Source organism: Pseudoclavibacter sp. 8L (assembly GCF_902506465.1).
Lineage (GTDB): Bacteria > Actinomycetota > Actinomycetes > Actinomycetales > Microbacteriaceae > Pseudoclavibacter.
In genome coordinates, this window is record NZ_LR733185.1 from 1,096,288 (window position 1) to 1,153,307 (window position 57,020).

At 68.0% G+C, this 57,020-nt stretch carries 56 protein-coding genes (2 of these 56 only partly in view); 50 read left to right on the top strand and 6 right to left on the bottom strand.

Translation table 11 applies throughout. The features are described 5' to 3' along the window. From GV007_RS05180 to GV007_RS05280, 21 genes are all read left to right on the top strand, one after another. Nucleotides 1-539, top strand: the 3' portion of a protein-coding gene (locus GV007_RS05180) for an adenylate kinase (RefSeq protein WP_104331843.1). It extends 85 nt beyond the left edge of the window; only the last 539 of its 624 coding nucleotides appear in the window; its start codon lies off the left edge, out of view; its stop codon occupies nucleotides 537-539. 210 nt (nucleotides 540-749) lie between these two features. Next, a complete protein-coding gene (locus tag GV007_RS05185; protein WP_160071263.1) occupies nucleotides 750-1,922 on the top strand; it encodes an acyl-CoA dehydrogenase family protein in 1,173 nt (390 codons plus the stop codon). A gap of 9 nt (nucleotides 1,923-1,931) precedes the next feature. Continuing rightward, on the top strand, nucleotides 1,932-3,083 hold the full coding sequence (locus GV007_RS05190) for a CaiB/BaiF CoA transferase family protein (protein WP_236558342.1): 1,152 nt from the start codon (nucleotides 1,932-1,934) through the stop codon (nucleotides 3,081-3,083). 158 nt (nucleotides 3,084-3,241) lie between these two features. Beyond that, entirely contained in the window at nucleotides 3,242-4,234 is a 993-nt protein-coding gene (locus tag GV007_RS05195) for a hypothetical protein (protein ID WP_160071264.1), read from the top strand. Next, nucleotides 4,224-5,180: a hypothetical protein gene (locus GV007_RS05200; protein WP_160071265.1), complete on the top strand. Its 957-nt coding sequence runs from the start codon at nucleotides 4,224-4,226 to the stop codon at nucleotides 5,178-5,180. The genes GV007_RS05195 and GV007_RS05200 overlap by 11 nt, the downstream gene beginning before the upstream one ends. Before the next feature lie 42 nt (nucleotides 5,181-5,222). Further along, a complete protein-coding gene (gene map / locus GV007_RS05205; RefSeq protein ID WP_160071266.1) occupies nucleotides 5,223-6,062 on the top strand; it encodes a type I methionyl aminopeptidase in 840 nt (279 codons plus the stop codon). Between the two features lie 149 nt (nucleotides 6,063-6,211). After that, nucleotides 6,212-6,433 carry a translation initiation factor IF-1 gene (infA, locus tag GV007_RS05210; protein WP_066056559.1) on the top strand — a complete coding sequence of 74 codons (222 nt, stop codon included), beginning with the start codon at nucleotides 6,212-6,214 and terminating at the stop codon, nucleotides 6,431-6,433. Nucleotides 6,434-6,502: 69 nt separating this feature from the next. After that, nucleotides 6,503-6,616, top strand: coding sequence for a 50S ribosomal protein L36 (gene rpmJ / locus GV007_RS05215; protein WP_008361054.1), 114 nt, complete (start codon nucleotides 6,503-6,505; stop codon nucleotides 6,614-6,616). A gap of 192 nt (nucleotides 6,617-6,808) precedes the next feature. Beyond that, nucleotides 6,809-7,183 (top strand): 30S ribosomal protein S13, encoded by a 375-nt coding sequence (rpsM, locus tag GV007_RS05220; RefSeq protein WP_068479246.1) that lies wholly within the window; start codon nucleotides 6,809-6,811, stop codon nucleotides 7,181-7,183. A 42-nt stretch (nucleotides 7,184-7,225) separates the two neighbouring features. Beyond that, a complete protein-coding gene (gene rpsK, locus GV007_RS05225) occupies nucleotides 7,226-7,624 on the top strand; it encodes a 30S ribosomal protein S11 (RefSeq protein WP_068479244.1) in 399 nt (132 codons plus the stop codon). 149 nt (nucleotides 7,625-7,773) lie between these two features. After that, the gene (locus GV007_RS05230) at nucleotides 7,774-8,769 is read left to right on the top strand and encodes a DNA-directed RNA polymerase subunit alpha (RefSeq protein ID WP_104242647.1); all 996 of its coding nucleotides are present in this window, start codon (nucleotides 7,774-7,776) and stop codon (nucleotides 8,767-8,769) included. 45 nt (nucleotides 8,770-8,814) lie between these two features. Continuing rightward, nucleotides 8,815-9,378, top strand: a complete 564-nt coding sequence (gene rplQ / locus GV007_RS05235) for a 50S ribosomal protein L17 (protein ID WP_160071267.1) — start codon at nucleotides 8,815-8,817, stop codon at nucleotides 9,376-9,378. Between the two features lie 98 nt (nucleotides 9,379-9,476). Continuing rightward, nucleotides 9,477-10,361, top strand: coding sequence for a tRNA pseudouridine(38-40) synthase TruA (truA, locus tag GV007_RS05240; protein WP_160071268.1), 885 nt, complete (start codon nucleotides 9,477-9,479; stop codon nucleotides 10,359-10,361). A gap of 75 nt (nucleotides 10,362-10,436) precedes the next feature. Further along, complete coding sequence (locus GV007_RS05245) at nucleotides 10,437-10,766, top strand: hypothetical protein (RefSeq protein ID WP_160071269.1); 330 nt, start codon at nucleotides 10,437-10,439, stop codon at nucleotides 10,764-10,766. A gap of 193 nt (nucleotides 10,767-10,959) precedes the next feature. Further along, entirely contained in the window at nucleotides 10,960-11,403 is a 444-nt protein-coding gene (gene rplM / locus GV007_RS05250) for a 50S ribosomal protein L13 (RefSeq protein ID WP_104242639.1), read from the top strand. 26 nt (nucleotides 11,404-11,429) lie between these two features. Then, nucleotides 11,430-11,915, top strand: coding sequence for a 30S ribosomal protein S9 (gene rpsI / locus GV007_RS05255; RefSeq protein WP_104242637.1), 486 nt, complete (start codon nucleotides 11,430-11,432; stop codon nucleotides 11,913-11,915). Between the two features lie 15 nt (nucleotides 11,916-11,930). Continuing rightward, complete coding sequence (glmM, locus tag GV007_RS05260) at nucleotides 11,931-13,295, top strand: phosphoglucosamine mutase (RefSeq protein ID WP_160071270.1); 1,365 nt, start codon at nucleotides 11,931-11,933, stop codon at nucleotides 13,293-13,295. 293 nt (nucleotides 13,296-13,588) lie between these two features. Beyond that, on the top strand, nucleotides 13,589-13,846 hold the full coding sequence (locus GV007_RS05265) for an HPr family phosphocarrier protein (protein ID WP_104242633.1): 258 nt from the start codon (nucleotides 13,589-13,591) through the stop codon (nucleotides 13,844-13,846). Nucleotides 13,847-13,952: 106 nt separating this feature from the next. Next, entirely contained in the window at nucleotides 13,953-15,485 is a 1,533-nt protein-coding gene (locus GV007_RS05270) for a PTS mannitol transporter subunit IICB (protein WP_160071271.1), read from the top strand. 40 nt (nucleotides 15,486-15,525) lie between these two features. Continuing rightward, nucleotides 15,526-15,963 carry a PTS sugar transporter subunit IIA gene (locus GV007_RS05275; RefSeq protein ID WP_160071272.1) on the top strand — a complete coding sequence of 146 codons (438 nt, stop codon included), beginning with the start codon at nucleotides 15,526-15,528 and terminating at the stop codon, nucleotides 15,961-15,963. Then, nucleotides 15,960-17,099: a mannitol-1-phosphate 5-dehydrogenase gene (locus GV007_RS05280; RefSeq protein ID WP_160071273.1), complete on the top strand. Its 1,140-nt coding sequence runs from the start codon at nucleotides 15,960-15,962 to the stop codon at nucleotides 17,097-17,099. Before GV007_RS05275 ends, GV007_RS05280 begins: the two co-directional genes overlap by 4 nt. A gap of 241 nt (nucleotides 17,100-17,340) precedes the next feature. Here the strand turns inward: GV007_RS05280 and coaA are convergent, their stop codons facing one another. Further along, entirely contained in the window at nucleotides 17,341-18,291 is a 951-nt protein-coding gene (coaA, locus tag GV007_RS05285) for a type I pantothenate kinase (protein WP_160071274.1), read from the bottom strand. A 60-nt stretch (nucleotides 18,292-18,351) separates the two neighbouring features. On the opposite strand from coaA, the gene glmS reads away from it, so the two are divergent. The 10 genes from glmS (at nucleotide 18,352) to GV007_RS19020 (ending at nucleotide 28,358) form a co-directional block, all read left to right on the top strand. Continuing rightward, complete coding sequence (gene glmS, locus GV007_RS05290; protein WP_160071275.1) at nucleotides 18,352-20,202, top strand: glutamine--fructose-6-phosphate transaminase (isomerizing); 1,851 nt, start codon at nucleotides 18,352-18,354, stop codon at nucleotides 20,200-20,202. Nucleotides 20,203-20,208: 6 nt separating this feature from the next. Next, complete coding sequence (locus GV007_RS05295) at nucleotides 20,209-20,583, top strand: holo-ACP synthase (RefSeq protein ID WP_104331832.1); 375 nt, start codon at nucleotides 20,209-20,211, stop codon at nucleotides 20,581-20,583. Next, nucleotides 20,580-22,475, top strand: a complete 1,896-nt coding sequence (gene alr, locus GV007_RS05300) for an alanine racemase (protein ID WP_160071276.1) — start codon at nucleotides 20,580-20,582, stop codon at nucleotides 22,473-22,475. Before GV007_RS05295 ends, alr begins: the two co-directional genes overlap by 4 nt. Further along, on the top strand, nucleotides 22,459-23,043 hold the full coding sequence (gene tsaE / locus GV007_RS05305) for a tRNA (adenosine(37)-N6)-threonylcarbamoyltransferase complex ATPase subunit type 1 TsaE (protein ID WP_236558343.1): 585 nt from the start codon (nucleotides 22,459-22,461) through the stop codon (nucleotides 23,041-23,043). The genes alr and tsaE overlap by 17 nt, the downstream gene beginning before the upstream one ends. A gap of 10 nt (nucleotides 23,044-23,053) precedes the next feature. Then, on the top strand, nucleotides 23,054-23,662 hold the full coding sequence (gene tsaB / locus GV007_RS05310) for a tRNA (adenosine(37)-N6)-threonylcarbamoyltransferase complex dimerization subunit type 1 TsaB (protein WP_160071278.1): 609 nt from the start codon (nucleotides 23,054-23,056) through the stop codon (nucleotides 23,660-23,662). Between the two features lie 44 nt (nucleotides 23,663-23,706). Beyond that, entirely contained in the window at nucleotides 23,707-25,242 is a 1,536-nt protein-coding gene (gene tsaD / locus GV007_RS05315) for a tRNA (adenosine(37)-N6)-threonylcarbamoyltransferase complex transferase subunit TsaD (protein ID WP_160071279.1), read from the top strand. Then, complete coding sequence (locus GV007_RS05320; protein WP_160071280.1) at nucleotides 25,239-25,775, top strand: hypothetical protein; 537 nt, start codon at nucleotides 25,239-25,241, stop codon at nucleotides 25,773-25,775. Before tsaD ends, GV007_RS05320 begins: the two co-directional genes overlap by 4 nt. 142 nt (nucleotides 25,776-25,917) lie before the next feature. Beyond that, nucleotides 25,918-26,523 carry a DUF4190 domain-containing protein gene (locus tag GV007_RS05325; protein ID WP_160071281.1) on the top strand — a complete coding sequence of 202 codons (606 nt, stop codon included), beginning with the start codon at nucleotides 25,918-25,920 and terminating at the stop codon, nucleotides 26,521-26,523. Nucleotides 26,524-26,679: 156 nt separating this feature from the next. Further along, nucleotides 26,680-27,495, top strand: a complete 816-nt coding sequence (locus tag GV007_RS05330) for a hypothetical protein (RefSeq protein ID WP_160071282.1) — start codon at nucleotides 26,680-26,682, stop codon at nucleotides 27,493-27,495. Between the two features lie 101 nt (nucleotides 27,496-27,596). Further along, nucleotides 27,597-28,358 (top strand): hypothetical protein, encoded by a 762-nt coding sequence (locus GV007_RS19020; RefSeq protein ID WP_201297573.1) that lies wholly within the window; start codon nucleotides 27,597-27,599, stop codon nucleotides 28,356-28,358. A 30-nt stretch (nucleotides 28,359-28,388) separates the two neighbouring features. Here the strand turns inward: GV007_RS19020 and GV007_RS05340 are convergent, their stop codons facing one another. Further along, nucleotides 28,389-29,579 (bottom strand): class I SAM-dependent methyltransferase, encoded by a 1,191-nt coding sequence (locus GV007_RS05340; RefSeq protein ID WP_160071283.1) that lies wholly within the window; start codon nucleotides 29,577-29,579, stop codon nucleotides 28,389-28,391. Between the two features lie 138 nt (nucleotides 29,580-29,717). On the opposite strand from GV007_RS05340, the gene groES reads away from it, so the two are divergent. From groES to GV007_RS05385, 9 genes are all read left to right on the top strand, one after another. Then, on the top strand, nucleotides 29,718-30,011 hold the full coding sequence (groES, locus tag GV007_RS05345) for a co-chaperone GroES (RefSeq protein WP_068479200.1): 294 nt from the start codon (nucleotides 29,718-29,720) through the stop codon (nucleotides 30,009-30,011). Nucleotides 30,012-30,144: 133 nt separating this feature from the next. Then, nucleotides 30,145-31,083 (top strand): EamA family transporter RarD, encoded by a 939-nt coding sequence (gene rarD / locus GV007_RS05350; RefSeq protein WP_236558344.1) that lies wholly within the window; start codon nucleotides 30,145-30,147, stop codon nucleotides 31,081-31,083. A gap of 117 nt (nucleotides 31,084-31,200) precedes the next feature. Beyond that, complete coding sequence (guaB, locus tag GV007_RS05355; protein ID WP_160071284.1) at nucleotides 31,201-32,706, top strand: IMP dehydrogenase; 1,506 nt, start codon at nucleotides 31,201-31,203, stop codon at nucleotides 32,704-32,706. Between the two features lie 81 nt (nucleotides 32,707-32,787). Beyond that, entirely contained in the window at nucleotides 32,788-33,912 is a 1,125-nt protein-coding gene (locus tag GV007_RS05360; RefSeq protein WP_160071285.1) for a GuaB3 family IMP dehydrogenase-related protein, read from the top strand. 89 nt (nucleotides 33,913-34,001) lie between these two features. Beyond that, on the top strand, nucleotides 34,002-35,846 hold the full coding sequence (locus GV007_RS05365; RefSeq protein WP_160071286.1) for a glycerol-3-phosphate dehydrogenase/oxidase: 1,845 nt from the start codon (nucleotides 34,002-34,004) through the stop codon (nucleotides 35,844-35,846). Beyond that, nucleotides 35,846-36,796 carry an SURF1 family protein gene (locus tag GV007_RS05370; protein WP_160071287.1) on the top strand — a complete coding sequence of 317 codons (951 nt, stop codon included), beginning with the start codon at nucleotides 35,846-35,848 and terminating at the stop codon, nucleotides 36,794-36,796. The genes GV007_RS05365 and GV007_RS05370 overlap by 1 nt, the downstream gene beginning before the upstream one ends. Nucleotides 36,797-36,801: 5 nt before the next feature. Continuing rightward, a complete protein-coding gene (locus tag GV007_RS05375) occupies nucleotides 36,802-37,341 on the top strand; it encodes a DUF3817 domain-containing protein (protein ID WP_160071288.1) in 540 nt (179 codons plus the stop codon). A 57-nt stretch (nucleotides 37,342-37,398) separates the two neighbouring features. Beyond that, nucleotides 37,399-38,988 (top strand): glutamine-hydrolyzing GMP synthase, encoded by a 1,590-nt coding sequence (guaA, locus tag GV007_RS05380; RefSeq protein WP_160071289.1) that lies wholly within the window; start codon nucleotides 37,399-37,401, stop codon nucleotides 38,986-38,988. 394 nt (nucleotides 38,989-39,382) lie between these two features. Then, on the top strand, nucleotides 39,383-40,273 hold the full coding sequence (locus GV007_RS05385; RefSeq protein ID WP_228502171.1) for a hypothetical protein: 891 nt from the start codon (nucleotides 39,383-39,385) through the stop codon (nucleotides 40,271-40,273). Between the two features lie 70 nt (nucleotides 40,274-40,343). On the opposite strand, the gene GV007_RS05390 is transcribed toward GV007_RS05385, so the two are convergent. Both GV007_RS05390 and GV007_RS05395 read right to left on the bottom strand, forming a co-directional pair. Next, nucleotides 40,344-41,222 (bottom strand): Bax inhibitor-1/YccA family protein, encoded by an 879-nt coding sequence (locus GV007_RS05390; RefSeq protein ID WP_160071290.1) that lies wholly within the window; start codon nucleotides 41,220-41,222, stop codon nucleotides 40,344-40,346. 108 nt (nucleotides 41,223-41,330) lie between these two features. Then, nucleotides 41,331-41,750, bottom strand: a complete 420-nt coding sequence (locus tag GV007_RS05395; RefSeq protein ID WP_160071291.1) for a DUF3054 domain-containing protein — start codon at nucleotides 41,748-41,750, stop codon at nucleotides 41,331-41,333. A gap of 38 nt (nucleotides 41,751-41,788) precedes the next feature. On the opposite strand from GV007_RS05395, the gene GV007_RS05400 reads away from it, so the two are divergent. Further along, nucleotides 41,789-42,814, top strand: coding sequence for a glycerophosphodiester phosphodiesterase family protein (locus GV007_RS05400; RefSeq protein WP_160071292.1), 1,026 nt, complete (start codon nucleotides 41,789-41,791; stop codon nucleotides 42,812-42,814). A gap of 154 nt (nucleotides 42,815-42,968) precedes the next feature. Here the strand turns inward: GV007_RS05400 and GV007_RS05405 are convergent, their stop codons facing one another. Then, entirely contained in the window at nucleotides 42,969-43,925 is a 957-nt protein-coding gene (locus GV007_RS05405; RefSeq protein WP_160071293.1) for an aldo/keto reductase, read from the bottom strand. A 58-nt stretch (nucleotides 43,926-43,983) separates the two neighbouring features. Here GV007_RS05405 and GV007_RS05410 point away from each other — a divergent pair, with 58 nt between their 5' ends. The 5 genes from GV007_RS05410 (at nucleotide 43,984) to GV007_RS05430 (ending at nucleotide 52,537) form a co-directional block, all read left to right on the top strand. Beyond that, nucleotides 43,984-46,443, top strand: a complete 2,460-nt coding sequence (locus tag GV007_RS05410; protein ID WP_160071294.1) for an ATP-dependent helicase — start codon at nucleotides 43,984-43,986, stop codon at nucleotides 46,441-46,443. 165 nt (nucleotides 46,444-46,608) lie between these two features. Next, the gene (gene sucC / locus GV007_RS05415) at nucleotides 46,609-47,778 is read left to right on the top strand and encodes an ADP-forming succinate--CoA ligase subunit beta (RefSeq protein ID WP_104242588.1); all 1,170 of its coding nucleotides are present in this window, start codon (nucleotides 46,609-46,611) and stop codon (nucleotides 47,776-47,778) included. 32 nt (nucleotides 47,779-47,810) lie between these two features. Continuing rightward, nucleotides 47,811-48,695, top strand: a complete 885-nt coding sequence (gene sucD / locus GV007_RS05420) for a succinate--CoA ligase subunit alpha (RefSeq protein ID WP_068479974.1) — start codon at nucleotides 47,811-47,813, stop codon at nucleotides 48,693-48,695. Between the two features lie 360 nt (nucleotides 48,696-49,055). Continuing rightward, complete coding sequence (locus tag GV007_RS05425; RefSeq protein WP_160071295.1) at nucleotides 49,056-50,720, top strand: ATP-binding cassette domain-containing protein; 1,665 nt, start codon at nucleotides 49,056-49,058, stop codon at nucleotides 50,718-50,720. Next, complete coding sequence (locus GV007_RS05430) at nucleotides 50,717-52,537, top strand: ABC transporter ATP-binding protein (protein ID WP_160071296.1); 1,821 nt, start codon at nucleotides 50,717-50,719, stop codon at nucleotides 52,535-52,537. The genes GV007_RS05425 and GV007_RS05430 overlap by 4 nt, the downstream gene beginning before the upstream one ends. A gap of 78 nt (nucleotides 52,538-52,615) precedes the next feature. Here the strand turns inward: GV007_RS05430 and GV007_RS05435 are convergent, their stop codons facing one another. Then, nucleotides 52,616-52,933: a chorismate mutase gene (locus GV007_RS05435; RefSeq protein WP_160071297.1), complete on the bottom strand. Its 318-nt coding sequence runs from the start codon at nucleotides 52,931-52,933 to the stop codon at nucleotides 52,616-52,618. 32 nt (nucleotides 52,934-52,965) lie between these two features. On the opposite strand from GV007_RS05435, the gene GV007_RS05440 reads away from it, so the two are divergent. From GV007_RS05440 to GV007_RS19175, 4 genes are all read left to right on the top strand, one after another. Continuing rightward, nucleotides 52,966-54,594, top strand: a complete 1,629-nt coding sequence (locus tag GV007_RS05440; RefSeq protein ID WP_160071298.1) for a cell division protein PerM — start codon at nucleotides 52,966-52,968, stop codon at nucleotides 54,592-54,594. Between the two features lie 50 nt (nucleotides 54,595-54,644). Next, complete coding sequence (gene purN, locus GV007_RS05445; protein ID WP_160071299.1) at nucleotides 54,645-55,253, top strand: phosphoribosylglycinamide formyltransferase; 609 nt, start codon at nucleotides 54,645-54,647, stop codon at nucleotides 55,251-55,253. Then, a complete protein-coding gene (gene purH / locus GV007_RS05450) occupies nucleotides 55,250-56,896 on the top strand; it encodes a bifunctional phosphoribosylaminoimidazolecarboxamide formyltransferase/IMP cyclohydrolase (RefSeq protein ID WP_160071300.1) in 1,647 nt (548 codons plus the stop codon). Before purN ends, purH begins: the two co-directional genes overlap by 4 nt. A 65-nt stretch (nucleotides 56,897-56,961) precedes the next feature. Next, nucleotides 56,962-57,020: the 5' portion of a dimethylarginine dimethylaminohydrolase family protein gene (locus GV007_RS19175; RefSeq protein WP_228502172.1), read on the top strand. Its footprint extends 1,243 nt past the window's final position; the window shows 59 of its 1,302 coding nt (coding positions 1-59); it begins with the start codon at nucleotides 56,962-56,964; the stop codon falls past the right edge of the window.

Sequence of the window (57,020 nt, forward strand, 5' to 3'; positions counted from 1 at the left end):
AGGCCTTCGGTATCCCTGCCATCTCGACCGGTGACATCTTCCGTGCCAACATCAAGAACGGCACGAACCTCGGCATCCAGGTCCGCGAGATCATCGAGAGCGGCAACCTCGTTCCCGACTCGCTGACGAACGAGCTCGTCCGCGACCGCCTCACGGAGGCAGACGCAGCTGGCGGCTTCCTCCTCGACGGCTACCCGCGCACACTCGAGCAGGTCGCGTTCCTCACGCAGCTCCTAGCTGATCAGGGCACTGCGATCGACGCGGTCATCGAACTCAAGGTCGAGGTCGACAGCGTCGTGGAGCGTCTCCGCCGCCGCGCGCTCGAGCAGGGCCGCGCAGACGACACGGAAGAGGCCATCAGGCACCGTCAGAACGTGTACCTGCAGGAGACCGCGCCGCTTCTCGAGACGTACTCCGCTCGCGGGACGCTTGTGAGCGTCAACGGCTTCGGCACCGTCGAGGAAGTCCGGAACCGCATCTTCGCTGCTCTCGAGCAGCGGGGACTCCGTCACCCGCTGCACCGTCTTAGCGGCAAGTAGGACTCAACCGGCACAGCAAGCAAGGACCCGAGCGGATTTCTCCCGCTCGGGTCCTCTTGCGTTTGCCGGAATGCCCGCCAAGAAGCCACCGCGGTGCCGTTCGCACCTGGTCGAGCGCTGTCATCGTCGGCTAGCGTTGGCCTGTCGGCGCCTCCAGCTCGGAGCGCCGGAGAACCCTGTTGACGCAGTTGTCCAGGAACGGAGACACAGATGTCCTCACCCTCAGCTGAGCCCCACGACCTCATCGACTTCGACGTGCTCTTGAGCGAGGAAGAGCTGGCGCTGCGCAGCCGTGTCCGACTCCTCGTCGACGAGCACGTCCGGCCGCACATCGCGTCCTGGTACGAGGACGCCGTCTTCCCGATCGACCTCGTGCCGATGCTCGCAAGCGAAGGGCTGCTCGGCATGCACTTGAGCGGCTACGGGTGCGCTGGCCGCAGCGCCGTCGAGTACGGCATCGCCGCGGCGGAGCTCGAGGCGGGCGACTCCGGTATTCGCACCTTCGTCTCCGTGCAGGGCTCTCTGGCCATGAGCGCGATCTGGAAGCACGGTAGCGAGGAGCAGAAGCGCGAATGGCTGCCGCGCATGGCTGCCGGCGAGGTCATCGGCTGCTTCGGGCTGACCGAGCCCGGTGCCGGATCCGATCCGGGAACGATGGGCACGTTCGCGCGACGAGATGGCTCGGACTGGGTCGTCAGCGGCACCAAACGCTGGATCGGCCTGGCGTCCCTCGCCCACATCTCGATCATCTGGGCGCAGACGGACGAGGGCGTCAGAGGCTTCATCGTACCGACGGCTTCCGCTGGCTTCTCGGCGACGCCCATCGGCCCGAAGCTCTCGATGCGTGCATCCGTCCAGTGCGACGTCGTCCTCGATGAGGTCCGGGTTCCAGCCGATGCGATGCTCCCCGGTGCGCGCGGGCTGCGTGGGCCGTTCGAATGCCTCAATGAGGCCCGCTACGGTATCGCCTGGGGTGTCATGGGCGCCGCGAGGGACAGCTTTGAGGCTGCGCTTGCGTACGCGGGGGAGCGGCAGCCGTTCAACCGTCCGCTGGCTGGCTTCCAGATGACGCAGCAGAAGCTCGTGGACATGGCCCTCGAGATCAACAAGGGCTTCCTGCTCGCCCTCCAGCTCGGGCGGCTGAAGGACGCGGGCCGCATCCAGCCGCACCACATCTCCGTTGGCAAGCTCAACAACACCCGCGAGGCGATCGCGATCGCTCGCGAGGCGAGGACGATTCTCGGCGGCAACGGCATCACCCTCGACTACTCACCGCTTCGCCACGCCAACAACCTGGAGTCGGTGCGGACCTACGAGGGCACCGATGAGATCCACACGCTCGTGCTTGGCAACAAGCTCACCGGCATCCCGGCGTTCAGGTAAGGATCCCAAGTGCTCTCGGATCGCGGACACGACGGCGTGCTGAGCGGCGTGCGAGTCGCGGATTTCTCCCGGGTGCTCGCCGGCCCGTACGCGACGATGATGCTCGCCGATTTCGGCGCCGACGTCATCAAGGTGGAACCCCCGGGCGGTGACGAGACGAGGGCCTGGACTCCACCGGTTGATGCGCGCGGTCAGTCGACGTACTTCTCCGGCGTGAATCGCGGCAAGCGGTCTCTAGTGCTCGATCTCAACCGCGGCGAGGACGTTGCGGCCGCGCGCCGACTCGCGCGGGAGGCGGACATTGTCGTCGAGAATTTCCGACCCGGGGTCATGGCGCGCTTCGGGCTCGACTTCGACTCGGTGCGGGCGGAGAACCCGTCGGCGATCTTCTGTTCGATCACCGGTTTCGGCGGGGGCGGGGGAGCGGCGCTGCCGGGCTACGACCTCCTCGTGCAGGCCGTCGGCGGGCTCATGAGCATCACGGGCCCGGTGGAGGGGGAGCCGAGCAAGGTCGGTGTTGCGCTCGTCGACGTGCTGACGGGGCTGAACGCGGTCACGGGCATCCTGCTCGCCCTGCGCGAGCGCGAGCGGTCTGGGACGGGCCAGCGCGTGGAGGTGGACCTGATGACGAGCCTGCTGTCGGCACTCGCCAATCAGGCGTCGAGCACGCTGGCGACGGGCCGCGCTCCCGCACGGCTCGGCAACGCGCATCCAAGCATCGCCCCGTATGAGCTGTTCGACGCGAGCGACCGCCCGCTCGTGATCGCCGTCGGCAACGATCGGCAGTTCGCAGGGCTTGTCGGGGTCCTAGGCGCTCCTGGCCTCGCTGGAGACCCGCGCTTCACCACCAACCAGCTCCGCGTGCACAACCGTGACGCCCTCCGTGCGCTCCTTGCGGCGAGGCTGGAGGAGCGCGTGGCGAGCGAGTGGGTCGAGCTCCTGTCGAGCGCACGCGTGCCGGCCGGCCTCGTTAACGACGTCGCCGAGGCGTTTGCGTTCGCGGAGCGCCTCGGGCTCGAGCCGGTCGTAGAACTCCTGGGAGCCGGAGGCGACCCGGTCAGATCGACCGCGAACCCGATCCACCTCTCCGCGACGCCCGCGCGTCCCGGCGACCCGTCGCCGGAACTGGGCTCGGCAGGCACCGGCATCGCCTGGAGGTAGGCCGAGACCTGGCACGAGCGTGACCGGTTACTGAACCGTGACCTCCATCTCGCCGGTGTTGCCGAAGCGTTGTCGCCTGCTGACCGAAATCCGCGCGGCGGGAGGCTAGCTTCGCAGGACCCCATCGAATCGGTGATGGGCCGTGCACGGAGGACTCCTTGACTTGGACCGCGAAAGCTCTGGTGAACGAGGCGACTCCCGGGTCAGCGCCGTCAGCGCACCCCGGAGCCGATGGACACCTTGCCTCGGCTGTCACTCCCGCCGTCTGGCAGCGCAACCTCGCCCTGGCAGTCTTCCTCGCCTCGTTGCTCGTCGGCATGACGGCATGGCGGGCATTCGCGATGACCATCTGGTGGGAGCCGAGCGACTACGGCGAGGGCTACTTCCGGGAACTCATCGGGAGCTACCTCGGACCCGGACTCTCGCTTGCCGTCTGGCCGCTGCTGGTCCTCGCTGCCGCCATGGCGCTCGTGCTCGCGCTGCGGAGCACGCGATCCTCGGCAGCGTGGCTCTCGTGTGCGGCGGCTGTCATCGCAGCCACGCACCTGGGCTTCACCGTGCATTGGACGCTCGAGGCCGAACGCATGGTGACCGAGTACGCGGGCCAGGCAGCGCAGGTGTCTGGCCCGCCCGCGTCTCCGGACCCGCTGCACGGCCCGGAGGAGACGCCTGATGCTGTGGGGTGGGTGGACGAGCAGCGCCTGGACCCAGCTGGATCGGTGACTGCCCTCTCGAAGGAGGAGCTCGCCGCCGGAGTGGACTCGCTCCGGGTCGCGACGCTCGGAGTGATGGTGGCCCCGATCCCGAACCTCATGGTGGGGACGCTCGACGCGCCGCCTGAGGAGGTCGCCTGCGTGCCGGGCGGGGAGACGGGGGATGTGCCGGACGAGCATTCCGCCTCTGGGACCGCGTACGTCCTCACGCTCAGCCTCTCCGGCCCCGACACGATCACCGACGAGCAGAACATCATCGAGCTCTGGCAGGAGCGCGGTCTGACGTACGACCGAGCCATGGGCACCAACTATGCGGGAGGGCCGGTCTCCCAGGCGATCGATCAGGTGCGGATGCGCGGTGACGCCCAGGGCTGGCTGAATATCACGATCACGAGCCACTGCGCTCCCGACGAAGGTGCTGAGACCCATGCCGATTGACCTGACCGCTGAGCCAGGGGGCGAGAGACGACCGGCCGAGGTGGAGACCGGGAGCTCCTCGGCGCTCGTCGCGCTGTGCGTACTGACGGCTGCGTTCCCCATCGCCGCAGTCTGGTGGCTGCTGACCGGCGCGGCCAGCGCCGTCCCGACGCCGAATCTCTCCGGCAACCCGCACCTGCCCGCCTGGGTGGTTCCCCTCGAGCCCCGGTCGTACCTGCGCATGATCGCCTCCGTCGCGGTGCTGTGCCTCTGCGCGCTCACCGCCCTGCTGCTCTCCGGGATTGCACTGCAGGTCTCGACACGGCTCCGCGCTCTGGGCGCGGACCTGCAGGCGGGCGCCCTGATCACCGCGCGAATCATCGCGCGCCTCTCCGGTATCGCTACGTTCGTGCTGGCCGCCCTGTTCCTCTCGGGTGCCGCAGCTTCAGTGCTCTGGGAGGGCGCGGCGGCGGAATCGGCGGTGGTCGAGCCCGCGCCGTCCGAGGAGGTGGTCGGCGGCCCGCCCCCGCAGCCTACCGACGCACCCGTGCCGCCGCCGGTGGGTGACAACGGGCCGATTTTCTCAGCCTCAGCGACGACAACCGAGCGGGAGGCAGCAGTTCGAGACCTCGCGGAGCTGACCCTGCAGCATTTCCCCGATGATCTCGAGGAGATCGACTACGTCGGAGCGCCGGGCATGGAGATCTCGCGGCAGATCTGCGGTGGATACTCGCGGTCAGGTGACCACTATTTCGTCGGGCACAGTTTCCGCACGGACGCGGGCGCTGCCGAACTGGAGCAGATAGAGGCGCTCTGGACGGAGAAGGGCTTGAACATCGGCACCACACCGAGCTCCATTTCGGGCGACGGCCTGAGGAGCGACACGATCGAAAACGCCTCCCTGAGCTATGACACGGACGGGACCTTCCACCTCTTCATCACCGGACGATGCGGCGATATCCCCTGAGTCGGCCGGAGGAGCGAGGCAGCCGGCACGTAGACTCTCCTGATGCGCAAGAGCATCTACAAGACACCCGCCGAGCTCGCGGCGATGTTGCCAGCCGGCCGGATCACGGCCCTCGCCCTCGACGCCGTCGCCGAGGCGATTCGTCCGGGGGTGACGACGCTGGAGCTCGACGGCATCGCCGAGCGCGTCGTCCGCGAGAGGGGCGCAGTGCCGAACTTCGCCTTGGTTCCGGGATACCGGCACACGATCTGCGCCTCCGTCGACGACGCGGTAGTCCACGGCATCCCGAACGACAAGCCGCTCGAGGCAGGCCAGCTCGTCTCCATCGACGCCGGGGCCATGTTCGAGGGCTGGAACGGCGACTCGGCCCGGACGTTCGTCGTCCCCGGCGAAGCAGCGGACACGAGCGCGGTTGCCGACGGCACGCGTCTCAGCGAGGCCTGCGAGCGCTCCCTCTGGGCGGGCATCGCGAAGCTGGCGACTGCTCGGCACCTCGCCGAGGTCGGAGCTGCCGTCGAAGAGTCCATCGAGCAGTCCGGCGACTTCGGGATCCTCGAGGATTTCGCGGGACACGGTATCGGCCGCAGCATGCACGAGGAACCGACCGTGCACAACATCCGCGTGTTCGGCCGAGGGCCGGTCGTCAAGCCAGGGCTGGCGATCTGCATCGAGCCCATGATCACGCTCGGGGGCCCTGACGTCGTCATCGACGACGACGACTGGACCGTTCGTTCGGCGGACGGCTCGCTCGGCGCCCACTGGGAGCACACGATCCTGGTGCATGCCGACGGCATCTGGGTCTCCACCGCGCATGACGGGGGAGCGGCAGGTCTCGCGCAGTTCGGAGTCGTCCCGACTCCGCCAGCCGAAGTGGGAGCCTGACCCTCTCTGCGGTGCGGCCCCGCACTTGCACTCCACGGGGAGACCGCCTAGAGTTGACGCTTGGTGTCTTTTGCGTTGCGTTTTCGCGCGCGTAGTCACCGTCCATCCGCACGACCAGCGTGCATTCAATAGCAAACGACAGTGAGGCTATGGCCAAGAAAGACGGCGTCATCGAGATCGAGGGTTCGGTTGTCGAGGCATTGCCAAACGCAATGTTCCGCGTAGAACTCTCGAACGGACACAAGGTTCTTGCTCACATCTCAGGCAAGATGCGTCAGCACTACATCCGCATCCTCCCCGAGGACCGCGTGATCGTGGAGTTGAGCCCGTACGACTTGACCCGCGGCCGCATCGTCTACCGCTACAAGTAGGCACGCTGTAAGGAACGGCTGGGCAGACGTCTGCCCAGCACGAGGCCAGCGATCACAGAAGGAACTTCAATGAAGGTCAACCCCAGCGTCAAGAAGATCTGCGACAAGTGCAAGGTTATCCGCCGCCACGGTCGCGTCATGGTCATCTGCGAGAACCCGCGCCACAAGCAGCGCCAGGGCTAATCGCTCGGGACTCACCTCGCTCGCCAGTTCAGGCACGCGAGACGTCCCATGGGTGCGCATGCACCCGACGTCACAACTGAATACGAAACAGCACCAGTAAGAACCGCCGGGCTTCAGCCCAGGCGGGGACACCTTCGGACCGAGGCCGGGGCCCATCCGGTGCATCACACCTCAACCCACAGGAGAAATCCCATGGCACGTCTCGCAGGCGTCGATCTCCCACGCGAAAAGCGCGTTGAGATCGCACTCACCTACATCTACGGCGTCGGCCGCACGAGCGCCCTCAAGGCACTCGAGGACACCGGCATCGACGGCAACATCCGCGTCAAGAACCTCGACGACGAGCAGCTGGTTCAGCTCCGCGACTACATCGAAGGCAACTTCAAGGTAGAAGGTGACCTCCGCCGTGAGGTCGCAGCTGACATCCGCCGCAAGGTCGAAATCGGCAGCTACGAGGGTCTCCGCCACCGCCGCGGCCTTCCCGTGCGCGGTCAGCGCACGAAGACGAACGCTCGTACCCGCAAGGGCCCGAAGCGCACGGTCGCCGGCAAGAAGAAGGCACGCTAGTCGCCGCCGCGACAGCGCCCGCAGATTTCGTAGGAGAGAAAATTGGCTACCCCAAAGAGCGCCGCTCGTAAGCCGCGCAAGAAGGACAAGAAGAACGTCGCAGTGGGCCAGGCTCACATCAAGTCGACCTTCAACAACACGATCGTGTCGATCACCGACCCGTCCGGCGCTGTCATCAGCTGGGCTTCCTCCGGTGGAGTCGGCTTCAAGGGCTCGCGCAAGTCGACGCCCTTCGCCGCGCAGCTCGCAGCAGAGGCCGCAGCTCGCCAGGCGCAGGAGCACGGCATGAAGAAGGTCGACGTCTTCGTCAAGGGACCGGGCTCCGGTCGCGAGACCGCGATCCGCTCGCTTCAGGCCGCAGGCCTCGAGGTCGGCTCGATCAACGACGTCACCCCTCAGGCACACAACGGCTGCCGCCCTCCGAAGCGTCGCCGCGTCTAGCCTCCCGTCCGCTGCGAGGCTCTCCCGCGAGGGAGGGCCTTGTGGCGGATGTTCGGCGTCCCCGCTCGAACTCCACACCCGGTCGACGACGTGCGTCGGCTGAATCGCCAAGTGTCATATAGCGGACACTTTGCCGAAAGGAACCCATAGTGCTTATCGCACAGCGTCCAACGCTCACCGAGGAAAGCCTCTCCGAGAACCGCTCGAAGTTCACGATCGGACCACTCGAGCCTGGCTTCGGCTACACCCTCGGCAACTCACTGCGTCGCACCCTGCTGTCCTCCATCCCCGGAGCAGCAGTCACGAGCATCCGTCTCGACGGTGTCCTCCACAAGTTCACCACCATCCCTGGTGTGAAGGAAGATGTCACCGAGATCATCCTCAACATCAAGCAGCTGGTCGTCTCCAGCGAGCACGATGAGCCGATCACGGCCTACCTCCGCAAGACCGGAGCAGGCGAAGTGACGGCGGCTGACATCTCGGCACCTGCCGGTGTCGAGGTGCACAACCCGGAGCTCGTCATCGCGACGCTCAACGATGACGCCAAGTTCGAGCTCGAGCTGACCATCGAGCGCGGCCGCGGCTACGTGTCGGCGACCCAGAACCGCAACGAGTTCTCCGAGGCCGGTCAGGTCCCGATCGACTCGATCTACTCGCCGGTTCTCAAGGTCACCTACCGTGTCGACGCGACCCGTGCCGGGGAGCGCACCGACTTCGACAACCTCGTCGTCGACGTGGAGACGAAGCCGGCTATCTCGCCGCGCGACGCGATCGCATCTGCCGGTCGCACGCTCGTCGAGCTCTTCAGCCTCGCTCGCGAGCTGAACGAGCAGGCAGAGGGCATCGAGATCGGCCCAGCGCCGGTCGACGCCGTCCTCACCAACGAGCTCTCGATGCCGATCGAGGATCTCGATCTCTCCGTGCGCTCGTACAACTGCCTCAAGCGCGAGGGCATCAACACGGTTTCCGAGCTCGTCGCTCTCAGCGAGACGCAGCTCATGAACATCCGCAACTTCGGTCAGAAGTCGGTCGACGAGGTGCGCGACAAGCTCACCGAGCTCGGCCTCTCGCTCAAGGACTCGGTTCCCGGGTTCGAGGGTGCTCACTTCTACGGTGCCGGCGACGACACCGGCGAGTACGTCTAAACAGACCTGCCCGCCAGACCGACTTCACACGAAAGAGAATGACGAATGCCTAAGCCCAACAAGGGTCCTCGCCTCGGAGGCGGCCCCGCACACGAGCGCCTCATGCTCGCTACGCTCGCGGCGCAGCTGTACACGCACAAGCGCATCCAGACGACTGAGACGAAGGCCAAGCGCCTCCGTCCGCTCGCCGAGCGCCTGATCACCTTCGCGAAGCGCGGAGACATCCACGCTCGCCGTCGCGTGCTGCAGATTGTCACCGACAAGACCGTCGTGCACGAGCTCTTCACGGAGATCGCGCCGCAGATGGAAGGTCGCGAAGGCGGGTACACCCGCATCATCAAGACCGGCTACCGCAAGGGCGACAACGCCCCCATGGCAGTCATCGAGCTCGTTCTCGAGCCCGTCACGCCGAAGGCCTCCGCAGTGAAGACGGCTCCCGCCGCAGCTCCTGCCGAGCCTGAGGTCGACGAGCCCGCGACCGACGAGGTCGACGCAGCCGCAGGCGACACGGAGGCTTCCGAGCCGACGACCGACGGCGGAACGCAGCCTTCCGAGGCTGCAGACGCTGCTGAGTCGGACGCTGACGCGAAGGCCGACGACGCCAAGTAGTCGAAGCTGATCGTCGAAGCCCCCGAGCAATCATCGAGATTGCTCGGGGGCTTCGTCGTGTCGTCGATAAACCGGCTCGGGTAAGGGAGGATGGGCGCATGGGGCACGGGCGAGGCAGCACACGGTTCCGTCTGGACATCGCCTACGACGGGACCGCATTCAGCGGATGGGCAGCGCAGCCGGAGCTGCGCACCGTGCAGGGTGCCCTCGAGGACGCCATCAGGCTCGTCGCACGGGAGCTTCCCGACGGTCCGCTGCTCACAGTCGCGGGCCGCACTGACGCTGGGGTCCACGCGACGGCGCAGGTCGCGCACCTCGACCTCGATGACCTCGGGGTCGAGAACGTCCGCCGCCGGTCCAGCGACGAGGTGTCCGACATCCTGCTCCGTCGGGTGAACGGGGTTCTCGGTCGTGACAGCGACGTCGTGATCGCGGGGGTGGCGCCTGCGCCGGAGGGGTTCGACGCTCGGTTCTCGGCGATCTCCCGAAGCTACGAGTTCCGCATCGCAGATCGCCGAACCCCGCCGAACCCCATCGAGCGGCACCGTACAGCCGTCGTCCCCCGAGAACTCGACGCAGCACTCATGCAGGTCGCCGCAGACAAGCTCATCGGCCTCCACGACTTCGCCGGCTTCTGCCGACCACGCCCGAACTCCACCACGATCCGAACCTTGCAGCGCTTCGACTGGGCACGCGACGACCAGGGCGTCGTGGTCGCGAAGCTCGAAGCAGATGCCTTCTGCCACTCCATGGTCAGGTCGCTCGTCGGCATGTGCGCTGAGGTCGGGGCCGGGCGCATCCGACTCTCGGACGTGCCGCAGCTGCTCCAGGCGACGGAACGAAGCAGCGCCTTTCCCGTCTTGTCGGCGAAGGGGCTCACGCTCACGGGAGTGGGCTACCCGGCGGACGCTCATCTCCGTGAGCGCCAGGCCGTGACGAGGGCGCAGCGGCCCGCGCTTCGTCTTGTGGAGCCGCTCACCTAGCCTGCGTGCGCCGAGGGGGCGATCTACATCTCTCGACTGATTCCCAGGAATCCTCGGAGGGTCCAGACTGGAGTCATGGTCGACCTCATCAGCTACGCAGCGCTGGCCCTGCCAGTCGCCGTCTTCGCCGTGCTGAGCGTGGTCGGCAGGCTCTGGCCGAGAGCCATCGTGCCGGCGGCCTGGACAGCCCTAGGGGTGGCGATCCTCGTTCTCGCGTATGCGCTGCTGAGCATCCTGATGCCGACGTTGGATCCGACCGATCCCGACGTCTTCCTCGGCTCCTTCTTCTTCTCTGCATCGCTCATCGCCGGGGGAGTTGGAACCATGCTCATGGTCGGCGTCTTCGGTGCGGCCGCCCGGTTCCGGACGGTTCGAGCGCGACGCCTTGCTGCCCTGTCGGTCTGAGATTGCGCCCGGGCGGCCACTGACGTAAGCTACTCAAGTTGTCTGCACTTCGGTGTCGGCTTCGAAGTTGAGCCCTCGACGGTGACGTTCGTGGTGAGGCCTCCCCGGGAGAACCCTTCCCGGAGGCTCAACCGCAACCATCACGACCGAGTGGGATTCACGACCTCCTCATTTCGACGAAAGGTGCACATCCATGCGCACGTACACACCAAAGGGCGGTGACATCACCCATGACTGGGTGGTCATCGACGCGACTGATGTCGTTCTCGGCCGGCTCGCAACCCACGCGGCAGCTCTGCTCCGCGGCAAGCACAAGGCAACCTACGCTCAGCACGTTGACATGGGCGACTTCGTCGTCGTCATCAACGCAGAGAAGGTCGCGCTGACGGGCTCCAAGCTCCAGAAGAAGCTCGCCTACCGCCACTCGGGTTACCCGGGCGGACTGACGGCGACCTCCTACACGGAGATGCTCGAGAAGCACCCGACGCGCGCCGTCGAGAAGGCGATCCGCGGCATGCTCCCCAAGAACACGCTCGGACGCAACCAGCTCAAGAAGCTCAAGGTCTACGCAGGTGCAGAGCACCCGCACGCAGCCCAGCAGCCGAAGCCGTACGTCTTCGACCAGGTTGCCCAGTAGCGGCCCGAGCTAGGAAAGAGAACACAGTGGCAACCATCGCAGAGTCCATCGAGCAGCCGCAGAGCTACTCGACCGAAACCCCCGAGGCAGAGGCGGCCGTCCAGGCTCCTCGTCCGGCACTCACCGTTCCCGGTGCAGCCGTCGGCCGTCGCAAGCAGGCAATCGCCCGCGTGCGCCTCATCCCGGGAACCGGCACCATCACGGTCAACGACCGTGACATCGCCGACTACTTCCCGAACAAGCTGCACCAGCAGCTGATCAACGACCCGTTCACGATCCTGAGCCTGGGTGGCGCGTACGACGTCATCGCACGCATCTCGGGTGGCGGACCTTCCGGCCAGGCCGGTGCGCTTCGTCTCGGCATCGCACGCGCTCTCAACGAGATCGACCGCGAGAACAACCGCCCCGAGCTCAAGAAGGCTGGCTTCCTGTCACGCGACGCTCGCGTCAAGGAGCGCAAGAAGGCCGGACTCAAGAAGGCCCGTAAGGCGCCTCAGTACTCGAAGCGCTAAGTCCAGACATTTCGAATGCCTAGGCTTTTCGGAACGGACGGGGTTCGTGGGCTTGCGAACGACCACCTCACGGTCGAGCTCGCCCTCAGCCTCGCCCAGGCCGCTGCCATCGTGCTCGCGACATCAGCTCGCGAGCACGGGCGGCGGCCTCGTGCTGTTTTAGCCCGCGATCCGCGGGTTTCAGGTGAGTTCATCTCTGCCGCCGTGGCGGCGGGACTCGCCTCCTCTGGCGTCGACGTGCTCGACGCGGGGGTCATCCCGACGCCCGCAGCGGCGTTTCTCACCGCCGAGATCGGGGCCGACTTCGGCGTCATGATCTCGGCCTCCCACAATCCCGCGCCTGACAACGGGATCAAATTCTTCGCTCGCGGCGGTCGAAAGCTCGCCGACGACCTCGAGAACCAGATCGAGGCGCTGCTCGGCGGGGAAAAGCTCACCCCGACGGGAGCTGGGGTCGGAAGCATCGAGCGTTTCGCCGATGCCGAAGACCGATATGCCCTGCACCTGCTTCGCAGCCTGCCGCTCCGCGAGGACGGCACCTCGCCACTCCGTGGACTCCACGTGGTCCTCGACTGCGCGCACGGTGCCGCGGCCGGCGTCTCGCCCGAGGTCTTCACTGACGCGGGCGCTCAGGTCACGGTCATCGGCAACGCGCCGAACGGACTCAACATCAACGAGGGTGTCGGATCGACGCACCTCGGCGAACTCGCTCGCACGGTCACGGAACTCGGAGCGGACCTGGGCATCGCCCACGACGGAGACGCCGACAGGTGCCTTGCCATCGACGCCGACGGCAAGGTCGTCGACGGCGACCAGATCATGGCCATCCTCGCGGTCTCCATGCGTCGGCGCGGCGCGCTGCGCGAGGACACCCTCGTCGCCACCGTCATGTCGAACCTCGGCCTCAAGATCGCGATGCGTGAAGCCGGTATCCGCATGATCGAGACCAAGGTCGGTGACCGGTACGTCCTCGAGGAGCTGAACGAGCGGGGGCTCGCCCTCGGCGGGGAGCAGTCCGGACACGTCATCCTCACCGACTTCGCCACGACGGGAGACGGCATCCTCACCGGTCTGCACATCGCGGCCGAGATGCGGCGAACCGGCAAGACGCTGGCCGAGCTCGCGTCCGTCATGCGCGTCTACCCGCAGGTGCTCATCAATGTGCCCGGCGTCCGCAAGGAGGACTGTGCGAGCGACGAGCCTCTCCAGGCCGCGGTCGCCCAGGTCGCCCTCGAACTCGGTGAGACCGGACGCGTCCTGCTGCGGCCATCCGGAACGGAGCCGCTCGTGCGCGTCATGATCGAAGCGGGGGAGCAGGAGACCGCGCAACGTCACGCCGAGGCTCTCGCCGCAGTTGTCCGTGAGCGGTTGGCGCTCTAAGGTCCGCGCTCCGCGAGGTCTCTGATCTCGAGCCGCTCGGACAGAATCTCAGAACGAGGTCCCGCTCCACCGTCATCTGGTGGAGCGGGACCTCTTTCTCGTTCTGCGGGACACCTCTTGACCTGCCAGCTTCGAAGCGGCCAACCTCAGAGAGTCTCTCGGTCCCGGCTCCCACCCGAGTGTGAGAAAGAAACAAGCGCCGAGGCAAAGTTTTGGTGACAATCTCGCATCTGGGGCTTCTCGCGTAGATAAGCTCAACACGCGGAAATCCCGCCACACCTAAGGAGCTCTCCATGATCGAACGCAAGATCACCGTCGCCTCGGAGCACGGACTTCACGCACGTCCCGCAGCGATCTTCGTGCAGGCAGCCACCGAAGCCGGCGTCCCCGTGACGATCGCCAAGGGCGACAAGAGCGTCAACGCGGCCAGCATCCTCGGTGTCCTCTCACTTGGCGTGTCCAAGGGCGACGAGATCACCCTCTCCGTCGACGGCGACGAAGCTGTCGCCGACCAGCTCGTGACTCTCCTGGAGACCAACCACGACGCTTGAGCCGCCGCGCGCGCTCATGGCCGTTCGGCCAATTCTTGAAATCCGGGAACGGTCACACTGACCTTTCCCCTCCTATCCCCGCGCATGGGGATTGCTTGGAGCAATAATGACTGCAGAAGCCACAACGGCAACCCAGCAGAAGGGTGCCCGAGTCGGCGTCCAACGCTTCGGTGCCTTCCTCTCCGGCATGGTCATGCCGAACATCCCGGCGTTCATCGCCTGGGGCCTCATCACCACCCTGTTCATCGAATCCGGTTGGCTCAACCTCCTCTTCCCGGAAGGCGCCTCCGTGTGGGGAGTCCTCGGCGGCTGGGGCGAGAACGCAGACGGCGAGGCGAACCTCGGGCTCGTCGGCCCGATGATCACCTACATGCTTCCCCTTCTCATCGCCTACCAGGGCGGCAAGATGGTCTACGACACGCGAGGCGGCGTCGTGGCAGCGATCGCGACCATGGGCGTCATCGTGGGCGCAGGAATCCCGATGTTCATCGGCGCCATGATCATGGGCCCGCTCGCAGCGTGGATCATGAAGAAGGTCGACAGCATCTGGGACGGCAAGATCCGCGCCGGCTTCGAGATGCTCGTCAACAACTTCTCGGCTGGCATCCTCGCGATGCTCCTGGCTCTCGCCGGGTTCTTCGCGATCGCTCCAGTCATCACGTGGCTCACCGAGCGCCTCGGTGAAGGCGTCGACTTCCTCGTCGAGGCCGGTCTCCTCCCGCTCGCGAGCGTCCTCATCGAGCCCGCGAAGATCCTCTTCCTCAACAACGCAATCAACCAGGGTGTGCTCACGCCGCTCGGTATCGCGCAGGCTGAGGATGCGGGGAAGAGCATCCTGTTCCTCCTCGAGGCGAACCCGGGCCCCGGCCTCGGTCTGCTCCTCGCGTTCTGCTTCTTCGGTGTCGGCGTCGCACGCGCCAGCGCACCCGGCGCAGTCATCATCCAGTTCCTCGGCGGCATCCACGAGATCTACTTCCCGTACGTGCTCGCCAAGCCCGCTCTGATCCTCGCCGTCATCGGCGGTGGCGCGACGGGTGTCCTCACGAACGTGATCTTCGGCTCCGGCCTCGTCGCTCCGGCCTCGCCCGGATCGATCTTCGCGATCCTGATCATGACGGCCCCGGGAAGCCACATCGGCGTCATCCTGTCCGTCATCCTCTCGGCGGCGGTCACCTTCGTCATCGCCGCGGCGATCCTCCTCGCCTCGCGCAAGAAGGATCTCGCTGCCGACGCGTCCGGAGCCAACAGCTTCGCCGACGCCGTCGCGCAGACCGAGGCGAACAAGGGCAAGAAGTCCGATGCGCTCTCCGGCCTCGCCACTCAGGCAGGCGGCGGGGGTCTCGCGACCGACACGCGCACGATCACGAACATCGTGTTCGCGTGCGACGCCGGAATGGGCTCGAGCGCCATGGGCGCATCCGTGCTCCGCAACAAGATCAAGAAGGCCGGAATCGAGGGCGTGACGGTCAAGAACGTCTCCATCGCGAACCTCGACAGCACGCCCGACCTGATCGTCACCCACCAGGACCTCACCGACCGGGCGAAGCTCAAGTCCCCAGAAGCCATCCACGTCTCCGTGGAAAACTTCATGAACAGCCCCCGGTACGAGGAAGTCGTGGCTCGACTCTCCAACAGCTGAGCTGCTGAAGATTCGGACACCCAACGAAAGGAACCCTGAAGTGGCAGACGTACTCAGCCTTGACAGCATTCGCCTCGGCGGAACCGCGCGCACGCGAGAAGAAGCCATCACGGAAGCGGGTGAGCTGCTCGTCGCGGCTGGCGCCGTGACGCAGGACTACATCCAGGCGATGCACGACCGCGAGCAGAGCGTCTCGACGTTCATGGGCAACTACCTCGCAATTCCGCACGGCACGAACGAGGCCAAGGACACCATCCTCGGCTCCGCGCTGTCCGTCGTCCGGTACGACGAGCCCATCGACTGGGGCGGAAACGAGACCCGCTTCGTCATCGGCATCGCAGGCAAGGACGGAGGCCACCTCGAGATCCTGTCGAGCGTCGCCATCGTGTTCAGCGACGAGGACAACGTCGAAGCTCTCCTCAAGGCGGAGACGCCGGAAGAGCTGGCGCAGCTCCTTGGGGACGTGAACGAGGAATGAAGGCAGTCCACATCGGCGCGGGCAACATCGGTCGCGGCTTCATCGGGCTCGTCCTGCATGAAGCCGGGTACGAGGTCGTCTACGCCGACGTCAACGCCGATCTCATCGGCGCGCTCCAGGCCGTCGACACCTACACGGTGCACGAGGTCGGGCCTGCAGCGAAGAGTCACGTCGTCGATCGCTTCAGGGCGATCAACTCGGCGACGCACGAGGACGAGGTCGTGCAGGAGATCGCCACTGCCGACATCGTCACGTGCGCCGTCGGGCCGAACGTGCTCCGCTTCATCGCGCCCGTCATCCGCAAGGGCCTCGCGGCCCGCGCGGCTGACGCGCCGAAGCTGGCGGTCATGGCGTGCGAGAACGCGATCGGTGCATCCGACACGCTCAAGGGTCTTGTCCTCGAAGGTGCCGAGGAGCTCGACGCCCGTGCGGTCTTCGCCAACACGGCCGTCGACCGCATTGTCCCAGAGCAGGCCGTTGAGGGCGTCGACGTCACCGTCGAGGACTTCTTCGAGTGGACGATCGACCGGACACCGTTCGCTGGTGCCGAGCCGAGCATCCCGGATGCCCACTTCGTGGACGACCTGAAGCCGTTCATCGAGCGCAAGCTCTTCACCGTGAACACGGGGCACGCGACTATCGCGTACCACGGCTTCGTGGCGGGCGCGACGAACATGCAGGACGCGCTGGCCATCTCTGCGGTCGCGTCCGAGGTCGAGGCCGCGCTCGGTGAGACGAGCCGCGTGCTCGTGTCGCAGTTCGGGTTCTCGGAAGAGGACCACGCCGAGTACGTCGCCACGACGCTCTCGCGCTTCGCCAACCGCGATCTGCCGGACCAGCCCGCACGTGTGGGCCGACAGCCGTTGCGCAAGCTCTCCGCGAAGGAGCGCTTCGTGCGGCCTGCCTCGGAGGCCGAGGCTGCGGGACTCCCGTACGACGCGCTCGTGCGAGCGATCGGTGCGGCTCTCCGCTTCGACTTCCCGGCCGATCAGGAGAGCGTCGAGCTGCAGCAGAAGCTCGCGACGCTCGACGCGGAGACGTTCACGCGGGAGGTCACCGGCCTCGAAGGCGGCGCGCTCTTCGCGGCGGTCGTCGCCGAGGTCGAGCAGGCGCAGGCCGAACGCGTGGCCGCGTGATGTTATGACAGCTGGTCTGTCGTGAAGAAGCCCCTCCCGAGTTCGCTCGGGAGGGGCTTCTTTCTTCTTCCGGGTGCCCGTCTCTGAAGCGTCCCGTCGTCGGTGCCCTCGCCCGCTCCGCCGCCGTCTGCGTCGTTGTCGCCTCGGGATGGGAAAGTCCCTCCTATGGCGAGAAGTTTCCAGCACGAAGCGACTTTTCCATCCGGAGACGACGGGCGGGCGGGATGAACCCTCAGGGGGCTCAGACCTTGCGGAGCAGGACGCTGCGGACCGTGTGGTCGCTCGACTTCCGCAGCACGAGCTGAGCCCGTGACCGAGTCGGCATGACGTTCTCGCGCAGGTTCGGACCGTTGATGCGCGACCAGATGCTGCGGGCGTGCTCGAGGGCCTCATCCGTGCTCAGCTCGGCGAAGCGGCGGAAGTACGAGCGAGGGTTGGTGAATGCCCCTCGCTGCAGCGACAGGAAGCGCTGCTCGTACCAGCTCGCGATGTCCTCTGATCGGGCGTCCACGTAGATGGAGAAGTCGAACATGTCGCTCACCGCGAGCGAGTGAGCGCGGGGCGGCTGAAGCACGTTGAGGCCCTCGACGATGAGCACGTCCGGGCGATTGACGACGATCTCCGCATCCGGGACGATGTCGTAGCTCAGGTGCGAGTAGAACGGCGCGCGCGCCTCCGCCGCGCCGCTCTTGACCTTCGTGATGAAGCGGAGGAGCGCACGCTGGTCGTACGACTCGGGGAAGCCCTTGCGCTCCATGAGCCCGCGTCGCTCGAGCTCGGCGTTCGGGTAGAGGAAGCCGTCCGTGGTGACGAGCTCGACTCGGGGCGTGTCCTCCCAACGGCGGAGAAGCTCGCGAAGCAGCCGCGACACCGTCGACTTGCCGACTGCGACCGAGCCGGCGACACCGATGACGAAGGGCGTGGAGGCGCTGCGCTCGCCGAGGAAGCCGCTCGTCGCACGGTGCAGCGAACGAGCGTTCGAGACGTACAGGTTGATGAGGCGGGAGAGCGGCACGTAGACGTCGCGCACCTCGTCGAGGTCGAGGTGGTCGCCGAGGCCGCGCAGCCTGATGAGGTCTGATTCGTCGAGCGACATCGGCGTCGAGGGTGCGAGATCGGCCCAGTCCTGGCGGAGGATCTCGACGAAGGGCGAGTCTCCTCCGCTGCGCGGAATCTGACCAGTTGCGGACATAGAAGGCGAGTCTAGTGCGGTGTCCGGCCCCGGAAGAGCGGTGCCCCTAAGATGGCCCGTATGTGCGGAATTGTTGGTTACGTTGGTCCACGAGAGAGCCTTGACATCCTGATGGGCGGCCTCGCAAGACTCGAGTACCGGGGGTATGACTCCGCAGGTGTCGCGGTCATCGACGACGAGGGACGGATCGAGACCCGCAAGCGTGCGGGCAAGCTGAAGGTGCTGCGCGATGACCTGGAGCGCAACGCGCTGCCGGATGGCCATACCGGCATCGGCCACACCAGGTGGGCGACGCATGGTGGCCCGACGGACGCGAATGCGCATCCGCACCTCGCCGATGGTGGCAAGCTCGCCGTCATCCACAACGGCATCATCGAGAACTTCGCCGAGCTGAAGACCGAGCTCGTTGAGCTCGGCTACACCTTCGAGTCGGAGACCGACACCGAGGTCGCGGCCGTCATGATCGGCCACGTCTACCGCGAGGTGGGAAGCCTCGAGCAGGCGTTCCGCGCAGTGGTGCGCCGTCTCGATGGAGCGTTCACGCTCATCGCGGTGCACGCCGACGAACCCGGCCTGATCGTCGGTGCGCGTCTGAACTCTCCGCTTGTCATCGGGCTCGGCGACGGAGAGAACTTCCTCGGTTCGGACGTGGCCGCGTTCGTCGAGTACACGCCCCGCGCGCTGGCTGTCGGCCAGGAGCAGATCGTGCTCGTCCGTCCCGACTCCGTGAACATCACGACGTTCGATGGCGAGCCAGCTACTGCGGAGGCCTTCGAGGTCTCGTGGGACGCGTCAGCTGCCGAGAAGGGCGGCTGGCCGAGCTTCATGGCCAAGGAGATCGACGAGGACCCCGAGGCCGTGGCGAACACGCTCCGGGGCCGGATCGTGGAGGGCCGCGTGCACCTTCCCGACCTCGACGCGCTCGGGGAGGACTTCTTCAACGACATCCACCGCATCATCATCGTCGCGTGCGGCACGGCCGCCTACTCGGCCCAGGTCGGTGCGTACGCCATGGAGAAGTGGGCCCGCGTGCCCGTCCAGGTCGAGCTCGCGCACGAGTTCCGCTACCGAGACCCGGTTCTCGACTCCCGCACGCTGATCGTGTCGATGAGCCAGTCCGGCGAGACGATGGACACGCTCATGGCGGTCCGCTATGCGATGTCTCGCGGCGCGAAGACGCTCTCCATCTGCAACACGCAGGGCGCGACCATCCCGCGCGAGTCCGATGCGGTTGTCTACACGCATGCAGGGCCGGAGGTCGCTGTCGCGTCGACGAAGGCGTTCCTCGCCCAGATCACGGCGCTCTACCTGCTTGGCATCTACACGGCAACGATGCGCGGAACGATGGCGGATGAGCGCCGCGAGGAGCTCCTGACGGAGTTCCAGACGATCCCGGAGAAGGTCCGAACGGTCCTCGGTGTTCGGGAGCGCATCCACGAACTCGCGAACTGGATGGCGGACACCCGCTCCGTGCTGTACCTGGGGCGCAACGTGGGCTACCCGATTGCGCTCGAGGGTGCGCTCAAGCTCAAGGAGATCGCGTACATCCATGCGGAGGGCTTCGCTGCCGGCGAGCTCAAGCACGGCCCGATCGCGCTCATCGAGCCCGGCCAGCCGGTCTTCGTGATCGTGCCGAGCCCTCGCCACGACGACACGCTGCACCCGAAGATCGTCTCGAACATCCAGGAGATCCGTGCGCGCGGAGCCCGAGTGCTCGCGATCTGCGAGGTCGGCGACGCGGCCGTGCTGCCGTACGCGGACGAGGTCATCGCGGTTCCCCCGACGGAGCCCTTCTTCGAGCCGCTGCTCGCGGTCGTGCCGCTCCAGATCTTCGCGATCGAGCTCGCGACGGCGAAGGGGCTCGACGTGGATCAGCCTCGCAACCTGGCGAAGTCCGTCACCGTCGAGTAGCTGAGCGTGATCGTCGGTATCGGTGTCGACACGGTGGAGCTCGCGCGGTTCGCGCGGGCTCTGCAGCGTGCCCCGCGCCTCCGCGAGCGTCTCTTCGCGCCGGCCGAGCGGGACAGGTCGCTGGCGTCTCTCGGCGCTCGGTTCGCTGCACGGGAGGCCGCGGTGAAGGCGCTCGGCGGCATCGGCTCGCTCAGCTTCCTCGACTTCGAGGTCGAGAGCGGGCCTGCTGGTCGTCCGGAGTTCGCCGTGACGCCCGCGCTGCGGGCCCATCTCGAGCTGGTGGGGGTCGATCACCTGCACCTCTCGCTGACACATGAGCGCACGACCGCGACGGCCTTTGTCATCGCCGAACGTGGGGCCTCGGCTGGGGCCGGCTCGTGAGCGGCGCTCGCGTCGATATCGATCTCGATGCTGTCCGGGCGAACGTCCGGGCGATCGCGGAGCTCACTGGCACGCCGCTCCTTGCGGTCGTCAAGGCGAATGCGTACGGACACGGGGCGCCCGACGTGGCTCGTGCCGCGCTCGAGGGAGGCGCTGAGCGTCTCGGCGTCGTCGACCTCCGGGAGGCCCTAGCACTCCGGGAGGCGGGTATCACCGCGCCGATTCTGGCGTGGATGCACGGGGCTCGCACCGACTGGCTCGCCGCGTTGGATGCGGAGATCGAGCTCGGTATCTCCTCGCTCGCGCAACTCGAGCTCGTCGACATCGGCCTGGGTCGTCTCGAGCACTCTGAGCGCTGTGTGGTCGTCCACCTCAAACTGGACACGGGCCTCGGGCGCAACGGGATCAGCCCGGCGGAGTGGGAGTCGGCGTTCACGAAGGCGGCGGAGCTCGAGGGGCGTGGGCTCATCCGCCTCGAGGGACTGTTCAGCCATCTGGCTGGTGCGGGTCCTGATGCGGATCGTGCTCAGCTCGCTTCGTTCGAGCGTGCGCTCGAGCTCGCGGCTCGGCGTGGACTGACTCCGTCGGTGCGTCACCTCGCCGCGACGGCCGGTTCGATGTCGCTGCCGGAGGCGCGCTTCGATCTCGTGCGCCTCGGAGTCTCCCTGTACGGCCTCTCGCCGTTCTCCACTGACACGGATTGCCCGGTCGAGCTGAGGCCCGCCCTGTCGCTGAGCGCCCCGATCTTCGAGGATCAGCGCGGCTTCAGGGTCGATCTCGGGCACGCTGCCGGTCTGCCGCCGATCGAGCCTGGCTCCCTGGAGCTCGCCGATGACACCGGTGCTCGTTGGAATGTCGTCGCCCTCGACACCCTCGAGTTGCGAGTCGAACCGCTCGAGGGAACCGTGTCGGCGTCCGGACGTCTGGACCGCAGCGACGAGCCGCCTCGGCTGCTGGTCATCGACGCGGCACGCTCGGCGAGCGCGGACGCATGGGCCTCCGCCGCCGGGACCATCAACTACGAGGTCGTCACCCGGTTGAGCTCACGCATCTCGCGCCGCTCCTCGGGCGCGAGCTCTCCTGCCGAGCCTCACCATGTGGCTGCTGCCGCTCCGGACGAGGAGGCGGCGCTCGCGCTTGCGCCCCGCCGCGAGCTCTGGGTCGACGTCGACATGCTGCACGCCCGCATGGGCGAACGGGCACGTGACCTCGCGGCGGCGCTGGGGAACGGCATGGGGGCGCGCCACGCGGCCAGGCTCTTCAGTGTCGACGTCTCCGCCGACGCCTACGGACTCGGTGGTGCTCTCGTGGCCGGTCTGGCACTCGAGCACGGCTTGCTGCCACTCGTCGCGGCCAACACGGACCTCGCGAACGTCGGGGAGGCGGCACGATCGAGCACACTCGTCGACCATGAGCGGACCAGGGATCCTGGCAGCCGTGGAATCTACAGCTTCGACGAGCCGAGCGCGCCGCTTCCTGTCGCGCTCACGACGGAGCTCGTGCACGTGAAACGGGTGACAGCGGGCCACGGTGTCTCCTACGGCTACGACTGGGTGGCCGAGGAGTCCACGACGCTCGGGCTCGTGCCGCTCGGCTATGCCGACGCCATCCCGCGCAGGGTCGCGGGGCAGGGTGAGGTTGTCGTGGGTGGCCAGCGCCGGCCGATCGTCGGCCGAGTCGCCATGGATCAGGTCGTCATCGATCTGCAGGACCAGGAGGCATGGATCGGCATGCCGGTCTCGGTGTTCGGGCCTGAACCCGGCGATATCCACCTCCAGGAGTGGGCGTCGTGGTCAGCAGTGTCGCCGCAGGCGTTCGTGGCGGCGCTCGGGCCGCGCGTCGTGCGGCGGGAACGTCGCGATGGAGGAAGGGCGGATGGGTGTGGGCACTGACCTGACTCCGAGCATCACGGTGGAGCTCGCGACCGCGGATGACATGATGCGCGCGGGAGAGCTCATCGGCGGGCTGCTGCTCGCAGGCGATGTGCTCGTGCTGACAGGGCCGTTGGGCGCTGGCAAGACGACGTTCGCGCGGGGCCTCGGGGCTGCGCTCAACGTGCGGGGTCCGGTCACGAGTCCGACCTTCGTGCTGGCGCGCACGCATCCTTCGCTCGGAGCGGGGCCCGAGCTCATCCACGTGGATGCGTACCGTCTCGGCGATCCAGCCGAGCTCGACGATCTCGGTCTGGATCTGGCTGCCAGCGTCACCGTCGTCGAGTGGGGGCGCGAAGCGGTTCCGCTGATCACCGATCGCTGGCTGGAGATCACGATCGACCGTTCCTCGGCATCGCCCAAGCTCGAGCCCGAGGTGATCGAGGGGCCCGATGGTACCGACTGGAGCGACGATGAGCCGTTGGACCCGCGTCGCGTCAAGCTCACGGTCGTGGGTCCGTGGGATCGTCCGATAGCCGCCGCCCTCGGGGACGCGCTGCGGACCGAGTTCGGTGTGGTCCCCGCGTAGAATCACTCGCATGCTCTTAGCGATCGATACGTCAGCGGGCACGGATGTCGCGATCGTCACCCCGCACGGCCGGGTGCTCGCAGAACGGCGCACCACCGACACCCGACACCATGCTGAGGTGGTCGGCGTGGCGATCGCGGAGGTGCTCGCAGACGCGGGGCTCTCTCCGCAGCACGTCACGCAGGTCGTCGGTGGCATGGGTCCTGGCCCCTTCACTGGGCTGCGTGTCGGCGTGGCCGCCGCGCGCACGTTCGCGTTCGCACGCGGCGCGCGTTTCATCCCGATGCCAAGCCACGATGCGGCGGCCCACGAATGGCGCGCGGATCATCCCGAGGCTGCCGGCGATCTGCTGGTCACGACGGATGCCCGCCGGGGGGAGCTCGCCTGTTCGCGGTACGAGCAGGGGCTGCTCGTCGCGAGCAGCTCTGAGCTGCACCGGCCTGATGCAGTCCCCGCTGCCGACCACCGCTTCGACACGAGGACGATCTCGGCCGCTCACCTCGCACTCGCCTGGCTCGACCGTGAGGTCCAGGGGCTCGAAGCGGAGGCCAACACGATTCTGTACCTGCGGGGTGCCGACGCGGTCCCGTCGAATGGCCCGAAGCGGGTGACCGGCTGATGCGCGCCGTGCTGCGAGATGCCTCGCACGAGGACATTCCTTCGATGGTGCGTCTCGACGAGGCCGCATTCCCGCTCGACCCGTGGTCGCCGTCGATGCTCGCGGGCGAGGTCAAGAGCGAGCACACGCGATATGTGGTCGTCGAGGACGCCGCGAGCGGCGAGATCCTGGCGGCTGCGGGCGTCATGGCGCTCCAGGGTGGTGGTGAGGCTGATCTGCAGACCATCGCCGTCGACGAGCGGCTTCGGCGCGGCGGATGGGCCACCCGGATGCTGGCCGAGCTCTTCGCGTGGGCGGAGGGACGCGGCGCGAAGCAGGTGTTCCTCGAGGTGCGCGAGAACGGCGAGGCCGCTCGTGCCCTCTACTCGCGGCTCGGCTTCGAGGAGATCGGACGCCGACCCAAGTACTACCCGAGAGAGGGCGTGGATGCGATCGTGATGCGAGGGCAGCTGCCGGGGGTTCGGGCGTCTGCCGAGGCGCGTGTCGCTGCCGGTGCTCGGAGGGAGCCGCTTGTGCTCGGCATCGAATCATCGTGCGACGAGACGGGTGTCGGCATCGTCCGCGGTCGGGTGCTGCTCGCCAACGAGGTCGCCTCCTCGATGGACGAGCACGCCATCTTCGGTGGTGTCGTTCCCGAGATCGCCGCACGTGCCCACGCTGACGCGATCGTGCCGACCATCTCGGCGGCGCTCGAGACGGCGGGAGTCTCGCTCGAGGACCTCGACGCGATCGCCGTCACCCAGGGCCCGGGCCTCGCGGGTGCGCTCATGGTCGGAACGGCAGCGGCGAAGGCCCTGCACGTCGCCACCGGTATCCCGCTCTACACCGTGAACCATCTGGTGGGTCACGTCGCCGCTGACGTCCTGCGCGACGACGTGGGTCAGCTCGAGCTGCCAGCGGTGGCGCTGCTCGTCTCAGGGGGGCACACGTCCCTCTTGCACGTTCGCGACCTCGTCGACGACGTGGAACAGCTCGGCGAGACGATCGACGATGCGGCTGGAGAGGCGTTCGACAAGGTAGCGCGCCTGCTGCGCCTGCCCTACCCGGGGGGACCCGAGATCGACAAGGCCGCTGCCGGAGGGGATCCGAAGGCGATCCGGTTCCCGCGCGGGCTCACCAAGCCGAAGGACCTCGAGCGGCACCGCTACGACTTCTCCTTCTCCGGGCTCAAGACCGCCGTGGCCCGCTGGGTCGAGGCGAAGGAAGACGCAGGGGAGCCGGTGCCGGTCGCCGATGTCGCGGCGAGCTTCCGCGAAGCTGTCGCCGATGTGCTGACGGCGAAGGCGGTGGCGGCCTGCACGGCCCTCGGCGTGCCTCGCCTCGTGCTCGGCGGGGGAGTGGCGGCGAACGCGCGCGTCCGTGAGCTCGCGGAGGAGCGCTGCGCTGCCGCCGGCATCGAGTTGCGCATCCCCCCGCTTCGGCTCTGCACCGACAACGGGGCGATGATCGCCGCCGTCGGCGCGATGCTCGTCACTGCGGGCAAGCCTCCCTCCCCGCTCGACTTCGCGGCGGACTCGACCCTGCCGGTGGCCACGCACCATGCGCCGCAGGGGAAACCAGCTCTGGGGGAGCACCGATGACAACACCCGATCAGCCGAAGCTGCCGCCGCGCAAGCCCGTGGAGCTTCCCCCCATCGACCGCACTCCGGTCGATGACACCAGCAACGCCGCCTACTCGGCCCTCACCCCGCGCTCGAGGGGCGAGGAGAAGTCTGCTCCCGTCGATGGCAGTTCTGCGCCCAGATCAGCGGAGCGCCAGAGTCCGGAGCAGGGCCAGGGCATCGACCCGGCGGTCGCGCACGTGCAGGAGGCCGCGATGGCTCCTGCGTCTGCTCGCGCCGGGACGGCACCGGTGCCTTCTGGGCTCGGGCTCAGTCGCCTCGCGATCATCCTCTCCGTGCTGCTGTCGCTTGCTGCGGCAGTCCTCGCTGTCTCGCTCTCCGCATCCGTGACCCCCTCGCCGCTCTGGCCCCTGTACCTCGGGGCGAGTCTCGGCGCAGTGGCGCTCCTGCTCGCGGTGCTCGGGCGGCGCCACCGCGGTTGGATTCTCGCGCTCGTGCTCGCTGCGGCGGCGGTCGTGGGCTGCGTTGGTTTCGCCTTCATCGTCGCCTGAGTCAGCGCTCCAGCGAGAGCCGTGCCCTGCGAGGTTCGAAGTCATCCTGCGGGATGACGAACCCGAGGCCATGGGGATGACGTGGCGTTGAGCAGGTCGCCGTAACGTTGGAGCATCTCATCACCTCTCGAAAGGAGCGGACATGACCTGGTCGACACCAGATGGCCCCGTCGAGCGGATACCGGCCCCGAACGTCGGCGCGCAGCCCGTCGGCGAGCCGCGGGAGGCGCGAGGCGAGATCCCCGGCTCCGGCGACGGGAATGGCTACGGGCACGACTCGGGCTACCGGCAGGATGCGGGCTACGGTCAGGGTTTCGGCTACGGACAGGAAGCCGGCTACGGCCACACCGCGCCGAGCGAGAGCTGGGGCCCCGGTAGCCATGGGGCGCAGGCGGCCCCCTCGCAGCACCTCGCCTATCCGGTGACGCCCTACGTTCAGGCGCCGTACACGGCGCCTCGCCCGGCTGCTGCCGGGACGCTGACCCTGAGCATCGTGGCCCTGTGCCTGAGCGGAGGCTCCTTCTTCGTCTCGCTCATCCCCGTCCTCCAGTTCGTCTGGTGGATGGTCGGGATCGCTGGCATCGTGTGCGGCTTCATCGCGCTGCGTCGTGAGCCGCGCGGACGGGCGCTCGCCATCACCGCTATCGTGCTCGGTTTCATCTCGGTCTTCGGACTCCTGCTCCTGCTTGTCCTCGCCCTCCTCTTCTTCGGAGGAATCGGACTGCTCGGGGGCCTCAGCTCCTACTGAACGTGGGCCTTCCTGAACCTTGTGTGACGGTTCCCAGTCAAACCCTGGGAACCTAGGACATGGGCGTGCGCCACTGAAGGCGTCGCCGCTTGCTCCACGCACGTGAACACCAGCCTCAACCGCCGCGAAAACGGCTGAACCGGAAGGAGCTCCGCAATGAGCGACAGCAACGCAACCCCAGGTGACAAGCCACGGCTCCCGGAGGATGGCAGCACACCTCCCCAGTACGAGGCGCCGGCCGCGTACACGCCACCTGCTGAGTCGGTCGACTACTCCGCCCCCGCAGCTACCGGCACCGACTACACGCCGCCCGCCGTCTCGGGCACCGACGCTTCGACGCCGGCCGCGCCGTACTCTGACTCCTCCGCCCCTGCCGCGTCGGGCAGCGGCTTCGCGCCGCCAGCCGCGCCCGGCTCTGGCTCTGACTACTCGGCGCCTACTGCATCAGGGACCGACTACTCGGCGCCGTCGTCGGGCAGCGGCTCCACGCCGCCCGCGGCATCTGGTTCGGTGAGCTACACGCCACCGAGCGAGCCAGCCGCGGCACCCGGCGCGGCTCCGTACGGTCAGGCTCCGTCCGCGAGCCAGGCTCCCGCTGGTGCAGCTCCGGCCTACGCCGCTCCGCAGTCGCAGGGGCAGGCGCAGGGCTATGGGGCACCGCAGGGCTACGCGACGCCCGGCTACCCGGCACAGTCCACGGCTCCCAAGCGCACGCTCAGCATCGTCGCGCTGTCCCTCGGCGGTGCGGGCATCCTGCTCACCTTCGTGACGGCGTTCCTCGGACTTCCCCTCGGTATCGCAGGCCTGGTCTGCGCCATCATGGCCAAGTCGCGGGAGCCGCAGGCCGGCCCGCTGCGCGTCTGGGGCCTCTGGGTCTCGATCGCAGCCATCGTGCTCTCGGTGATCGTGGCGATCATCGGCATCGTCGTCGCAGCCATGTTCCTCGGCGACATGTCGTCCTACGGATACTGATCACCCGCTGAAAGAACCGGCAGGAGTGCGGGTGGACGCATCCGCCCGCACTCTAAGCTTGATCAGCACCTGCAGCCTTGTCGACGACTGAGAAGGACACCATGTCTGACCCGAACGGCCCCCAGTACCCGCAGCAGCCCCACCAGAACGGCCAGCCGCAGAACGGCCAGCACCCGAATGGCCAGCACCAGAACGGCCAGCCGCCCTTCGGCGCGCAGCAGCCCGGCCAGGGCCAGCCCGGCCAGGGCCAGTACGGCCAGGGGTCGTACGGGCCTTCTCAGCCGCAGTACGGGCAGCAGAACGACCAGCAGTACGGGCAGCAGCCTGGTGGGAACGGCCAGCAGCAGCCCGGGTATGGCCCGGCTGACGGCGGCTACGGCCAGCAGCAGCCTGGCTACTCGACTGGCTACGGCGCCCAGCAGCCGTCCGGCCAGCAGCAGGCTCCCGCGCGGCAGGGCTACGGCCAGCCGCAGCAGAACCAGTACGGGCAGCCGCAGTACGGAGCCCCGCAGCAGGATCAGTTCGGGCAGCCGCAGTACGGAGCCCCGCAGCAGGGGCAGTACGGTCAGCAGCCCGGCCAGCAGTTCGGCGTGCAGGGATACGGCCAGCAGCCGAAGCCTCCTGCGCCGGTGCTCGGGATCATCGGCGTCGCGCTCGGCGCGCTCTCGCTGCTTCTCCTCCTGCTTCCCGGGTGGGCGTACATCGTGTCGCTGGTGTTCGGTCTCGGCGCCGTCGGGCTCGGAATCGCGGGACTTCGTGCCCCGAAGGGCCTCGGACGCACGCTTGCCGTCGTGGGGCTGGTGGCCGGTGGCCTCGCGGTCCTTCTCGCCATCGTGACGCTCGTCGTGGTGCTCGTCGTCTAGGAACGACGAGGACCGACGGTTCGGTGGCCCTCAGCTGAGCCGATCGGCGAGGATGGCGACGCGTTTGTCGCCGATCCTCGTGAGGATGAGCACCGCGGACTCGTCTCCCTTGAGCGAGAGCTTCCGCCTGAATTCCGCCGGGTCGATGTCGACCCCCCGCTTCTTGATCTCCAGCACGCCGATGCCTCGCTTCCGCAGCTCGCCCTTGAGCGACGACGCATGCAGGGGCAGCACCTCTCGGACCGAGAACGCGCTCGCGAAGGGCGTCGGCGTGAAGTGGTCAGCTGTCATCCACGCGATGCTCTCCGAGATCATCGACGCTTCGAGTGAGCGAGCGAGGTCGCCGATGAGGCGTGCACGGATGATCGCCGCGTCCGGCTCGTAGAGCACGGCGCCCAGCGCAGCGACGTCCGCATCCCGGACGTCCTCGCCGGTCGTCAGCTCGGCGGTGCCGTGCCTGCCGATCACGAGGGCCGAGCGGCGGATGCCTGCCCTCGCCGTGTCGTGCATCCACACCGTCGCCTCGACGAGGTCGCCGTTGGAGGAGACCCACTGCGTCTCCGCGTCTTCTGGGAGGTACGCGTGGTCGATTCCCGGTCCCAGCTTGATTCCCGTCGCGCGCTCGCGCCCGGCGGCGAAGACGAAGTCGAGGGATGGGCTCCAATCGGCCGGATCGAAGTGGCGTGCCGTGCTCCCGCCGCTGGTGGTCCTGCGGGCCGGATCGAACCAGAGCGCATCGAAGGCAGCGAGGTCCACCTCCTCGGCGCGGTCGTGCCTGACCCGGGCGTTGGGAAACGGGGCCAGGTTGTGGGCCGCGATCGCGGCGGTGACCTCGTCGACGTCGAATGCGGTGACCTCGAGACCGAGCGATGCGAATGCCATGGAGTCTGCGCCGATCCCGCAGCCGAGGTCTGCCACGCTCACGGCACCGGCCTGCCTGAACCGGTTCGCGTGGTGCGCCGCGACCTGCAGTCGCGTGGCCTGCTGCAGGCCCGCGTCGGTGAAGAGCATCCGCTCGGCGAACGGGCCGAACTTGGCGGATGCGCGCCGCCGGAGCTTCGCCTGCGTGACGACGGCGGCAACGACCTCTGCGGAGCCTCCTGCCGCGCGCAGCCTCGTCACGAGGGCAAGCGCGTCTGCCGCTGACTCGACGGGGGGAGCGTCGTCGAGCAGGGTCATCGCCTCTGGTGTGAGGAGGGCCAGGAGTTCGTCGCGTTGCACCAGCACTACGCTACCGGCGTACGCCACGAGACGTCGCCGCGTTGCAGTCGTCGCCGCCTGGCCCCTACACTCTGAGTTAGCACTCTCATGGGGAGGGTGCTAATTCTGAACTTCCTATCGCTGAGAAAGAGGTCAACCGTGTCGGTGAACATTCAGCCGCTCGAGGATCGCATCGTCATCAAGCAGGTCGAAGCCGAGCAGACCACGGCTTCGGGTCTTGTGATTCCGGACACCGCCAAGGAGAAGCCCCAGGAGGGCGAAGTCGTCGCAGTCGGCCCCGGCCGCATCGATGACAACGGAAACCGCGTGCCGCTCGACCTCGTGGTCGGCGACAAGGTCATCTACTCCAAGTACGGCGGAACCGAGGTCAAGTACGGCGGCGAAGAGCTCCTTGTGCTCTCCGCTCGCGACATCCTCGCGAAGATCGTCTAGTCTCCTCACCTTCTGAAGCCGCGCCGGTTCGGGCGGTCTCATCTGCAGGAGCAGCATCGCGCATGGCGCCCACCCCTCGGGGTCGGGCGCCATTCGTGTTCCAGGGGCCCGACGTCGGGCGTACGATCTCGAGGTGACGGAATCTCCTCGGTCCGGCCTCTGGCTGGCGTTCAGCGCGTACGCGCTCTGGGGCTTCATGCCCCTCTACGTCGTGGCGACTGCTCCGACGACACCCGTGGAGCTCATCGCGTGGCGCATCATCCTGAGCGTCGTGTTCTGCCTGCTCGGCGTGCTCGTCATGCGGGCCTGGCGTCCGTTCCGGGAGCTCATCTCGAAGAAGCGGGTTGTGCTCGGCCTCGGCATCGCAGGAGTCCTGGTGTCGGCGAACTGGCTGTTCTATGTGCAGGCTGTCGCGACGGGCCACACCCTCGACGCCGCGCTCGGCTACTTCCTCAACCCGATCGTGTCCGTCGCGCTCGGCCTGGTCTTCCTCCGTGAGAAGCTCAGGCCCCTGCAGTGGGTCGCCGTTGGGCTCTCGCTCGTCGCCGTGCTCGTCATCTCGCTCGGCTACGGCCGCATCCCGTGGCTCGGCCTAGGCGTCGCCATGACCTTCGGGCTGTATGGGCTCGTGAAGAAACGGGTGGGGGTCCAGGCGGATGCGCTCTCCGGTCTGGCGGTCGAGACGACGCTCATCATGCCGATCGGCGCGATCTGCCTGCTCTGGACGGTGCTCTTCGGCGGCGGCATCACCTTCGGCTCCGTGTCGGCGGTCAACACCGGCGTCCTGCTCTTCGCGGGCGTCGTCACGAGCGTGCCCCTCCTGCTCTTCGCGGCGGCCGCGAGGAGGCTGCGCCTCATCGAGCTCGGACTCATGCAGTACATCGCGCCGATCCTGCAGTTCGTGCTCGCTGTGGCGGTCTTCTCGGAGCCCATGCCGCTCGAACGCTGGATCGGGTTCGCGATCGTCTGGGTCGCCCTCATCCTCTTCACGATCGACCTCGTGCGCACGGCTAGACTTGGCGCCAAGATTCCCTCGGTCGCGGACGAACTCGGTCCGCCGACACGAGGTTGATGAGCTGAGGGTCCCGGGAATGCGTCCAGGGTCCTCGCTGTTCCATCACCACTGAGCTGTTTCCCGATGCACGAGGATGCCGCCGAACGGCGCATCCCAGATACCTCCTGGAGCGTAATGACCGAGTCGGACCCCTTTGGCTTCACCGGATTGACCTACGACGATGTGCTGCTGCTTCCCGGGCACACCGACGTGATCCCGTCTGAGGTCGACACGACGACGCGGCTGACGCGCGGCATCACCCTGCGCGTCCCGCTCGTCTCTGCGGCGATGGACACGGTCACGGAAGCCCGCATGGCGATCGCCATGGCGCGCCAGGGCGGCATGGGCATCCTGCACCGCAACCTGTCGATCGATGACCAGGTCGAGATGGTCGATCGCGTGAAGCGCTCCGAGTCCGGCATGGTGACGAATCCGGTGACGACGACTCCCAACGCGACCGTCGCGGAGGTCGACGAGATCTGCGGGCAGTATCGCGTCTCCGGCCTGCCGGTCGTCGACGAGGAGACGGGCAAACTCGTCGGCATCATCTCCAACCGGGACATGCGCTTCGTGCCCGAGTCGGAGAAGCGCACGACCCGCGTGCACGAGGTCATGACGGGCGAGGGTCTCGTGACCGGTCCCGTCGGGATCTCCGGCGACGACGCCTACAAGCTCCTCGGCAAGCACCGCATCGAGAAGCTGCCGCTCATCGACGACGAGGGCAAGCTCGCCGGCCTCATCACGGTGAAGGACTTCGACAAGAGCGACAAGTATCCGAACGCGACGAAGGACGACGCCGGGCGCCTGCGAGTGGGCGCGGCGATCGGCTTCTTCGGCGACGGCTGGGAGCGCGCGGAGCGCCTCGTGGCTGCCGGTGTGGACGTGCTCGTCGTCGACACGGCGAACGGCCAGTCGGCCGGCGTGCTCGACATGATCCGCCGCCTCAAGAGCGACCCGGTGATGGGCCACGTGCAGGTCGTCGGCGGCAACGTGGCGACCCGCGAGGGCGCCCAGGCGCTCGTGGATGCGGGTGCCGACGCCGTGAAGGTCGGTGTCGGTCCTGGCTCCATCTGCACGACGCGCATCGTCGCGGGAGTCGGCGTCCCTCAGATCACAGCCGTCTACGAGGCGTCGCTGGCCGCGACCCCCGCTGGCGTGCCGGTCATCGCCGACGGCGGCCTGCAGTACTCGGGCGAGATCGCGAAGGCGCTCGTCGCGGGCGCATCCGCGGTCATGGTCGGATCGCTGCTCGCTGGCACCGACGAGTCGCCAGGCGACCTCATCTTCGTCAACGGCAAGCAGTTCAAGAGCTACCGCGGCATGGGCTCGCTCGGCGCACTGCAGTCGCGCGGCGAGCGCACCTCGTACTCGAAGGACCGCTACTTCCAGGCGGACGTCCCGAGCGACGACGAGCTCATCGCCGAGGGGATCGAGGGCAAGGTCGCGTACCGCGGCTCGATCCGCCAGTCGGTGTTCCAGCTCACGGGCGGCCTGCGCCAGTCGATGTTCTACGTCGGCGCTCGCACCGTCACGGAGCTCAAGGAGAAGGGCCGCTTCGTGCGGATCACTCCGGCAGGGCTGAAGGAGTCCCACCCGCACGATGTGCAGATGGTCTCGGAAGCCCCCAACTACCGTCGCTAGAGCCCTGATCGGCGCGGCGGGTCGGGGTCTCCCCGCCGCCGCGCCGCAGCAGCGAGCACCGCGGAGGGCTAGGCTAGGCAGGTGACTGAGATCGAGATCGGCCGCGCAAAGCGAGCCCGCCGCGTGTACTCCTTCGACGATGTGGCCATCGTGCCATCGCGGCGAACCCGTGACCCGGAGGACGTGTCCATCACGTGGAAGATCGACGCATTCACGTTCGATATCCCGCTCCTCGCGGCACCCATGGACTCGGTGATGTCGCCCGAGACCGCGATCGGCTTCGGCAAGCTCGGCGGCCTCGGCGTGCTCGACCTCGAGGGGCTGTGGACTCGCTATGACGACCCGGCGCCGCTGCTCGCCCAGATTGCTGATCTGCCCGCGAAGCAGGCGACGGCCAAGCTGCAGGAGATCTACCGGGAGCCGGTCAAGGGCACGCTCATCAAGGAGCGCCTCCAGCAGATCCGCGAGGCCGGAGTGCCGGCCGCCGGCGCACTCTCCCCGCAGCGCACACAGCAGTTCATGGACGACGTGCTCGAGGCCGGCACCGACCTGTTCGTCATCCGCGGCACGACCGTCTCCGCGGAGCACGTGTCTCGCAACCAGGAGCCGCTCAACCTCAAGCAGTTCATCTACGAGCTCGACGTGCCCGTCATCGTCGGCGGTGCGGCGACCTACACGGCAGCCCTGCACCTCATGCGCACCGGTGCCGCAGGAGTGCTCGTCGGCTTCGGTGGGGGAGCCGCCTCGACCACTCGTCGGGTGCTCGGCATCCACGCACCGATGGCGACAGCCATCGCCGACGTGGCAGGCGCGCGGCGCGACTACCTCGACGAGTCAGGCGGACGCTACGTGCACGTCATCGCCGACGGGGGCATCGGCACCTCCGGCGACCTCGTCAAGGCCATCGCGTCAGGCGCGGACGCCGTCATGATCGGTGCCGCGCTCGCGCGCGCCACGGACGCTCCCGGTCGCGGCTGGCACTGGGGCGCCGAGGCGCGTCATGAGAAGCTCCCGCGCGGAAACCGCGTGCAGGTCGGCCAGGTCGCGCCCATGGCGGAGATCGTCGCGGGCCCAGCCGAGAGCGCCGACGGCATCTCGAACCTCACGGGCGCGCTCCGCCACTCGATGGCGACGACCGGCTACTCGGAGCTCAAGGAGTTCCAGCGTGCCGAGATGGTCGTTGCGCCCTACACGCCGACCGCCTGATCAGGACGACTGAGCCGCCTGACGGCTTGGCCGAAGGTTGAGCGTCCAGACTTCCCCTACAAGCAGCAACTGAGAACGAGGAGCAGGTTATGGCGAACAGCGTCTCTCGAAGCGACAAGCTCGGCCCGCAGGAACGCGCGGCGGCTATCGAGTCCCTCAAGACCAAGAACCTCGACGTGCTCGTCGTGGGTGGCGGCGTGGTCGGCGCGGGTGCGGCGCTCGACGCAGTCACGCGAGGCCTGAGCGTCGGCATGGTCGAGGCGCGGGACTTCGCGTCCGGCACGTCCAGCCGCTCGTCGAAACTCATCCACGGCGGCATCCGCTACCTCGAGCAGATGGACTTCGGGCTCGTGCGCGAGGCGCTCCTCGAGCGTGGGCTCCTGCTGCAGCGCCTCGCGCCGCACCTGGTCAAGCCCATCCGCTTCCTCTACCCGCTGAAGAACCCGCTCGAGCGGTTCTACATCGGGGCCGGGATGCTCATGTACGACCTCTTCGCGAAGACCGGTGAGGTGCGTCCCGGCGTGCCGATGCACCGCCACTACACCCGCGGCCAGGTCGCGAAGATGTCGCCTGGGCTCTCCAAGAACGCCTTCTCCGGCGGTCTCACCTACTACGACGCCGGCGTCGACGACGCGCGCTTCGTCGCCGTCCTCGCCCGCACCGCGTCGTTCTACGGCGCGCACGTCGCCCCGCGAGTGCGCGTCGAGGGCTTCCTCAAGGTCGGGCAGCGTGTCGTTGGCGCCCAGGTCGTCGACCTCGAGACCGGCGAGCGGTTCGAGATCCGCGCCAAGCAGGTCGTCAACGCGACCGGCGTGTGGACCGATGACACGAACAAGATGGTCGGCGAGCGCGCATCGTTCCGCGTCCGGGCATCCAAGGGCGTGCACCTCGTCGTCCCACGCGACCGGTTCCAGTCCGCGTCGGGACTCCTGCTGCGCACGGAGAAGAGCGTGCTCTTCGTCATCCCGAACGGCCGTCACTGGATCATCGGCACGACCGACACCGACTGGAAGCTCGACAAGGCTCACCCGGCAGCGACGGCCGCCGACATCGACTACATCCTCGAGCACGTCAACGAGGTCCTCGCGGTGAAGCTCACGCGTGCCGACGTCGAAGGTGTCTACGCCGGACTCCGTCCGCTGCTCTCGGGCGAGTCGGAGGAGACGTCGAAGCTCTCGCGCGAGCACATGGTGGCGCACTCGGTGCCGGGCCTCGTGCTCATCGCCGGCGGCAAGTACACGACCTACCGCATCATGGCGCAGGACGCCATCGACGCCGCGGCCGACGCCCTCGACGGCAAGATCCCCGCCTCCACGACGAAAGACATCCCGCTGCTCGGCGCCGTCGGCTACAAGGCCGCCTGGAATCGCCGCGGCAAGATCGCCCGCGCCTTCGGTCTCCACCGCGTGCGCATCGAGCACCTCCTCAACCGCTACGGAACCCTGACGGACGAGATCCTCGACCTCATCCGCCAGAACCCGCAGCTGGCCGAGCCGATGCCGGGCGCCGACGACTACCTGCAGGCCGAGATCACGTACGCCGCGACGCACGAGGGTGCGCTGCACCTCGATGACGTGCTCGCGCGACGCACGCGCATCTCGATCGAGGCGTGGGACCGCGGCATCTCGGCTGCGCCCGTCGCCGCGCGGCTCATGGCGGAAGCCCTCGGCTGGGACGACGAGCGCACGCAGCGTGAGATCGACACCTACGTCGAGCGGGTCGCTGCGGAGCTCGCGAGCCAGGAGCAGCCCGACGACGAGTCGGCCGACCGCATCCGCCTCGAAGCGCCGGACATCGACTCCGTGCTGGGTCACGCCGGCGACAACACGCCGTTCGGCACGGCCCCGTCGCTGCCGATGATCGAGGTCGACGAGACCGTCGACGTCGAAGCGGCAACCGTCAAGGCGGAGTCGAAGGACGCTCAGAAGTCGTAATGTCCACAGCTGTCCGCGCCAAGGCCGCGCCGCCGTCGATGGGTCGAGTGCTTGTCCGCCCCAAGTGGCTGGGTGTCCTCGCACTCGCCCTCGTCGTCGCGTCGATCTTCGCGTGGCTCGGGCGCTGGCAGCTGGAGTCCGCGTTCCTGTCGCTGGAGCACGGTCGCACCGTCGCCGAGGAGGCCTCGCAGCCTCCCGTCGGCCTCGGCGAGCTGGCTCAGCCCCAGGAGCGGGTGGCGGATGCCGCCGTCGGTCGTCAGGTGACGTTCGAGGGTGCGGTGGATGCGCGCGACTTCGATGTCGTCGCCGATCGTCTCCAGGGCGAGCTGCTCGGGTACTGGGTGATCGGGCACGTCGCCGTCACGGACGACGAAGCCGGCGCATCCACGAATGCCGATGTCGCGCCGGGTCTCGCCGTCGCGCTCGGGTGGACCGAGGACGAGGCCTCCGCTCGCGAGCTCGTCGCTGCGCTGCAGGGCTCCGGGAGAGGCGCAGAGCTTCCGCTCTCCGGCAGACTCGAATACGGCCAGGCGCCGCAGGTGAACCGCGGCGAGGACGCGCAGGCGCTCATCGCGATGGCACCCACGCACCTCATCAATCGCTGGGTAGAACCGGCGGCCCAGAACTATGGCATCTACGTGAGCCTCGATGAGGCCTCGATGCAGGCTGTCCTGGGGGAGTCCGCGAGTGCTGCCCCGCTCGACGCGATCACGCCGCAGGCGCTCGAGGCCCCGCAGCTGAACTGGCTGAACATCTTCTATGCCATCGAGTGGGTGCTTTTCGCAGGGTTCGCGATCTTCATGTGGTGGCGCCTCGCTCGCGACGAGTTCGAGAAGGAGCGCCGTGAGGCCTCCGAAGCTCCCAGCGTGCTGGCCGAGCAGCTCAAGCGCGACCGGCTGAAGGCCATGCTGGACGAGCGAACGAAGCGCGAGGCCGTTCGCCTAGACTAGAGGCCATGCCTCACGACGCCCTCCTGACTGCCAACCCCGGTTTCCGACGGGCGCTCCGCTTCTATCAGGTGACGGCCTATGTGACCGGCATCCTCCTCCTGCTGCTGTGCGTCGAGATGTTCCTCAAGTACGTCTTCCACCTCGAGGTCGAGGCGTTCGGCCCGTTCGGGTTCATCGCGCTGGTCCAGGAGGACACGACGACGGCGCTCAACTTGAGCCTCTGGGTGCTCATCGTCCACGGCTGGTTCTACGTCGTGTACCTCATCGCGTCGTACGTGCTGTGGCAGCAGATGCGCTGGCCCATCGTGTGGCTGATCGCCATGGCGGCCGGCGGCATCGTCCCGTTCCTGTCGTTCATCACGGAGTGGTTCATGTCGCGCCGAGCGAAGCGTGACCTCGTGCTCCGCGAAGAGCAGCGACTTGCCGAGGCAGGCGAAGACGAGAAGCTCCGGGCGTTCGAGGCGAGCCTGAGCGAGACGGAACGCGAACAGCTCGACGCCGACGTGCAGCAGTCGCTCGCCGAGCACCAGCGCCGCACCAAGTAGCACTCCCACACCACCGCAGCCGCACCGAGTTCTCTCCGCACCACCCGAAAGGTGTCCATGGCAACCACCGACCCGCAGGCCACAGACCAGCGCCCAGTGCTCGTCGTCGATTTCGGCGCGCAGTACGCGCAGCTCATCGCGCGGCGCGTCCGCGAGGCGAGCGTCTACTCGGAGATCGTGCCGCACACGATCTCGGCAGAGGAAGTCGCCGAGAAGAACCCCGTCGGCATCATCCTCTCCGGCGGCCCCTCCAGCGTGTACGCGGAAGAGGCGCCCTCCCTTGACTCCGGCATCCTCCAGCTCGGCGTTCCGACGCTGGGCATCTGCTACGGATTCCAGGTCATGGCGACGCAGCTCGGCGGCGAGGTCGCGAAGACGGGTCGACGCGAGTACGGCTCGACGGCGGTCAAGCTCGAAGCAGTTGCGTCGACGCTCCTCGACGGCCAGCCGGGCGACCAGACGGTCTGGATGAGCCACGGTGACTCGGTGGCGCGTGCGCCCGAGGGTTTCACGGTGCTCGCGACGACCGAGGACACGCCTGTCGCGGCGTTCCAGAACACCGAGCGCGGCCTGTACGGCGTGCAGTGGCACCCCGAGGTGCTGCACTCCGAGCACGGCCAGGCGCTCATCGAAGGATTCCTGCACCGTGCAGCTGGCATCCCGAGCGACTGGACGCCCGCCTCGGTCATCGACGAGCAGGTCGCGCGCATCCGCGAGCAGGTCGGCGACGCCAAGGTCATCTGCGGCCTCTCCGGCGGTGTCGACTCGGCAGTCGCAGCCGCCCTCGTGTACAAGGCCGTCGGCAGCCAGCTGACGTGCGTCTTCGTGGACCATGGCCTCCTTCGTCAGGACGAGCGCCGTCAGGTCGAGGAGGACTTCGTCGACGCGATCGGCGTGCGCCTCGTGACCGTGGATGCACGAGAGCAGTTCCTTACGGCGCTCGCGGGCATCACCGACCCAGAGGCGAAGCGCAAGGCCATCGGACGCGAGTTCATCCGCAGCTTCGAGCAGGCAGAGGTCGACCTCATCAAGGAGGCCCAGGAATCGGGGGAGCGCATCCGCTTCCTCGTCCAGGGAACCCTGTACCCCGACGTGGTCGAGTCGGGTGGCGGCACCGGAACTGCGAACATCAAGAGCCACCACAACGTCGGCGGTCTCCCCGAGGACATGCAGTTCGAGCTCGTCGAGCCCCTGCGCACGCTGTTCAAGGACGAGGTGCGTGCGGTGGGCCGCGAGCTGGGTGTTCCCGAGCCGATCGTCGCGCGTCAGCCGTTCCCCGGTCCCGGCCTCGGCATCAGGATCATCGGCGAGGTCACCCAGGAGCGGCTCGACCTGCTCCGAGAAGCGGACGCTATCGTGCGTCAGGAGCTGACGGCGGCGGGCCTCGACACCGAGATCTGGCAGTGCCCGGTCGTCTTGCTCGCAGATGTCCGGTCGGTGGGCGTCCAGGGTGACGGGCGCACCTACGGCCACCCGATCGTGCTGCGTCCCGTGTCCAGCGAAGACGCCATGACGGCCGACTGGACCCGCCTGCCATACGACCTGCTGGCGCGCATCTCGAACCGCATCACGAATGAGGTCGACGACGTGAACCGAGTTGTGCTCGACGTGACGTCGAAGCCGCCGGGAACCATCGAGTGGGAGTAGCCCTCGGCGAGAGCTGAGCCGAACGGGGATGCACCATGTGCATCCCCGTTCGTGCATTTTGTGCCATCTGCGGAGAAATCCGCGCACTTTCGTGGCGGCCGCTGCGGGGCCACTGGCGGCGGCCACTCGAGGGCGATACGTGGGGTGAAAAGGGTCCGGGGAATTGTGCCCGGGCATAAATGCCTGGTAGTAGAGGTCAAAAACGGAGTAGACGAACGGTTTTCGGTTTTCCGGCAGACAGTTCCGGACTTTTCAATCCGAAATTTGCAGCTCCAAGACGGCAAAAAACTGGCCCCCACAGCGAAAGACGTTGCTGGCCAAGGTCGTTGGGTAGTGGCATGGTTGGGGTAATCCACGACTGGCAAGTTCCCCCTCAGTTCAGAGAGTTCGCGACATGGCGCCACGATTTTCCACCGATCCGCACCCCCAGGTACCCGCAGAGACGGGCGTGCTCCCGTCCCTGCCACGAGAGGAGCTGCCTTCTGATCACCTCGTCGACCACGCACTCCTCCAGGACGCCGCGAATCAGCTCGCCGAGGTGAATCCCGATCACGGGGTCTCCGTCGAGTATCAGGGCCAGTGGGTCTCCGTCATGCCAGGGGAGCACATCGAGATCGGCCGCGACGCCGACATCCGGCTCGACGCCAACCCGTTCCTGCACCGCAAACTCCTCCGCATCGTCGCGAAGGACGGACTCTGGTTCGTGGCGAACATCGGCACCAGGATGACACTCAGCATCGTCGACGGCTCAGGGCGGGTGCAGGCCAGGCTCCTCCCAGGCGCGCGGATCCCGATCGTCTTCGAGCGCACGAGCATCCACTTCTCGGCAGGGGAGCGCCACTACGAGGTCAGGATCCACGCGGTCTCACCCGTCTACATGGACCTTCCTGCGGGCTCCGGCTCCACGGTCGAGGTTCCAGGTCGCGAGGCCACCCACATCGCGCTGACGCCCGCGCAGCGGCTCCTGCTCCTCGCCCTGTGCGAATCGGTGCTGCTTCGCGGCGAGAACGGTCTTGGCGACATCCCCACCAGCGCTCGAGCTGCAGAGCGGCTCGGTTGGACCGTCACCGCCTTCAACCGCAAGCTCGACAACGTTTGCGAGAAGCTCGACCGTGTCGGCGTCGAGGGGCTCCGCGGAGGGGCACGCTCGTACGCGACCAACCGGCGTGCTCGGCTCGTCGACTACGCCGTGCGCAACCGTCTCGTCTCGGAGGACGAGCTGTACCTCCTCGACATCGACCCGGAAGCGGGCATCGACGACCGGACGCTGCCCGCGCGACGGTAGCCGCAGGCACACCCGAACGACAGAATGGCCGCTCCTGGAGGAGCGGCCATTCTGCGTACGACGTGCTGCGCTAGTTGTTGCCGCGCAGGATCGCGAGGACGCGGATGATCTCGACGTAGATGAAGACGACGGTCGAGACGAGGCTGTAGGCCCCGATCCAGCCGTACTTGCGGGGAGCTCCGCCTTCGACGCCGTTCTTGATGAGCTCGAAGTCCATGACCAGCATGTACGCGCCCATGAGGACGGCGAAGATGCCGAGGATGACGCCGAGCGGGATGCCGAAGACCTCCATGGAGCGCATGCCCCAGGGGCCGGCAGCGCTCTGGAAGCCGAACATCATCATGCCGAAGTTGATGAGCGAGAAGAGGGCGTAGCCGAGCATGGCGACGAGCACGATCTTCGTCATGCGAGGCGAGGTGCGGACCTTGCCGAAGCGGAACAGCACGAGCGTCACGGCGACCACGGAGAACGTCGCGAGGACGGCCTGCATGGCGATGCCCGGGTACATCTGCTCGAGGATCGAGGAGAGTCCACCGACGAGAAGACCCTCAGCCGCCGCGAAGGCGAAGATGAGGCCGGTCTTCGGCTCGCGCTGGAACGCGAGCACCAGCGAGAGCACCAGAGCGCCGATCGCGCCGATGATCATGAGCATGGGGACGAACCACGCGACGGCTGCCGCGACGAGCACGATGCCGAAGAGGCCCGCGGTCTTGGCGATGGTGTCCTCGTAGGACATCCGGTCCATCTGATCGGGGCTCGCAGGCGGTGCCTGGAACTGGGCGTTCAGCTGCTCGGCCGTGAGGGGCGCGGGAGGCTGCTGACCGTGTGTCGGCGCGGACTGCGCCCTCCCGTATTGGGGAGCGGTGGGCGCCTGGCCGAACTGTTGGCCGTGCTGCCTGCGTGCCTCCCCGTTGAAGTAAGGGTTGCGTTCTAGCGCGGAATTCGCCATGGCTGTCCGTGAGTCCGTTCTGTCTCGAAGGTCAAGATGCCCGCCGTAGACGGGGTTGCCGGGATTCTAGCGAAAGAGTTCGTGAATCAAGCCTGGAGCTGTGCGCCGTCAGCGGACACTCGGCGAGCGAGGGGCGCTCGCGCGCGCATCCCGGCCGGTGCCGAACAGGACGCGCGGGAGGAGCAGGAACGCGCCGAGCACGATCGATGCGACCACGACGAACGCCGCCTCCGCCGTGTCGCCCACGAGGAGGCGAAGCAGCATGCCGCCGCCGACGGTGACGACCCAGATGAAGACTCCGGACGGGAGCGGACGCCACGGCTTCCATCTGAACAGCGTCACGAGCACCCAGCCGACGAGGAGCCCGAGTACAAACGGCCATCCCGTCGTCACGATGCCGGCCAGGGACAGCCCCTCGGAGTGGCTCATCCGCCCGATGATCGCGAAGACCACGACGAGCAGGAGATCCACGATGAGTGGGAGCGCGTAGCCGCCGCCAGCGCGATAGATCGAACGAGTACGCCGCATGACACCAACGGTACGCCGGGGTGCGACATACTGCGCGCGTGAACGCGCCCATTCACCAGACCTCGCCCCTCCTCATCGGCCACCGAGGGGCCCCCGCCCATCTCCCCGAGCACACGATCGACGGCTATCTCCTGGCTCTGCGGCAGGGGGCCGACGCGCTGGAACCGGATGTCGTCCCGACCCGCGACGGGGTGCTTCTCGTGCGACATGAGCCGCTGCTCGGAGAGAGCACCGATATCAGGTCCAGAGCCGCCGAGTTCGGCCCCGCTCGGCGAGCGTGGACGCCGGACGGCACGGTCACCGACTGGTTCGCCCACGACTACACGTGGGAGCAGCTGCGGACACTGAACGCGGTGGAGCGTATCCCGAGCGTCCGCCCTGCGAACACGGCGTTCGATGGGCAGCTGCCGATGATCAGGCTCCGCGAGCTCGTCGAGCTGCTCGCCGAGCGGCGGACGACCGCGGGTCAGCGGCCTCGCCTCGTGATCGAGCTGAAGCATGCGAGCTGGTTCCGCGGACTCGGCTTCGACCTCGTCGAGCTCCTCGAGCGGGAGCTTGCCGGACTCTGGGGCACGCCCGTGCTCGACGCCCTGGTGCTCGAGAGCTTCGAAGGGGAGGTGCTGCGCGAGGTGCGGCGACGCGGCGTGGCCGCGGGCGCATCCCTCGTCTACCTCATCGACAGCGAGGGCGTTCCTGACGACCGGCGAGCACGAGACGGCGCGGTGGCGAGCGACTACGCGAGCGATCTCACCGACCGGGGGCTGGATGCGGTCGCGGAGTGGGCGGACGGCATCAGCCCCAGCCACCTGCTGCTCGGGATCGCGGACGAGGCCGGCGCGATGCATCCGGAGGCTGGGCGGAGCCTGGTCGGGCGAGCACACGCGAGGGACCTGCGGGTGTTCACGTGGACGCTGCGGCCAGAAGACCACTTCCTGCCGCCAGCGCTCGCGGGCAGACCAGAGGCCTACTGGCGCGGCATTCTGCGGACGGGGGTCGACGGCGTGTTCGCGGATGCGCCCGGTCGTGTCCGTGCGCTGATCGACGAGCTCCATCCCACACGGTGAGGCAGCCCAGACGGCAGAAATGCCAGACGGCAGAAGTTCCAGACGACAGAAGTTCCAGGCGACAGAAGTTCCAGGCGACAGAAGAGCGAGAGATGCAGGCTCCCGGTCCGGGGAGCGTGCATCTCTCGCACTTCTCTGGCGCTCGGGGCGGGAATCAGGCCTTCGCGGAGACCCTGCCGAGCGTCTTCAGCTCGTCGTCGGTGAGCTTCAGCGTGAAGGCGTCCGTGATGAGCGGCAGCTGCGCGGCCGTGCGCGCGCTTGCGATCGGTGCGACGACGCCGGGCTGAGCGGCGAGCCAGGCGAGCGCCACGGTACCCGGCTGGGTGTCGTGGGTCTTCGCGATGGTGGCGACTGCATCCGCGATCGCGTAGCCGTGGTCGTTCCGGTACTGCTCGACGGAGCTTGCGCGGGCCGACTCGACCTCGACGTCTCTGCGGTATTTGCCCGTCAGGAAGCCGTGCGCCAGCGCGAAGTAGGGGACGACGCCGATACCGGCTTCGCGGGCCAGCGGCAGCAGCTCGCTCTCGATGTCGCGCTCGAGGAGGTTGTACTCGGGCTGCAGCGTCGTCGGCTGGTGCAGGCGGCCGTTCTCGACCGCCGCCAGCCACTCGCGCAGCCGAGGCGGCGAGTAGTTCGAGACGCCGATGGCCTTGATCTTGCCGGCGTCGACAAGCTCGGAGAAGACGGCGGCGGTCTCGGCGATGGGCGTCTCCGGGTCGTCGCGGTGCGCGTAGTAGAGATCGATCCGCTCGACACCGAGGCGCTCGAGGCTGTCGTCCACGGCAGCACGAACATTGTCGGCGCTGAGGCCCGGCCGCTTCGCGAACTGTGCGACCTTGGTCGCGATGACAAGATCCTCCGGGCGACCGCGGGAGCGGAGCCACTCGCCGATGATGGTCTCGGATTCCGCACCCGAGTTGCCCGGAATCCAGGCCGAGTAGACGTCAGCGGTGTCGATGAAGTTGCCGCCGGCCTCGACGTAGGCGTCGAGGATCGCGAACGACTCGTCGCGGTCGGCCGTCCAGCCGAAGACGTTGCCGCCGAGGGCGACGGGGGAGACGGAGAGCGTCCCGCCGAGCGCGCGGCGGGCGGGGGAGAGCTGCGTGGTCAAGGTGATTCCCTTCCGCGGCCTCCGCGATGTCGGTGGCCGCACCTACAATCAACGAGTCATGACGCTACTGCCACCTGTCTTCGATCCCTCTGAAAACGACCTCCTCGACGGACTCAATCCGCAACAGAAGGAAGCCGTCACCTACCGCGGCCCCGCGCTGCTCATCGTGGCGGGCGCGGGCTCCGGCAAGACGCGAGTGCTCACCCACCGCATCGCCGGTCTCATCGCCTCCCGTGAGGCCTGGCCGAGCCAGATCCTCGCGATCACCTTCACCAACAAGGCCGCCGCCGAGATGCGCGAGCGCATCCAGCACATCGTGGGAGGTGCAGCGGATGGCATGTGGATCTCCACGTTCCACTCGGCCTGCGTGCGCATCCTGCGACGCGAGGCCGACAAGTTCGGCTTCACGACGAGCTTCACGATCTACGACTCGGCCGACTCGAAGGCCCTCATCAAGCGCATCGTGAAGGCCCTCGAGGCCGATGTGCTCGGCTTCACCGTCTCGAGTGTGCAGTCGCGCATCTCGAAGCTGAAGAACGAGCTCACCGACGTCGACGGCTTCGCACGCCAGGCCAACATGAGCGACCCGCGCGACGCGATGTTCCTCGACATCTACCGGCAGTACACCCAGTCGCTGCGTCGCGCCAACGCCTTCGACTTCGACGACCTCATCTCGCAGACAGTGTGGATGCTCCGCGCCTTCCCCGATGTCGCGGCCCAGTACCAGCGCCGGTTCCGCCACGTGCTGGTCGACGAGTACCAGGACACGAACCACGCCCAGTACTCGCTCATCCGTGAGCTCACGCGCTCGGTGGAGCCGCAGCACGTGCCGCACGACACCCGCATGGAACTCGACGCGAACGGCGGCATCCCTGGGGCCTCGCTCACGGTCGTCGGCGACTCCGACCAGTCGATCTACGCCTTCCGCGGCGCGGACATCCGCAACATCAGCGAGTTCGAGCGCGACTTCTCCGACGCGAAGGTGGTGCTGCTCGAGCAGAACTACCGCTCCACGCAGAACATCCTCTCGGCCGCCAACGCGGTCATCCGCAACAACTTCGACCGCGTCGACAAGAAGCTCTGGTCCGACGGCGGCGAGGGCGCGAAGATCGTCGGCTTCACTGGCTTCTCCGCCCACGACGAGGCGCAATTCGTCGCAGATGAGATCCACAAGCTCCGCGATGCCGGCCAGAGCTACAACGACATGGCCGTCTTCTACCGGACCAACGCGCAGACGCGTGCGCTCGAAGAGATCTTCATCCGCTCCGCCGTGCCCTACCGCCTCGTCGGCGGGACGAAGTTCTACGAGCGCGCCGAGATCAAGGACCTCATCGCGTATCTGACAGCCCTCGTCAACCCAGCCGACGAGATGTCGACGAGGCGCATCCTGAACTCCCCGAAGCGGTCGATCGGACCGGCGACGGAGACTGCGATCTGGGACTTCGCGAACCGGTACGACATCACGTTCCGTGACGCCATGCGCCGCGCGGGCGAGCTCGGGCTCGGGCCGAAGGTCACGGGTGCCATCGCGCAGCTCGCCAAGCTGCTCGACGACGCGACCGCCGGCCTCGACATCGACGCACCGACCGGGCGCAAGACGGTGAGCCAGACGCTGAAGACCATCGTCAAGGGCACCGGCTACCTCGAGAAGCTCCTGCAGACCGGCAACCCCCAAGACGAAGCCCGTGCCGAGAACGTCGAGGAGCTCATCTCTGTCGCCGCAGAGTTCGACAAGAACAACGCGGGCGGCTCCGTCATCGACTTCCTCACGGATGTCGCTCTCGTCGCGGCTGCCGACGACCTCATCGACGAGTCCGGAGCCGTCGTTCTGATGACGCTCCACACCGCGAAGGGGCTCGAGTACGACTCGGTCTTCATCACGGGAGTCGAGGAGGAGCTGCTGCCTCACCGCATCGCCGCAGACGAGCCAGGCGGCCCCGCTGAGGAGCGACGCCTCTTCTACGTGGGCATCACGCGTGCGCGCAAGCGCCTGCACCTGTCGCTCGCCATGATGCGCTCGCAGTTCGGCGAGACCGCGGCTGCGCTCCCGAGCCGCTACCTGCAGGAGATTCCGTCCGAGCTCATCGAATGGAGGGTCTCGCCGGGATCCGCCGCAGGCAGGGGCGGTTACGAGCAGCGGTCGGTGACCTCCGCTCGCAAGCCGCTCGGCAGCGAGGGCTACGGGACAGCTGGCGGCTACGGGCGCAGCGCTGCCGACGCCGGCAGCGCTGGCTTCTCCAGCGCCGTGCGGTTCCGCGACTCCGACGCGGGCCGCGAGACCGCCCCCAAGGCCAAGCCGAAGCAGAAGTGGATCAACGAGGTCACGGGACAGATGCGCGACAACAGCGGCATGGAGCTCGTCGCCGGTGACCGCATCACACACGTCGACTTCGGTGAGGGCACCGTGCGCGCGATCCTCGGCAGTGAGGCGAAGCGAATCGCGGAGGTCGACTTCGACAGCGCCGGCCGAAAGAAGCTGCTCGTGAAACTCGCTCCGATCGAGAAGCTGGGCACCTGAGGCCCCCGCTGGCACTAGGCTGGACGACGGACGTGTTTTGCCGGGCGGCGGGCACACACTGCCTGCCGGCGATGCGGTCCGCTCTGCAAATTCTGAAGGCTCGAGCGCGAGAATCCGAAGGCTCGGGCGAACGAACGCGACGACGCGTCGCGGATGGGATGAAACGTGGATCTCTTTGAGTACCAGGCGCGAGATGTATTCGACGCCCACGGTGTTCCAGTTCTCCAGGGACTCGTGGCCTACACGCCCGAGGAGGCGAAGGCCGCAGCCGAGAAGATCGGCGGCGTCACCGTCGTCAAGGCACAGGTGAAGGTCGGAGGCCGCGGCAAGGCTGGCGGCGTCAAGCTCGCCAAGACCCCCGACGAGGCGTTCACCGCAGCCGAGGCCATTCTGGGCCTCGACATCAAGGGCCACATCGTAGAGAAGGTCATGATCGCGCAGGGCGCGGACATCGACCAGGAGTTCTACTTCTCCGTGCTCCTCGACCGCGCCAACCGCTCGTACCTCGCCATGGCGAGCGTCGAGGGTGGCATGGAGATCGAGCAGCTCGCCGTCGAGAAGCCAGAGGCGCTCGCGCGTGTGGCCGTCGACCCGATCCGCGGCATCGACGCAGCCAAGGCCGAGGAGATTGCGCGCGCCGCGAACTTCCCGGAAGAGCTCGTCGCCAAGGTCGCTGACGTCTTCGTCAAGCTCTACGAGGTGTACAACCAGGAAGACGCGACACTCGTCGAGGTCAACCCGCTGGTCCTCACCAAGGGCGGCGACATCGTCGCTCTCGACGGCAAGGTCACGATCGACGAGAACGCCGAGTTCCGTCACGCCGACCACGTCGCGCTCGCCGAGGCAGCAGGCGGGCTCGACCCGCTCGAGGTCAAGGCGAAGGCCCACGACCTCAACTACGTGAAGCTCGACGGCTCCGTCGGCATCATCGGAAACGGCGCTGGCCTCGTCATGTCGACGCTCGACGTCGTCGCTGGCGCCGGCGAGAAGCACGGCGGACAGAAGCCCGCCAACTTCCTCGACATCGGAGGCGGAGCATCCGCTGAGGTCATGGCCGCTGGTCTCGACGTCATCCTCGGCGACGAGCAGGTCAAGTCGGTCTTCGTGAACGTCTTCGGCGGTATCACCTCGTGCGACGCCGTCGCCAACGGCATCGTCGGCGCGCTCAACACGCTCGGTGACTCGGCCACGAAGCAGATCGTCGTCCGCATCGACGGCAACAACGTCGAAGAGGGTCGTCGCATCCTCGCCGAGGCGAACCACCCCCTCGTGACCGTCGTCGCCACCATGGACGAGGCAGCCGACAAGGCCGCCGAACTCGCCGCCCGCGCCTGAGTCGCCCGAAGAAAAGCAGAGAAGGAACAACAATGTCGATCTTCCTCGACGAGAACTCCAAGATCATCGTTCAGGGCATCACCGGCTCTGAGGGCTCGAAGCACGCCACGCGCATGCTCGAGGCCGGCTCCAACATCGTCGGAGGCACCAACCCCCGCAAGGCCGGGCAGACGCTCGAGCTCGCGGGCAAGGAACTCCCGATCTTCGGCACCGTGAAGGAGGCCATCGAGGCCACCGGCGCGAACGTCACCGTCATCTTCGTGCCGCCGGCCTTCGCCAAGGACGCCATCATCGAAGCCATCGACGCCGAGATCCCGCTTGCCGTGGCGATCACCGAGGGCATCCCGGTCAAGGACTCCTCCGAAGCCTGGTCGCACGCGCAGAGCGTCGGCAAGACGCGCCTCATCGGCCCGAACTGCCCAGGCATCATCTCCCCGGAGAAGTCGCTCGCCGGCATCACGCCCGCGAACATCACGGGCGCCGGCCCCATCGGCCTCGTCTCCAAGTCGGGCACGCTCACGTACCAGATGATGTACGAGCTCCGCGACCTCGGCATCTCGACCGCGATCGGCATCGGTGGCGACCCCGTCATCGGCACGACGCACATCGACGCCCTCGAGGCGTTCGAGGCTGACCCCGACACGAAGGCGATCGTCATGATCGGCGAGATCGGCGGAGACGCCGAAGAGCGTGCCGCCGAGTACATCAAGGCGCACGTGACGAAGCCCGTCGTGGGCTACGTCGCCGGCTTCACCGCCCCTGAGGGCAAGACCATGGGACACGCGGGCGCGATCGTCACCGGGTCCGCGGGCACCGCGCAGGCGAAGAAGGAGGCCCTCGAGGCTGCAGGCGTCCGCGTCGGCACGACGCCCACCGAGACCGCCAACCTCCTCCGCGAGGTCTACGCAGCGCTCTAGCGAGCAGCCGCAGAGCACCGGCTCTGCACACGACGAAGTGGGCTGCAGCCCCGTGGAGACACGGGCTGCAGCCCATTCGTCTCACCGACGCCATGATCCCCATCTCGCGTCGAGCACTTGAACCCGGCACCGCTGAGCGGTTGCCGCACTGAGATCTGAGACAGGATGCCCGTGACTCGACCCGAGTCGGCCCCAGCACGACCGAACGGTCACCCCGGCGCGCAGTCGGGCTCGAATCCCCGAGGGCGTCCCGCGGCCCACTCCGGGGGACACCCTGGCGGCCGCCCCGGCGGCCATCCGGCTGCTGCGGTTCCACTCGACCCGCGTGTCGTCGGTGCGACCTCGAGGGCGAGGGTCGCGGTGCCCCTGGCGCTCGGCTGGCTGCAGGCGCTGGCCCTGGCTGGCGTTCTGCTGCTCGTCGGAGGAGCACTCGACTCAATCCTCGCGGGGGAGCTTCCGAACGCGAGCACCGTCATCCTCCTGGGCGCTCTGGTCGTGGCGGCAGCCGCTGCCGCCGCAGTCTCCACGGTCCTGGTCCAGCGCAGCAAGAACTCGACCGAACGCGCCCTGCGCAGGCTGCTTGTCGGCCAGCTCTTCGCCGTCGGGCCGCTGGCCCTCGGCCGGGAACGCACGGGCTCCCTCGTCAGCACGGCCACAGCCTCGATCGACCGCGCATCCGCCTACCGAGCGGGATTCCTCGGGCCGATCATCGCCTCGCTGACCACGCCGCTCCTCGTGCTGGCGGTCATCGCCGTCTCCATCGACCCGCTCACCGCCGGGCTCCTGCTGCTGCTCGTGCCGCTCATCCCCCTCATCATCATCGGGGTCCAGCGCGCGTTCCGTTCATCGACGGGCGCGTACAGGCGCAGCGCGGGTCAGCTCTCGGCGGCTTTCCTCAGCGCCATCCAGGGCCTCACGACCCTGACCCTGAACCGGGCCGCCGCGCGGACGGGTGAGGAGCTGCGTGAGCGAGGCGAGCAGAACAGACGCAGGGTCATGCGGCTGCTCGCCGGCAACCAGGTCCTCATCCTGGCGGTCGACGCGGTCTTCTCGCTCGCCATGATCACGGGCGCGGCGGGCCTTGCCGTCTGGCGACTCGAGGACGGCGCCATCACGCCTGGTCAGGCCGCAGCACTGGTGCTGCTCTCGACCCTGCTGACGGGGCCCGTCGACATCGTCGGCCAGTTCTTCTACATCGGCATGACGGGCCGCAACGCCGAGCGGGAGCTGAGCGCCGCGATCGCCGCCCGGCCCGTGGCTGACAGCCCGCCACCGGCGTCGGCGCCCGCCGGACCAGACCGAGTGGCTGCGCTCGAACTGCGCAGCGTCACCGCCGGCTACGAGCGAGGGCAGGCGGTGCTCTCGGAGTACTCGCTGCGCATCGAGCCTGGAGAGCGAGTCGTCATCACCGGCCCGAGCGGTTCGGGCAAGTCGACGCTCCTGACCCTGGCCCAAGGGCTCCTCGCGCCTCGCCAGGGGATCGTGCTCGTCGGGGGAGAGCCAGCAGGCAGCTCACAGGCGCGTGCCGCGCTCGCCGTCGTCGAGCAGACCACGTTCCTCTTCACCGGCACCGTCGCCGACAACCTCCGGGTCGCGAAGCCGAACGCCAGCGACGACGAGCTGTGGGCCGCCCTTGCCGCGGCGGAACTCAGCGAAGACCTCGAGCGCTCCCCGGACGGTCTCGCGACGCAGGTCGGCGAGAGCGGCCTCTCGATCTCGGGCGGGCAGGCGCAACGCGTCGCCATCGCCAGGGCGTTCCTGCGGGATGCGAGCGTGCTGCTCCTCGACGAGCCGACCGCCCAGGTCGACCTGCGCTCGGAGCGCCTCATCACGCGGGCGCTCGCGAAGCTGGCAGAAGGGCGAACGGTCGTCATGGTCTCGCACCGGCCGACCAGCATCCTCGCGGCCGACAGAGTCGTCACCCTCGAAGCGACAGCTCCCAGTCGTCCGGCGGATGCCGACGGTTCGCGTTCGCGGCCACCGCAGCACCCTGGCCACACACACGGAAGGGGAGCGCGACGATGACCGCCGCATCCACTGCGCTCGACACTCGCCAGCCCACCAGGCCCCAGCTTGTGGCCTGGCTGCTGCGCCAGACGGCGCCGCTGCTCTGGCCGCTGGCCCTCGCCACTCTGCTGCGGATCGTCGGACAGCTCTCGGGCATCGCCATCCTGGTCGTCGCGATGCTCGGCGTCTCCGGGGCGCTGTCGCTCGCTGGCACGATCTGGACGATGGTCGCGCTCGCGCTCGCGAAGGCCGTCCTTCGCTACCTCGAGCAGTTCAGCGGCCACTTCGTGGCCTTCGCCGCCCTCGCTCGGCTGAGGAACCTGTTCTATGCCAGGCTCGCGCCGCAGGCCCCCGCCGCGACCGAGGGTGCGGGCAGCGGTGAGCTGAGCGAACGCGGCACGCGCGACATCGACCGAGTCGAGGTGTTCTTCGCGCACACGGCGCCGCCAGCGATCTCGGCGGTGGCAGTCCCCGCTGCCGCGCTCATCTGGCTCGGCACCACCCAGGGCGCAGCGCTGGCCCTGGCCATCGCGCCGTTCATCGTCGTGGTTGTGCTGGTGATCCCGCTGATCGGGGGTCGAGCAGGCTGGCGCGCCTCGCAGGAGACCGTCGCGGCGAAGGGCGTCGTCGCCCAGCACGTCAGCGACTCCGTCCAGGGTGTGCGAGAAGTGCTCGCCTTCGAGCATGCCGAGGCCCGCCTCTCGGACATGGATGCGCGCGGCGAGTCGGGGGCTCGCGCGTCCGCGTTCGCTTCCCGAGTCGCCGCGCTCCGCGGTGGACTCGTCGTGCTGCTCCAGTGGGGCTCCGTGGTCGCGGTGCTGCTCGTCGGAGGAGGTGGCGTCGTGACCGGGGGCCTCGGCTACGAGCAGCTGCTCGTCGCGCTCGCGGTCGCGGTCGGACTCTTCGTGCCGACTCGCGCCGTCGAGAGCTTCGTGACCGACCTCAACGCGTCGTTCGCGAGCGCTGCTCGCCTCTACGAGGTCATCGAGCGGCCGCCTCTCGTGACGGATGCGCTCGCCGACGATGCGGCCAGGGTCCAACCGGCTCGAGGTGACCTCGGTGAACTCCAGCCGCGTCCGGTCGCGCTCGCCTTCGAGGGCGTGACGTTCGCGTACCCGGGCGCGGGCGGCTCGACCTCCGCCGCACCGAGGGCCGTGCTCGATCGGATCTCCTTCGAGCTGCGCGCGGGCGAGCACCTCACCGTGGTGGGACCGTCCGGCAGCGGCAAGTCCACGATCGCGTCGCTCGCCCTCCGCTTCTGGGACCCGGATCTCGGGTCGGTGTCGCTGGCCGGCAGCCGTCCCGGTGCTCCGCAACCCCTGCAGCGCATCCCGCTCGACGAGCTGCGCACCCGGATCGCACTCGTGCCGCAGCGTCCGTACCTGAGCGACGGCACGGTGGGGCAGAACGTTGCGCTCGCCCGACCTGACGCGAGTGACGAGGAGATCTTCCAGGCCTTGCGCGTCGCCGCCCTCGACGAATGGGTGCGCGAGCAGCCGAAGGGCCTTGGCACTCCGGTGCGAGAGCGCGGCGGCGGCCTCTCTGGCGGGCAGCGGCAGCGCGTTGCGATCGCACGCGCCGTGCTGGCGAACCCGGAGGTGCTTGTGCTCGACGAGGCGACGAGCGCGCTCGACGGTGCCACTGAGCGGACCGTCCGCGCACGCCTCGCGGAGTGGGCCGGGCGGCGCAGCATCCTCGAGATCAGCCACCGGATCGATACGCTCGACGACACCGATCGAGTCATCGTGCTCGACGCAGGACGGGTCGTGGAGGAGGGGGCGCCAGACGGCCTCCGTGCCGCGGGAGGTCCGTTCCAGCAGCTCCTGGAGCGCTGACCGCCGCGCCGCTGGCATGCGTCGCAGGAAGCACCGGACTTCTGTCAGGTGAGGACGCGGGCCGTCCGATCACGGAGGTCAGTCGGACTGGCCGGTGGCCGCGCCGCCGTGCTGGTGCAGCTCCAGCTCGATGAACGCGCCGATCATGGCGCGATAGCTCGCTTCGACGACCGCAGGGGAGCTTCCACCCTGTTCCGCGAGTGCCCGCACCTTCGCGATGACCTGCTCCACGCGCGCGGGAGCCCGCACCGCACCAGTGTCCTGACCGCGTTTGGCGACCGCCGCGCGTTCGACCCAGCGCTGCCGCTCGCCGATGAGCTCCACGATTCGGGCGTCGAGCGCGTCGATGGCGCGTCGGATGTCTGTCATCTCGTCAGGGCCTGTTGATCCAGTCATTCCGGCAGGTTAGCGGCTATCGTCGGGGTGCTATGCCTCGCCCGATCACGTACCTGTACTCGGCCGTCGACGCGCTCGTCGCGGCTGCGGTCGGCCTCGGCGTCCCGCTGCTCGCGGTCGTCGCGGTGCAGCTGGCGACGACGGGCTTCGGCAGCGACTTCGCTGCTGGCTTCGAGTACGCGGCGGCCATCTGGGCTCTCTCGCTCGGGGGGTCCGTGGGGGCGGTGCTCGACCCGAGCTCGGGTCTTGTGCCTGCCGGAACCGAGGCGGTGACCTTCACGCTGCGGGTGATGCCACTGGGCCTCACGCTCATCACGGTGTGGCTGGCTCACGTGACCGGGGTTCGCGTGCGTGCGGCCTCCGACCTCATCTGGCCCGGCCTCCTCCTGACCGGTGCGCTGTTCGGCGCCGCCGCCGCCGGGGTATCGCTCGCGGCGAGCGGCCGTGGCCTCGACATCGGCGTCTGGCAGACCGCCGTCGTGGGTGCGGTCGTCTTCTTGGGCGCTGCGTTCGTCGGGGCGCGCGGATGGCAGGTCGCACCGTTCGACTCGATCCTCTCGAGCGTCGAGGAGCGCGCACGGGCGGCCTTGTCCCAGGGGCTGAGGGCGGCCGGCCTCATGGTCACCGGCATCCTCGGAGCGGGAGCGGTGCTGCTGCTCGTCGCTGTCCTCGTGGGGCTCGCGAGCATCCTGGCGCTCTTCCAGTCACTCCCGCTCGATGTGACGAGCGCGATCGTGGTTGGGCTCAGTCAGCTCGTGATCGCCGTGAACGGCGTCGTCTGGTCTGCTGCGTGGATGCTCGGCTCTGGGTTCGCGATCGGCACCGGGTCGCAGGTCACCCCCGTCGAGACGCTGGTCGGCCCCATGCCCGTCCTCCCGCTTCTCGGCGCCATCCCGGCGTCTCCGCCACTGCTCGCTGTCTCGATCATCGCCGTTCCTGTCCTGGTCGGGCTTGCTGCCATGGTGGGGGTTCGGATGCACGCCCCGGCTGGTGCAGACCGGGGCGTGTGGACTCGCGTCTCGGTCGCGGTGGCGGCCGCGGCGCTCGCGGCCGTCGCGATCGGGATCCTCGCCCTTGCTGCTGGCGGCTCGGCTGGCCCTGGTCGCCTCGCGGAGATCGGCCCCTTCCCCTTGCTCACCGGTGCCAGCGCGTTCGGCACGCTTGCGCTCGGCGCCCTCGTCGGGGCACTGGTGCCGCTCTCTGCTGAGCAGCTCGATGAAGACGATGAAGCCGACGATGCCGACGCCGAGGAATCCGGCAGGAGCGCCCGTGATGGGCGAAAGAAGCACAGTCGTGCATCCGTCGGCACGCCCACGTCGACGCCCACGTCGACGCCGACGGGACGTGACGAGCCGAGCGGACCGCAGCCGCGTGAGAAGGTGAGCGGTTCACCGGCGGGCGCGAGCGCTGCTTCCTCCAAGCGCCGCGCACGACGTGATGGCACCGACGAGCGCACCTGGGTCGCGGACGCCGTCTCGAAGCGCTTCGAGGATCCGGGCGAGGTCGAGAAGAAGCCGGGAACCGCACTCGAGGTGCGCGCCGACGATCAGCCTGCGGAGCGGCAGACATCCGAGATTCGCCGCGCGAAGCGGCTCAAGGTCGAGAACCCGCGCTACGACGACGAGCCGGACATCTACGCCGACATCGATCTCGACGACTGAGCAGGACTGACCCGGGAGCCCCGACCGTGCGCAGCGATTAGACTGACCCGGTGCTCAAGGTAGTCGTCCTCATCTCCGGCGCGGGTTCGAACCTGCAGGCGCTGCTCGAGACACTCCGGGCCTCCGCCGATTCCGCATCGCCTATCGGCGCCGAGATCGTGGCGATCGGTGCCGACCGGAATGCAGCCGGCCTCGCGCTCGCGCAGGAGTTCGGCATCCCGTCGTTCGTGGTGCGCCCGAAGGACTTCGCCGACCGGGAGGCCTGGGGCGTGGAGCTGCTCGCGCAGATCCAGAGCTTCGAGCCGGACCTCACGCTGCTCTCCGGCTTCATGCGGCTCGTGCCGCCTGCCATGGTGGATGAGCTGGCCCCGCGTCTCCTGAACACCCACCCCGCGTACCTGCCGGAGTTCCCAGGGGCGCATGCCGTGCGCGACGCGCTCGACGCCGGCGTGGCTGAGACGGGCGCCTCCATCATCATCGTCGACAACGGCGTCGACACCGGTCCGATCGTCGATCGCGTCCGCATCCCCGTACTCCCCGGTGATACCGAGGAGCTGCTCCATGGCCGCATCAAGGTCGCGGAGCGCCGTCTGCTGGAAGACACCGTCAGAGGCGTTGCCTCGGGCGAAATCGCACTCGAGGAAAGAGCCAACGCATGAGCACCCCCGCTTCACACGAATCGCTGACCACCCTCGAGCGGATCGAGCCCAAGCGCGCGCTCGTGTCCGTGAGCGACAAGAGCGGCCTGCTCGAGCTGGCCGCGGGACTGAATGCTGCCGGGGTCGAGATCGTCTCCACCGGTTCGACCGCGAAGACCATCCGCGAGGCGGGATTCGACGTCACGGACGTGCAGCAGGTGACCGGGTTCCCGGAGTCGCTTGACGGTCGTGTCAAGACACTGCACCCAGGCGTGCACGCGGGGATCCTCGCTGACCGGCGGATCGCCGACCACCTCCGTCAGCTCGAGGAGCTCGGCATCGAGCCGTTCGAGCTCATCGTCGTGAACCTGTACCCCTTCGTCGAGACGGTCGCCTCCGGGGCAGATGCGCCGGCGATCATCGAGCAGATCGACATCGGCGGCCCCGCCCTCGTGCGCGCCTCCGCCAAGAACTTCGCGAACGCCACGATCGTCACGTCTCCGAGCGACTACGCCAGGGTTCTCGAGGAGATCTCTGGCGGAGGTGTGACGCTCTCGACGCGTCGCGCGCTTGCCGCCGCCGCGTTCCAGCACACGTCGAGCTACGACCAGGCTGTCGGTGCGTGGTTCGCGTCGCACATCCAGGAGGTCGAGGCGGCTGCAGCTGCGGAACCCGCCGCAGGCTCGGCGTCCGACGTGCTCCCGGGCTCCTTCACCATCGAGGGCACCCAGCTCGCTGTCCTCCGCTACGGCGAGAACTCGCATCAGGTCGCGGCCGTGTACGGGCGAGCAGACGGCAGGGGCATCGCCCAGGCCGAGCAGCTCCACGGCAAGGAGATGTCGTACAACAACTACGTCGATGCCGACGCGGCCCTCCGGGCGGCGTTCGACCACACCTCGCCGGCTGTCGCCATCATCAAGCATGCCAACCCGTGCGGCATCGCGGTCGCGCCTGCGGGGCTCGCACCGGCCGAGGCCATCGCCGAGGCTCACCGTCGCGCGCACGCCTGCGACCCGGTCAGTGCCTACGGCGGCGTCGTCGCCGCCAACCGCGAGGTCTCGCTCGAGATGGCGCAGACGCTCGCGAAGATCTTCACCGAGGTCGTCATCGCGCCGAGCTTCGCGCCCGAGGCGCTCGAGGTGCTGCGCACGAAGAAGAACATCCGCCTCCTCCAGCTTCCTGCGAACCCGGCGCCCGAGGAGCGCGAGGTGCGTCAGATCTCCGGGGGCTTCCTCATCCAGAGCGCAGACCGCTTCGAGCCGAGCGTGTCGCTCGTCGAGAGCTGGACGCTCGTTTCCGGGGCCCCCGCCACCGGGCAGACCGTCGAGGACCTCGAGTTCGCGTGGCGAGCCTGCCGCGCCGTGAAGTCCAACGCGATCCTCCTCGCCGCAGACGGAGCCTCCGTCGGCGTCGGCATGGGGCAGGTCAACCGCGTCGACTCCTGCCACCTCGCCGTCTCGCGGGCAGGAGAGCGGGCCGCTGGATCCGTTGCCGCGTCAGACGCGTTCTTCCCGTTCGCGGACGGCCTGGAAGTGCTGCTCGAGGCCGGCGTGAGCGCCGTCGTGCAGCCGGGCGGATCCATCCGCGACGAGGAGGTCATCGCGGCCGCCGAGAAGGCGGGCGTAACGATGTACTTCACGGGCGAGCGCCACTTCTTCCACTGACCCGCTCTGATCCGCGCGACGCGCGATCCGACCGCGGCCGCAATCGACACCTACGAGAGCAGCAATTGAGCACCAAGAACTCCCAGCCCGTCACCCGCGTCAGCGAGCTCGACGGCGGAACGCG

Bases quoted from the DNA above. Each gene is read 5' to 3' on its own strand.
- GV007_RS05395 (WP_160071291.1), bottom strand. From the start codon at position 41,750: ATGCGGCGTACTCGTTCGATCTATCGCGCTGGCGGCGGCTACGCGCTC.
- GV007_RS05330 (WP_160071282.1), top strand. From the start codon at position 26,680: ATGAGCGACAGCAACGCAACCCCAGGTGACAAGCCACGGCTCCCGGAG.
- infA (WP_066056559.1), top strand. From the start codon at position 6,212: ATGGCCAAGAAAGACGGCGTCATCGAGATCGAGGGTTCGGTTGTCGAG.
- GV007_RS05410 (WP_160071294.1), top strand. From the start codon at position 43,984: ATGACGCTACTGCCACCTGTCTTCGATCCCTCTGAAAACGACCTCCTC.
- GV007_RS05200 (WP_160071265.1), top strand. From the start codon at position 4,224: ATGCCGATTGACCTGACCGCTGAGCCAGGGGGCGAGAGACGACCGGCC.
- tsaB (WP_160071278.1), top strand. From the start codon at position 23,054: ATGCTCTTAGCGATCGATACGTCAGCGGGCACGGATGTCGCGATCGTC.
- GV007_RS05390 (WP_160071290.1), bottom strand. From the start codon at position 41,222: ATGGCGAATTCCGCGCTAGAACGCAACCCTTACTTCAACGGGGAGGCA.
- sucD (WP_068479974.1), top strand. From the start codon at position 47,811: ATGTCGATCTTCCTCGACGAGAACTCCAAGATCATCGTTCAGGGCATC.
- GV007_RS05370 (WP_160071287.1), top strand. From the start codon at position 35,846: ATGTCCACAGCTGTCCGCGCCAAGGCCGCGCCGCCGTCGATGGGTCGA.
- rplM (WP_104242639.1), top strand. From the start codon at position 10,960: ATGCGCACGTACACACCAAAGGGCGGTGACATCACCCATGACTGGGTG.
- glmM (WP_160071270.1), top strand. From the start codon at position 11,931: ATGCCTAGGCTTTTCGGAACGGACGGGGTTCGTGGGCTTGCGAACGAC.
- GV007_RS05365 (WP_160071286.1), top strand. From the start codon at position 34,002: ATGGCGAACAGCGTCTCTCGAAGCGACAAGCTCGGCCCGCAGGAACGC.
- GV007_RS05280 (WP_160071273.1), top strand. From the start codon at position 15,960: ATGAAGGCAGTCCACATCGGCGCGGGCAACATCGGTCGCGGCTTCATC.
- GV007_RS05245 (WP_160071269.1), top strand. From the start codon at position 10,437: ATGGTCGACCTCATCAGCTACGCAGCGCTGGCCCTGCCAGTCGCCGTC.
- rpmJ (WP_008361054.1), top strand. From the start codon at position 6,503: ATGAAGGTCAACCCCAGCGTCAAGAAGATCTGCGACAAGTGCAAGGTT.
- GV007_RS05440 (WP_160071298.1), top strand. From the start codon at position 52,966: ATGCCTCGCCCGATCACGTACCTGTACTCGGCCGTCGACGCGCTCGTC.
- purH (WP_160071300.1), top strand. From the start codon at position 55,250: ATGAGCACCCCCGCTTCACACGAATCGCTGACCACCCTCGAGCGGATC.
- glmS (WP_160071275.1), top strand. From the start codon at position 18,352: ATGTGCGGAATTGTTGGTTACGTTGGTCCACGAGAGAGCCTTGACATC.
- GV007_RS05375 (WP_160071288.1), top strand. From the start codon at position 36,802: ATGCCTCACGACGCCCTCCTGACTGCCAACCCCGGTTTCCGACGGGCG.
- coaA (WP_160071274.1), bottom strand. From the start codon at position 18,291: ATGTCCGCAACTGGTCAGATTCCGCGCAGCGGAGGAGACTCGCCCTTC.
- GV007_RS05320 (WP_160071280.1), top strand. From the start codon at position 25,239: ATGACAACACCCGATCAGCCGAAGCTGCCGCCGCGCAAGCCCGTGGAG.
- GV007_RS19020 (WP_201297573.1), top strand. From the start codon at position 27,597: ATGTCTGACCCGAACGGCCCCCAGTACCCGCAGCAGCCCCACCAGAAC.
- GV007_RS05185 (WP_160071263.1), top strand. From the start codon at position 750: ATGTCCTCACCCTCAGCTGAGCCCCACGACCTCATCGACTTCGACGTG.
- rplQ (WP_160071267.1), top strand. From the start codon at position 8,815: ATGCCTAAGCCCAACAAGGGTCCTCGCCTCGGAGGCGGCCCCGCACAC.
- tsaD (WP_160071279.1), top strand. From the start codon at position 23,707: ATGGTGCGTCTCGACGAGGCCGCATTCCCGCTCGACCCGTGGTCGCCG.
- guaB (WP_160071284.1), top strand. From the start codon at position 31,201: ATGACCGAGTCGGACCCCTTTGGCTTCACCGGATTGACCTACGACGAT.
- tsaE (WP_236558343.1), top strand. From the start codon at position 22,459: ATGGGTGTGGGCACTGACCTGACTCCGAGCATCACGGTGGAGCTCGCG.
- GV007_RS05270 (WP_160071271.1), top strand. From the start codon at position 13,953: ATGACTGCAGAAGCCACAACGGCAACCCAGCAGAAGGGTGCCCGAGTC.
- GV007_RS05385 (WP_228502171.1), top strand. From the start codon at position 39,383: ATGGCGCCACGATTTTCCACCGATCCGCACCCCCAGGTACCCGCAGAG.
- rpsM (WP_068479246.1), top strand. From the start codon at position 6,809: ATGGCACGTCTCGCAGGCGTCGATCTCCCACGCGAAAAGCGCGTTGAG.
- map (WP_160071266.1), top strand. From the start codon at position 5,223: ATGCGCAAGAGCATCTACAAGACACCCGCCGAGCTCGCGGCGATGTTG.
- GV007_RS05325 (WP_160071281.1), top strand. From the start codon at position 25,918: ATGACCTGGTCGACACCAGATGGCCCCGTCGAGCGGATACCGGCCCCG.
- truA (WP_160071268.1), top strand. From the start codon at position 9,477: ATGGGGCACGGGCGAGGCAGCACACGGTTCCGTCTGGACATCGCCTAC.
- GV007_RS05435 (WP_160071297.1), bottom strand. From the start codon at position 52,933: ATGACTGGATCAACAGGCCCTGACGAGATGACAGACATCCGACGCGCC.
- GV007_RS05265 (WP_104242633.1), top strand. From the start codon at position 13,589: ATGATCGAACGCAAGATCACCGTCGCCTCGGAGCACGGACTTCACGCA.
- guaA (WP_160071289.1), top strand. From the start codon at position 37,399: ATGGCAACCACCGACCCGCAGGCCACAGACCAGCGCCCAGTGCTCGTC.
- GV007_RS05430 (WP_160071296.1), top strand. From the start codon at position 50,717: ATGACCGCCGCATCCACTGCGCTCGACACTCGCCAGCCCACCAGGCCC.